48 protein-coding genes (1 of these 48 running past the window's edge) are annotated in these 50,883 nt (G+C 62.7%); 28 read left to right on the forward strand and 20 right to left on the reverse strand.

The window, feature by feature from the left end:
* The 3 genes in view from ACERJA_RS18005 to ACERJA_RS18015 are tightly spaced (at most 51 nt apart) and all read right to left on the reverse strand, a layout consistent with a single transcriptional unit that may run on beyond the window.
* Positions 1 to 52 carry the 5' end (the start) of a translation initiation factor gene (locus ACERJA_RS18005; protein ID WP_373609608.1) on the reverse strand. The gene continues 248 nt to the left of window position 1, outside the view, so 52 of the gene's 300 nt are visible here — the first part of the coding sequence; it begins with the start codon at positions 50 to 52; its stop codon lies beyond the left edge, outside the window.
* Between the two features lie 51 nt (positions 53 to 103).
* Positions 104 to 1,888: an excinuclease ABC subunit C gene (locus tag ACERJA_RS18010; protein ID WP_373609609.1), complete on the reverse strand. Its 1,785-nt coding sequence runs from the start codon at positions 1,886 to 1,888 to the stop codon at positions 104 to 106.
* Between the two features lie 26 nt (positions 1,889 to 1,914).
* The gene (locus ACERJA_RS18015) at positions 1,915 to 2,607 is read right to left on the reverse strand and encodes a hypothetical protein (RefSeq protein ID WP_373609610.1); all 693 of its coding nucleotides are present in this window, start codon (positions 2,605 to 2,607) and stop codon (positions 1,915 to 1,917) included.
* A 29-nt stretch (positions 2,608 to 2,636) separates the two neighbouring features.
* Between ACERJA_RS18015 and ACERJA_RS18020 the strand changes: the two genes are divergently transcribed.
* From ACERJA_RS18020 to ACERJA_RS18040, 5 genes are all read left to right on the forward strand, one after another.
* Complete coding sequence (locus ACERJA_RS18020) at positions 2,637 to 2,906, forward strand: hypothetical protein (protein WP_373609611.1); 270 nt, start codon at positions 2,637 to 2,639, stop codon at positions 2,904 to 2,906.
* An 80-nt stretch (positions 2,907 to 2,986) separates the two neighbouring features.
* Positions 2,987 to 3,919 (forward strand): ABC transporter ATP-binding protein, encoded by a 933-nt coding sequence (locus ACERJA_RS18025; RefSeq protein WP_373609612.1) that lies wholly within the window; start codon positions 2,987 to 2,989, stop codon positions 3,917 to 3,919.
* Positions 3,916 to 4,890 (forward strand): ABC transporter permease, encoded by a 975-nt coding sequence (locus ACERJA_RS18030; protein ID WP_373609613.1) that lies wholly within the window; start codon positions 3,916 to 3,918, stop codon positions 4,888 to 4,890. The genes ACERJA_RS18025 and ACERJA_RS18030 overlap by 4 nt, the downstream gene beginning before the upstream one ends.
* Before the next feature lie 158 nt (positions 4,891 to 5,048).
* The gene (locus ACERJA_RS18035) at positions 5,049 to 6,011 is read left to right on the forward strand and encodes an ArsA family ATPase (protein WP_373609614.1); all 963 of its coding nucleotides are present in this window, start codon (positions 5,049 to 5,051) and stop codon (positions 6,009 to 6,011) included.
* Positions 6,012 to 6,129: 118 nt separating this feature from the next.
* The gene (locus ACERJA_RS18040) at positions 6,130 to 7,302 is read left to right on the forward strand and encodes an MFS transporter (RefSeq protein WP_373609615.1); all 1,173 of its coding nucleotides are present in this window, start codon (positions 6,130 to 6,132) and stop codon (positions 7,300 to 7,302) included.
* A gap of 33 nt (positions 7,303 to 7,335) precedes the next feature.
* On the opposite strand, the gene ligA is transcribed toward ACERJA_RS18040, so the two are convergent.
* The 4 genes from ligA to ACERJA_RS18060 form a co-directional block, all read right to left on the reverse strand.
* Positions 7,336 to 9,420, reverse strand: coding sequence for an NAD-dependent DNA ligase LigA (gene ligA, locus ACERJA_RS18045; RefSeq protein WP_373609616.1), 2,085 nt, complete (start codon positions 9,418 to 9,420; stop codon positions 7,336 to 7,338).
* A gap of 72 nt (positions 9,421 to 9,492) precedes the next feature.
* Positions 9,493 to 9,864, reverse strand: coding sequence for a 2Fe-2S iron-sulfur cluster-binding protein (locus ACERJA_RS18050; protein WP_373609617.1), 372 nt, complete (start codon positions 9,862 to 9,864; stop codon positions 9,493 to 9,495).
* An 85-nt stretch (positions 9,865 to 9,949) separates the two neighbouring features.
* A complete protein-coding gene (locus ACERJA_RS18055) occupies positions 9,950 to 10,327 on the reverse strand; it encodes a 2Fe-2S iron-sulfur cluster-binding protein (protein ID WP_373609618.1) in 378 nt (125 codons plus the stop codon).
* 6 nt (positions 10,328 to 10,333) lie between these two features.
* Positions 10,334 to 11,740 carry a selenium-binding protein SBP56-related protein gene (locus ACERJA_RS18060; RefSeq protein ID WP_373609619.1) on the reverse strand — a complete coding sequence of 469 codons (1,407 nt, stop codon included), beginning with the start codon at positions 11,738 to 11,740 and terminating at the stop codon, positions 10,334 to 10,336.
* Between the two features lie 309 nt (positions 11,741 to 12,049).
* Between ACERJA_RS18060 and rio1 the strand changes: the two genes are divergently transcribed.
* The 7 genes from rio1 (at position 12,050) to ACERJA_RS18095 (ending at position 19,237) form a co-directional block, all read left to right on the forward strand.
* Complete coding sequence (gene rio1 / locus ACERJA_RS18065) at positions 12,050 to 12,925, forward strand: serine/threonine-protein kinase Rio1 (protein WP_006065240.1); 876 nt, start codon at positions 12,050 to 12,052, stop codon at positions 12,923 to 12,925.
* A 63-nt stretch (positions 12,926 to 12,988) separates the two neighbouring features.
* Positions 12,989 to 13,492: a metallophosphoesterase gene (locus ACERJA_RS18070; protein WP_373609620.1), complete on the forward strand. Its 504-nt coding sequence runs from the start codon at positions 12,989 to 12,991 to the stop codon at positions 13,490 to 13,492.
* Between the two features lie 170 nt (positions 13,493 to 13,662).
* Entirely contained in the window at positions 13,663 to 14,220 is a 558-nt protein-coding gene (locus ACERJA_RS18075) for a pre-rRNA-processing protein PNO1 (protein WP_006065242.1), read from the forward strand.
* A 155-nt stretch (positions 14,221 to 14,375) separates the two neighbouring features.
* Positions 14,376 to 14,573: a hypothetical protein gene (locus ACERJA_RS18080; RefSeq protein ID WP_373609621.1), complete on the forward strand. Its 198-nt coding sequence runs from the start codon at positions 14,376 to 14,378 to the stop codon at positions 14,571 to 14,573.
* Between the two features lie 202 nt (positions 14,574 to 14,775).
* Positions 14,776 to 16,026 carry an MFS transporter gene (locus tag ACERJA_RS18085; RefSeq protein WP_373609622.1) on the forward strand — a complete coding sequence of 417 codons (1,251 nt, stop codon included), beginning with the start codon at positions 14,776 to 14,778 and terminating at the stop codon, positions 16,024 to 16,026.
* 216 nt (positions 16,027 to 16,242) lie between these two features.
* The gene (gene thsA, locus ACERJA_RS18090) at positions 16,243 to 17,901 is read left to right on the forward strand and encodes a thermosome subunit alpha (RefSeq protein ID WP_373609653.1); all 1,659 of its coding nucleotides are present in this window, start codon (positions 16,243 to 16,245) and stop codon (positions 17,899 to 17,901) included.
* Positions 17,902 to 18,244: 343 nt separating this feature from the next.
* Positions 18,245 to 19,237, forward strand: a complete 993-nt coding sequence (locus ACERJA_RS18095) for an ornithine cyclodeaminase family protein (RefSeq protein WP_373609623.1) — start codon at positions 18,245 to 18,247, stop codon at positions 19,235 to 19,237.
* A gap of 130 nt (positions 19,238 to 19,367) precedes the next feature.
* Here the strand turns inward: ACERJA_RS18095 and ACERJA_RS18100 are convergent, their stop codons facing one another.
* Together ACERJA_RS18100 and leuS are read right to left on the reverse strand one after the other, a co-directional pair.
* Positions 19,368 to 20,183 (reverse strand): YqjF family protein, encoded by an 816-nt coding sequence (locus ACERJA_RS18100; protein ID WP_373609624.1) that lies wholly within the window; start codon positions 20,181 to 20,183, stop codon positions 19,368 to 19,370.
* Positions 20,184 to 20,353: 170 nt separating this feature from the next.
* Positions 20,354 to 23,011, reverse strand: a complete 2,658-nt coding sequence (gene leuS, locus ACERJA_RS18105) for a leucine--tRNA ligase (protein WP_373609625.1) — start codon at positions 23,009 to 23,011, stop codon at positions 20,354 to 20,356.
* A gap of 213 nt (positions 23,012 to 23,224) precedes the next feature.
* On the opposite strand from leuS, the gene ACERJA_RS18110 reads away from it, so the two are divergent.
* A complete protein-coding gene (locus ACERJA_RS18110; protein ID WP_373609626.1) occupies positions 23,225 to 23,650 on the forward strand; it encodes a hypothetical protein in 426 nt (141 codons plus the stop codon).
* A 62-nt stretch (positions 23,651 to 23,712) separates the two neighbouring features.
* Here ACERJA_RS18110 and ACERJA_RS18115 read toward each other — a convergent pair whose 3' ends face one another.
* The 4 genes from ACERJA_RS18115 to ACERJA_RS18130 form a co-directional block, all read right to left on the reverse strand.
* The gene (locus ACERJA_RS18115; protein ID WP_373609627.1) at positions 23,713 to 24,132 is read right to left on the reverse strand and encodes an Hsp20/alpha crystallin family protein; all 420 of its coding nucleotides are present in this window, start codon (positions 24,130 to 24,132) and stop codon (positions 23,713 to 23,715) included.
* Between the two features lie 99 nt (positions 24,133 to 24,231).
* Entirely contained in the window at positions 24,232 to 24,690 is a 459-nt protein-coding gene (locus tag ACERJA_RS18120; protein ID WP_373609628.1) for a peroxiredoxin, read from the reverse strand.
* 83 nt (positions 24,691 to 24,773) lie between these two features.
* Positions 24,774 to 25,586, reverse strand: a complete 813-nt coding sequence (gene pheA / locus ACERJA_RS18125) for a prephenate dehydratase (RefSeq protein ID WP_373609629.1) — start codon at positions 25,584 to 25,586, stop codon at positions 24,774 to 24,776.
* A gap of 100 nt (positions 25,587 to 25,686) precedes the next feature.
* The gene (locus ACERJA_RS18130; protein WP_373609630.1) at positions 25,687 to 26,052 is read right to left on the reverse strand and encodes a group 1 truncated hemoglobin; all 366 of its coding nucleotides are present in this window, start codon (positions 26,050 to 26,052) and stop codon (positions 25,687 to 25,689) included.
* 135 nt (positions 26,053 to 26,187) lie between these two features.
* On the opposite strand from ACERJA_RS18130, the gene hemC reads away from it, so the two are divergent.
* The 5 genes from hemC to ACERJA_RS18155 all read left to right on the forward strand — a co-directional run bounded on the left by hemC (position 26,188) and on the right by ACERJA_RS18155 (position 30,923).
* The gene (gene hemC / locus ACERJA_RS18135) at positions 26,188 to 27,312 is read left to right on the forward strand and encodes a hydroxymethylbilane synthase (protein ID WP_373609631.1); all 1,125 of its coding nucleotides are present in this window, start codon (positions 26,188 to 26,190) and stop codon (positions 27,310 to 27,312) included.
* Positions 27,313 to 28,149 carry a uroporphyrinogen-III C-methyltransferase gene (gene cobA / locus ACERJA_RS18140; protein WP_373609632.1) on the forward strand — a complete coding sequence of 279 codons (837 nt, stop codon included), beginning with the start codon at positions 27,313 to 27,315 and terminating at the stop codon, positions 28,147 to 28,149.
* Positions 28,146 to 28,889, forward strand: a complete 744-nt coding sequence (locus ACERJA_RS18145) for a uroporphyrinogen-III synthase (RefSeq protein WP_373609633.1) — start codon at positions 28,146 to 28,148, stop codon at positions 28,887 to 28,889. The genes cobA and ACERJA_RS18145 overlap by 4 nt, the downstream gene beginning before the upstream one ends.
* 108 nt (positions 28,890 to 28,997) lie before the next feature.
* A complete protein-coding gene (locus tag ACERJA_RS18150; protein WP_006065256.1) occupies positions 28,998 to 29,357 on the forward strand; it encodes a hypothetical protein in 360 nt (119 codons plus the stop codon).
* Between the two features lie 69 nt (positions 29,358 to 29,426).
* A complete protein-coding gene (locus ACERJA_RS18155; RefSeq protein WP_373609634.1) occupies positions 29,427 to 30,923 on the forward strand; it encodes a DHHA1 domain-containing protein in 1,497 nt (498 codons plus the stop codon).
* A gap of 5 nt (positions 30,924 to 30,928) precedes the next feature.
* Here the strand turns inward: ACERJA_RS18155 and ACERJA_RS18160 are convergent, their stop codons facing one another.
* Positions 30,929 to 31,684: a PHP-associated domain-containing protein gene (locus ACERJA_RS18160; protein WP_373609635.1), complete on the reverse strand. Its 756-nt coding sequence runs from the start codon at positions 31,682 to 31,684 to the stop codon at positions 30,929 to 30,931.
* Between the two features lie 207 nt (positions 31,685 to 31,891).
* Complete coding sequence (locus tag ACERJA_RS18165) at positions 31,892 to 32,281, reverse strand: hypothetical protein (protein WP_373609636.1); 390 nt, start codon at positions 32,279 to 32,281, stop codon at positions 31,892 to 31,894.
* A gap of 163 nt (positions 32,282 to 32,444) precedes the next feature.
* On the opposite strand from ACERJA_RS18165, the gene ACERJA_RS18170 reads away from it, so the two are divergent.
* On the forward strand, positions 32,445 to 32,762 hold the full coding sequence (locus tag ACERJA_RS18170; protein WP_373609637.1) for a DUF5783 family protein: 318 nt from the start codon (positions 32,445 to 32,447) through the stop codon (positions 32,760 to 32,762).
* An 86-nt stretch (positions 32,763 to 32,848) separates the two neighbouring features.
* Entirely contained in the window at positions 32,849 to 33,208 is a 360-nt protein-coding gene (locus ACERJA_RS18175; protein ID WP_373609638.1) for a NifU family protein, read from the forward strand.
* An 81-nt stretch (positions 33,209 to 33,289) separates the two neighbouring features.
* On the opposite strand, the gene ACERJA_RS18180 is transcribed toward ACERJA_RS18175, so the two are convergent.
* The gene (locus ACERJA_RS18180) at positions 33,290 to 34,195 is read right to left on the reverse strand and encodes a ketopantoate reductase family protein (protein WP_373609639.1); all 906 of its coding nucleotides are present in this window, start codon (positions 34,193 to 34,195) and stop codon (positions 33,290 to 33,292) included.
* Between the two features lie 509 nt (positions 34,196 to 34,704).
* On the opposite strand from ACERJA_RS18180, the gene ACERJA_RS18185 reads away from it, so the two are divergent.
* The gene (locus ACERJA_RS18185; protein WP_373609641.1) at positions 34,705 to 35,613 is read left to right on the forward strand and encodes an alpha/beta fold hydrolase; all 909 of its coding nucleotides are present in this window, start codon (positions 34,705 to 34,707) and stop codon (positions 35,611 to 35,613) included.
* A gap of 220 nt (positions 35,614 to 35,833) precedes the next feature.
* Here ACERJA_RS18185 and ACERJA_RS18190 read toward each other — a convergent pair whose 3' ends face one another.
* Together ACERJA_RS18190 and ACERJA_RS18195 are read right to left on the reverse strand one after the other, a co-directional pair.
* Positions 35,834 to 40,993 carry a DNA polymerase II large subunit gene (locus ACERJA_RS18190; protein ID WP_373609642.1) on the reverse strand — a complete coding sequence of 1,720 codons (5,160 nt, stop codon included), beginning with the start codon at positions 40,991 to 40,993 and terminating at the stop codon, positions 35,834 to 35,836.
* Position 40,994: 1 nt separating this feature from the next.
* Positions 40,995 to 41,414 carry a PPC domain-containing DNA-binding protein gene (locus ACERJA_RS18195; RefSeq protein ID WP_006065265.1) on the reverse strand — a complete coding sequence of 140 codons (420 nt, stop codon included), beginning with the start codon at positions 41,412 to 41,414 and terminating at the stop codon, positions 40,995 to 40,997.
* A gap of 196 nt (positions 41,415 to 41,610) precedes the next feature.
* On the opposite strand from ACERJA_RS18195, the gene ACERJA_RS18200 reads away from it, so the two are divergent.
* From ACERJA_RS18200 to ACERJA_RS18225, 6 genes are all read left to right on the forward strand, one after another.
* The gene (locus ACERJA_RS18200; protein ID WP_373609643.1) at positions 41,611 to 43,200 is read left to right on the forward strand and encodes an ABC transporter substrate-binding protein; all 1,590 of its coding nucleotides are present in this window, start codon (positions 41,611 to 41,613) and stop codon (positions 43,198 to 43,200) included.
* A 115-nt stretch (positions 43,201 to 43,315) separates the two neighbouring features.
* Positions 43,316 to 44,308 carry an ABC transporter permease gene (locus ACERJA_RS18205; protein ID WP_373609644.1) on the forward strand — a complete coding sequence of 331 codons (993 nt, stop codon included), beginning with the start codon at positions 43,316 to 43,318 and terminating at the stop codon, positions 44,306 to 44,308.
* A gap of 23 nt (positions 44,309 to 44,331) precedes the next feature.
* Positions 44,332 to 45,357 (forward strand): ABC transporter permease, encoded by a 1,026-nt coding sequence (locus ACERJA_RS18210; RefSeq protein ID WP_373609645.1) that lies wholly within the window; start codon positions 44,332 to 44,334, stop codon positions 45,355 to 45,357.
* Between the two features lie 3 nt (positions 45,358 to 45,360).
* Positions 45,361 to 46,527, forward strand: coding sequence for an ABC transporter ATP-binding protein (locus ACERJA_RS18215; RefSeq protein WP_373609646.1), 1,167 nt, complete (start codon positions 45,361 to 45,363; stop codon positions 46,525 to 46,527).
* On the forward strand, positions 46,524 to 47,873 hold the full coding sequence (locus ACERJA_RS18220) for an ABC transporter ATP-binding protein (protein WP_373609647.1): 1,350 nt from the start codon (positions 46,524 to 46,526) through the stop codon (positions 47,871 to 47,873). The genes ACERJA_RS18215 and ACERJA_RS18220 overlap by 4 nt, the downstream gene beginning before the upstream one ends.
* Before the next feature lie 213 nt (positions 47,874 to 48,086).
* On the forward strand, positions 48,087 to 48,245 hold the full coding sequence (locus ACERJA_RS18225; protein WP_373609648.1) for a hypothetical protein: 159 nt from the start codon (positions 48,087 to 48,089) through the stop codon (positions 48,243 to 48,245).
* Between the two features lie 182 nt (positions 48,246 to 48,427).
* On the opposite strand, the gene ACERJA_RS18230 is transcribed toward ACERJA_RS18225, so the two are convergent.
* Both ACERJA_RS18230 and ACERJA_RS18235 read right to left on the reverse strand, forming a co-directional pair.
* Positions 48,428 to 48,934 carry a hypothetical protein gene (locus tag ACERJA_RS18230; RefSeq protein ID WP_373609649.1) on the reverse strand — a complete coding sequence of 169 codons (507 nt, stop codon included), beginning with the start codon at positions 48,932 to 48,934 and terminating at the stop codon, positions 48,428 to 48,430.
* Positions 48,935 to 49,216: 282 nt separating this feature from the next.
* Positions 49,217 to 49,987 (reverse strand): uracil-DNA glycosylase family protein, encoded by a 771-nt coding sequence (locus ACERJA_RS18235; protein ID WP_373609650.1) that lies wholly within the window; start codon positions 49,985 to 49,987, stop codon positions 49,217 to 49,219.
* A 104-nt stretch (positions 49,988 to 50,091) separates the two neighbouring features.
* Here ACERJA_RS18235 and ACERJA_RS18240 point away from each other — a divergent pair.
* The coding region (locus ACERJA_RS18240) for a thiolase family protein (protein WP_373609651.1) at positions 50,092 to 50,883 on the forward strand (792 nt) is incomplete at its 3' end.

A 50,883-nucleotide genomic window follows, 5' to 3' on the forward strand; every position in this document is an offset into this window, starting at 1 on the left:
GACTGTCGAGTTCGTCGAGCAGATCCTCGAGTTCGTCGTCTTCATTTGACATGAAACAACGTACGACGCCAACGAGAATAGTACTGTCCCTGCGGTGTGACGGCTACAGTCGCGACTTGATCGTCTCGGCTGTCCGCTCACCGACACCCGTGACGCTCTGTAAATCCTCGAGACTCGCCTCCCGGACGTTTTCGACGCTCCCGAATCGGCCCAACAGCCGCTTTCTCGTTTCGGGGCCAACGCCAGGGACGTCGTCTAAAACCGTCGTCACCTCGTCGCGGATCGTCTGGTGATACTGGACTGCAAAGCGATGGGCCTCGTCACGCACCCGCTGGAGCAGATGCAGGTGCGGTGCATCACTCGGCCATGAAAACTGGCGGTTAGGCGTGATAACTCGCTCTTCGGCTTTCGCCAGCGCGATCGCGGGCACGTCCCAGCCCACCTCGGCCAGCGCCTCGCGGGCGGCCTTGAGTTGGCCCTCGCCGCCGTCGATCACCAGCAGGTCGGGGTCAGGGCGATCGTCTCGCCCCTCGACGGCACGGCGGGCACGCCACTCGAGCAATGCGCGCATATTGTCGTAGTCGTCGTTCTGATCGGTCAACTTCTTCCGCCGGTAGTCGCTTTTCTCGGCGCTGCCCTCGACGAAGGTGACGTCGCTACCGACCGCCGCGGTGCCCTGGGCGTGGCTCACGTCGAATCCCTCGATCCGACGGGCCGACTCGAGTTCGAGGGCGTCGGCGAGCAGCCCACACTCGTCGCGGCCGCCGACGTTCCGCCGGGCGTTTTTGAGCGCTAACTCGACGAGTTTGGCCTCCCGTCCCGCGCCGGGCACCCGAACCGAGACGCCTTCGGCCTCGAGCCATGCTTCGACCTCATCGTCCCCGTGGCGTTCGGGCAACAGGAGTGCGTCGGGGAGGTCGCGTTCGGCGTAGTACTGGACAATGAAGGCGGCGAGAACGGCTGAAACGCCGCCATCAGCATCATCTCTCGCTCGAGCCGTGTCGGCGCTCGGTGCCTCGAGTGTGTGTCGGTCCCGGTCGACCAGTTTCCCGCGTTCGGCACGCAGTCGCGCGACGGTCGCGTCCTCGCCCTCGATGGCAACGCCGAGGACGTCGACGCTGCGCTCGTCGCCGACCGACTGGACCGCTTCGCCACCCGCGCCGTGGAACGCCTCGACGGTCTCGAGTCGGTCCCGACAGTTCGCCGCGCGCTCGAACTGCTGGTTCTGGGCGGCAGCCTCCATCTCCCGACGCAGTGGGTCCGCGAGGATTCCGGTCTCGCCCTCGAGGAAGCGCTTGACGGCAGTTACGTCTTCGGCGTAGCTCTCGAGGTCGATCTCTCGGGTACACGGGGCGGTACAGAGGCCCATCTCGTAGTCCAGACAGGGCCGATCACGGCCCGCGTACTTGTGGTCCGAACAGCCGCGGATGCCGTAGGTTTCCCGCAGTGCCTTCACCACAGTCTCGACCTGGCCTTTGTTCGTATACGGGCCGAAGACAGTCGCGGCTCCGTCGGCGTCGCGTTGTGCCTCACTATCCGGATCGCGAGTGATCTCGATCCGCGGGGCCTCGTGGGCCGTCAGCTGGACCATCGGATACGACTTGTCGTCTTTGAGCCGGACGTTGTACCGGGGCTGGTGGCGCTTGATCAGGTTCGCCTCGAGCAACAGCGCTTGGGTCTCGGTGTCGGTGACGGCAATCTCGATCCCATCGGCACGCTCGACCATGCGACGGATCCGCGCGCTGCGTGGGTCAGCATAGGACCGAACCCGACTCCGAAGGTCGACGGCTTTTCCGACATAGAGGGTCGTCTCCTCGGCCCGGAACTGGTAGACTCCCGGCTCACGTGGCAACGACCCGGCTCGCTCGCGAACCCTGTCGGCGTTCATCGGCGGCCCTAGGGCCGCGAGGACTTTCAGCCTGACTCCTCGACAGCGGCCGCGGTGTCGGCGGCGTCGGACGCCGGTTCGGGCCCGATCACGTCCTCGAGTGTTTCCGGCCGTCCGGCCTCGAGATCGGCGTCGGTAACCGGGACATGGATGTCGTCGTCACCGCTGATCCGGAGCACGAGCTGGCGTGAGCGAGACCTGACATAGCGGATGAAGATCACAGCGGCGACGAGCACCAGGGCGATACCGCCCGCGAGGAGGGAGAGATCGAACACGGTCAGCAGCGTTTCGACGACCGCGAGAGCGCTCGCAGCGATTCCCGAGAGACCGCCACCATCGAGAGCAACGCCACCGACGGCGGCGGCTAGGTTGGTCGTCGTCGCCACCAGCAGGAGACCGGTTCCGAACAACAGAACGATCGTCATCCAGAGCAACTGTCCCGGCGCGCTCTCGACGTCGACGGAGACGCGTGTGACGTTTGGCCGGTCGGCGTGGCGGTACTTCGATCCGTCGCCACCGTGTCGAAACACGAGAACTCGGTGGTTCGTGACGACGACTGTCGCGGCCTCGAGGGCGACGCGTTGCTGTTCCCGTTCGCCATCAAACAACAGTTCGTCGACGTTCTCGGTCCAAGAACCCCCCATCGTACTCGGTCGTTGTGACCAACCGGCAAGTAACTCGCGGCGGCCATCACTACCTGCGAACGCGAGACGGTACATTCTCGGTCGTCAATCCACAAGGGCCAGCCATGAGTGACTCGACGGTGCAGTGCTGGCTCGTCGAACGCGAGTTCGGCGACCGGGACTTCGTGACGATCGTCTATGCGACGCCCGACGGCTCGCGCTACCAGCAACGACAGCGCTCGTCGACGGCGCTGCGCACCGGTCCAAAGGTCACGGCAGCCACGGAAATTCCCGAGGACGACCTCGAGCCAGTAACCGACGAAGACATCCGAGAGCGCTACGCGACCGAGGTCGAACGGACCGCCGAACGATACGATCCGGACGACCCAATATAGGATTTGTTCATCCAATCCTGTTGGTATATTATCATGGCGAAGTAACAACTCTTATCGGTGAACGCCATGACCACACAGCTATGCCAGCTATCAGCGTCGATACGCTGACCAAATCCTATGGTCAGACGCTCGCGCTCTCAGACCTCTCTTTCGAGGTCGAGGAGGGCGAAGTGTTCGGCTTCCTTGGTCCCAACGGCGCCGGCAAGTCAACGACGATCAACGTGATCCTCGATTTCATCCGGCCCACTGCTGGACAAGTCACGGTGCTTGGGCTTGATACCCAGGCCCACAGCCGCGAGATCCGCTCGCGAACCGGTGTCCTCCCCGAAGGCGTCGAAACGTACGACCGGCTGACGGCCCGCCAACATCTCGAGTTCGCCATCGACTCGAAAGGGGCCGACGACGACCCCGAGGAACTGCTCGAGCGAGTCGGGCTTCTCGATGCAATCGACAAAAAAGCCGGCGGCTACTCGAAAGGGATGTCCCAGCGGCTCATGCTCGCGATGGCGCTCGTCGGCGAGCCCGAACTGCTGATTCTGGACGAGCCCTCCACCGGCCTCGACCCCAACGGCGCTCGCGAGATGCGCGAGATCGTCCGCGAGGAAAGCGCCCGCGGCGCAACGGTGTTTTTCTCGAGTCACATCATGGAACAGGTCGAAGCGGTCTGTGATCGGGTCGGCATTCTGCGCGACGGCGAGATGGTCGCCATCGACACCGTCGCCGGACTGCGCGACTCCGTCGACGGCGGGACGAGCCTCCGAGTCACGGTCGACCGGATCGACGACGACGCGCTCCAGGCAGTGCGCTCGCTTCCCGACGTCGGCGGCGCCACTGTCGAGGGACAGACCCCGCCAACGCTCGTCGTGCAGGTCGACGGCTCGAAAACGACCGTCCTCTCGACGCTCGAGGACCGAGGCATCGAGGTCCAGGATTTCTCGACGCGTGAGGCCACCCTCGAGGACGTCTTCCAGTCATACACGACGGATACCGGGACGGGGGTGGAAGCCCGATGAGCACTGACACGGCGACCGGGAGCTCGGGAACGACCTCGCCCTCGAGTTCGATCAATCTCGAGAGTGTCCGTGCGGTCGCAAGAAAGGACTTCCAGGATGCGGTCCGTTCGTGGATGTTCTGGGGACTGAGTCTCTTCTTTTTCGTGTTGCTGGTCGCGGTCACGGGGACGATCTCGTACTTCGGTGAGGATATCGCAGCGGAGGGTGCGACGACGGAAGCACTCGTCCTCTTTGTCAGCCAGATCACACGGCTCGTAATTCCGCTGATTGCGCTAATTTTGGGCTGGAAAGCGATCGCCGGCGAGCGTGAGACGGGCAGCATCAAGATCCTGCTCTCGCTGCCTCACTCCCGCAAGGACGTCCTGCTCGGAAAGCTGCTCGGCCGGTCGGCCGTGCTCTCGGTTTCGCTAGTCGTCGGCTTCGCGCTTGCCGCTATTATCGTCGCGGCGCTGCTCGGGAGTTTCGATATCGTCGACTACGTGAGCCTGCTCGTAATGGCGATCATCTACGGCCTTGCCTACACGAGCATCGCCGTCGCACTGTCGTCGATCACGCGGTCGACGACGATCGCCGGCGCAGCAATGTTCGGCGTCTTCATCCTGTTTTATATCGTCTGGAACGCGCTTCAGACCGTCTTCCAGATCCTGATGAACCGCGGCACGATCGACGGTGTGAGCTACACACAGGAGGTCGCCGGACCAGATGGAACGGCACAGCAGATGACGATGGAGCGACTCCCCGACTGGGCGTTGTTCATCGATATGATCGATCCAGGCAACGCCTTCCAGAACGCGATCACGGTCCTCAGTTCGACCGGTGGAAACGAACTCGGAACGTCCTACCCGGACGTCTGGTTCGCTAACGGCGTGCCGTTCTACCTCGAGAACTGGTTCTCCTTCGTCATCTTGCTGCTCTGGATCGTCGTCCCGATGGCCATCGCGCTCTACCGCTTCGACCGCGTCGACCTCTGATCGAGATCCGTCGCGCTGTCACTGCGATTCCAGTGTCCGTTTCGTTTCATCGCCAGTCCGTGTTTCTCGTCATCACCCACGACAGTGTCCATCAATACCGACGACACTCCGTGAGAACGGGCCGGTCGTTTAGGTTGAAGCCGGTTGTACTCGAGGCAATGACCGACTGCATCTTTTACGGCGGCAAAGGCGGCGTCGGGAAAACGACCTGTGCGGCGGCCACCGGCGTTCGACTCGCCGACACTGGCCAGAAGACGCTCGTCGTTTCGACTGACCCGGCTCACTCGCTCTCGGATTCGCTCGAGGTCGACCTCGGAAGCGAGCCACAACGACTCGAGGGCGGCGGCGAGAGCGAGTCGGGCGGGCTGTGGGCCGTCGAAGTCGATCCCGAGACACAGCAAGAACGGTACGAAAAGCTGGCCCAAGCGTTAGCCAAAGATCTCCGCAGCGCCGGCATCAGACTCGGAGACGAGGAAGTCGAGCGAATCTTCGCCTCGGGTGCGCCGGCCGGCAGCGACGAACTCGCGGCGTTGGATCTACTCGTCGAGTACGTCGATAGTGAGGTGTGGGACATCGTCGTCTTCGACACCGCCCCGACGGGGCACACGCTCCGGCTGTTCGACATGCCGGAGGCGATCGGGCCGGCACTCGAGACGCTCCAGTCACTTCGCGGGCAGGCCCAGCGGATCGGCACCGCGGCCAAGTCGGCAGTGTTTGGGCCGATGTCGATGATGACCGGCCGCAGCGACGACGAAGAGGAAAGCCTCGAGGCGTTTCAGGCTCGCCTCGAGCGCGCTCGGGAGCTGCTCGTCGATCCCGAGCGCACCGAGTTTCGCGTCGTGCTCATCCCCGAGAAGATGGCCATCGCCGAATCCGAACGCCTCGTCGAGACGCTTCGTCAAAACGGCGTTCGCGTCGACCAACTCGTCGTCAACCAGGTGCTCGAGGACCCCGACGACGACTGTTCGCGCTGCCAGTCCCGATACGAGCGCCACGAGAAACGGCTCACGGAGATCCACAACACGTTTCCCGACCTCGAGGTCGTCACACTCCCCGAACGTGAGGGCGAAGTGCAGGGACTCGAGGCAGTGGGGGCGATCGCCGCCGAACTCCCGGCGTAGGGGGTCGGCGATCGCTCGCAGCGTCGGTCACGTGTGTTCGTCTCACGCTTTCTTTCCGCAAATCGCGTAGGCTAAGTATCCACCCCCACTTCCACCGGAAGTGGTGAGACTGCCGTCAATGCGCTGGCGATACCGAGACACCGTCCTCGCGCTGTGTACGCTTGCGTTCTTCGTCACGATGGTGGGACGGCTGGCGATCAGCCCCGTGCTTCCCGAGATCGTCGAGACGTTTTCCGTCTCGAACGCAGTCGTCGGGCTCTCACTGTCTGGAATGTGGCTTGCATACGGTCTTGCCCAGTATCCCAGTGGCGTTCTCGCGGATCGGTACGGCGAGCGGCTGGTCATCCTTGTCGCCGTCGGCGGATCGGCACTGGCCGCATTGGCCGTGTCGGTCGCGCCCGTGTTCGGGTTGTTTTTCGTCTCGACGATCCTGCTCGGTGCGGTCGCAGGCCTTCATTACAGCGTCGCGACGACGTTGCTCGCCCGAACCTACGACAACGTCGGCACCGCGGTCGGTGTCCACAACTCCGGGGCGACAGTCGCCGGTCTCCTCACGCCCGTCGTCGTCGCGTGGATCGCGGTTCGATTCGGGTGGCGACTCGCAGTCGCCGTCATCGCGTTAGTCGGGATTCCGTCGGCAGTGCTGTTCGCCTGGAAGGTCCGGCCGACCGAGCCCCGCCGTCCGGAGACGCCGCTTCGAGATCGCTTCCAGCTCGGGCCGATCAGCGAGCTGCTCAGCCGGCCACCGATCGCGTTCACGCTTGTCATCGCCATCGTCGGCGAGTTCGCCTGGCAGGGAACCGCCTCGTTCCTGCCGACGTTTCTCATCGAACACCGCGACCTCTCGACAACGCTTGCGGGCGTGTTCTTCTCGGTGTACTTCGTCGTCCAGGGCGTTGCCCAGATCGGCGTCGGGGCCGTCTCCGATCGAATCGGCCGGGACCGCGCGCTCGCCGGCTGTATGCTCGCCGGCGTCGTCGGATTCGGACTCCTCGTCACGGCAGCCGGGCTCCCGTCGATTATCATTGGCGTCACACTCGTTGGAATCGCCATGAGCTTCGGCTCGGCACTCATGCCCAGGTTCTTACGCGAGCTCTCGGCTGAGGAGCAAAACGCCGGCTTCGGCCTCGTTCGCACCGTCTACATGATCGTCGCCTCGCTTGGCTCCGTGGTCGTCGGACTGCTCGCGGATTTGTTCGGCTGGACTGTTGCCTTCGGCTTTCTCGCGGCGTCGCTGGCCGCCATCGTGCTCGCCCTTGCCATCAACTCGGCGTTCAAACTTGGGTACTGACCTCGAGGACCGGGCCGGCTGACTCAGCCGAACTTACTCAAGGTCGATGCCCTGCTCTTCGAGCAACTCGCGAAACTCGTCTTCGTCGATAATCGGCACGTCGTTCGCCTCGGCGTCGTCGCGTTTCGTCTGGCCAGGGTTCTCGCCGACGACGAGATAATCGGTGTTTCCCGAGACGCTACCCGTTGCATTCGCTCCGTGGGCTTCGACGATGTCCTGGGCCTCGCCCCGAGTGATGCCCTCGAGCGAGCCCGTAAAAACGACGGTGAGTCCCTCGAGGGCGTCGCCGCCGTGCTCGAGGTCGGATTCCTGTGGGGAGACATGCTCGAGCAGGTCGTCGACGGCCGCGGCGTTGGCCTCGCTCGCGAAGAAGTCGTGGATCTGCTGGGCGACGGTCTCGCCGACGTCGTCGACGCCCTCGAGTCGTTCGGGGTCGGTTTTGGCGGCCTCGCGGACCGACTCGAATGTGGCGAACTCGCGGGCAAGTTCGCGAGCCGTCGTCGGGCCGACGTGAGGGATCCCCAGCGCGGAAAGGAAGTCGGCGAGTGGGGGCTCGCGGCTGGCCTCAATCTCCGAGAAGAGGTTCTCGGCGCTGGTCTCACCCCAGCCCTCGAGTTCCGTGAGCTCGTCGCGCTCGAGGGCGTAGAGATCCGCGACGGACTCGAGCAGGCCCGCATCCACGAGTTGGCGGACGCTTTTCTCGCCGAGCCCCTCGAGATCGAGGCCGTCGTCGCTCGCGTAGTACTCGATCGAGCGCCGAAGCTGGGCGTCACACGCCAGTCCGCCGGTACAGAACGCCATCGGCCCGTCGCGTTCGATGGCGCTGTCACAGACGGGACAGTGCTCGGGGAGTTCGTAGTGGCCCTCGCTGCCTTTCTCGATGACCTCCTCGACGTAGGGGATGACGTCGCCGGCCCGCTGGACACGGACGGTGTCGCCGACGTTGACGTTCTTTTCGGCGATCTCTTCGGGATTGTGGAGGCTGGCCCGCGAGACGGTGACGCCGCCGACATCGACCGGCTCGAGCAAGGCCACGGGCGTCACTCGACCCGTCCGGCCGATCTGGACCGCCACGTCGGCGATCGGTGTCACCTCCGCGCGGGCGGGGAACTTGTAGGCGTACGCGTAGCGGTCGTGGCGAGCGGTCCGACCCAGCTCTTCGCGAGCCTCGCGGTCGTCGACCTTGATCACGGTGCCGTCGATCTCGTAGTTCAGGTCGTCACGGATCTCGAGCATGCGGTCACGGTAGTCGATCGCACCCTCGATCGAGTCGACCACTTCGACGCGGTCGTTGACTCGCAGGCCGAACTCGGGAAAGCGCTCGAGTTCCTCGCGATGGCTGTCTGCTAACTCGCTTGCCTCGAGCACATCGAAAAAGAAGACCTCGAGCGGGCGGTCGGCGACGACAGCGGGATCGAGCTGGCGGATCGTCCCCGCCGTGGCGTTGCGCGGGTTCGCAAAGGGCTCCTCGCCACGTTCGATCCGTTCGCGATTGTGGGCCTGAAAGGCGTCTTTCGGCATGTAGACCTCACCGCGAACCGCGAGGAAATCGGGGTAGTCGCCGTGAAGTCGCTGGGGCACCGAACCGATCGTCCGAGCGTTGGCTGTTACGTCGTCGCCCTCGCGGCCGTCGCCGCGGGTGACGGCGCGCTCGAGCGAGCCGTCTTCGTAGATGAACGCCATCGAGACACCGTCGAATTTGGGCTCGCAGACGTAGTCGACGGGACCGACCTCGCGGTGAACGCGATCGGCAAACTCCCGGACGTCGTCGGCCTCGCCGCTCGCGTCGATCGAGAGCATCGGCGCGACGTGTTCGACCGTTTCAAACGACTCGAGTGGTTCGCCACCGATGCTTCTGGTAGGGCTGTCGGGGTGGGAGAGGTCGAAGGCGTCCTCGAGGTCCTGCAGCCGCGTAAAGAGCGCGTCGTAGGTTCGATCGGCGATGATGGGGTCGTTCTCGACGTAGTATCGGCGGTCGTGTTCGCGGATGGCCGCGCGGAGGTGTTCGACCTGTTCGCGAGCTTCTTCCTCGGAGAGCTCCTCGAGCGGCTCGAACTCGGTCGGCGGAGTCCGGAGATACGGGTTGTCTTCGTCCACAGTCGCGTCGCCAGCGGGCATTCGTGCTCGAGGATTACGTTGCCGGCCCGTTAACAGTATTGCAGTCGTCCGAGCCGTGTGACAGCTTTCCCCTCATCCCCACGGGCTGTCACCGAGTTCGGCCCGAACCATCGGCCCGACGGCAACGCGACAGTCGGCTCTCGCCATGGCGATACACAGCAGGACGTAGCCGTCCGCTCGCTCGCGCTCCGTCAAAGCCTCGGGCTGGCGTCGGTAGTCGAACGCCGCGGCGGCGTTGGTCGGGGATGACGCTTCGACGTCGGAATCGTCATCCTCGATCGAGCTGAGTCGGCCCACACAGGCCGTACAGGTCCCCTTTCGGCAGTCATAGGGCAACCGAACCCCCTCCCGCAGGGCCGCCTCGAGCACCGTCTCCCGAGGCTCGACCGTCACGGTATCGTGTCGGCCGTCTGGCCACTCGAGTGTCACGTCATGGGCCGTCATCATCCGGCCCTCGTTCGCAGTTGTTCGTACAGGAGCGTCACATCTGGTTCTAGGACGGACAGCGAGAAAAGGCTGTGCGCGCCGCTCACTTCCAGGGGTTGTCGGTCAGTTCGGACTGCACCTGCGAGCCGACGGCGATCCGACAGGCCGTCTCGGGCGTCGCGATACACAAAAGCACGTACCCGTTGTCGCGGTGTCGAGGTTTCAACGCCCGCGGCTCGCGTCGGTACGCGAACGCGTCCGTGACGTCGAACTCATCCTCGGCTGTGTCCGCGTCGACACTCGCCGTCCCGTCGACCGCGAGCAGTCGCCCAACACAGGTTCCACACGCGCCGGTTCGACAGCCGTACGGCAACGGCGCGTCCGCTTGTCGGGCCGCCTCAAGCACCGTCTCGCGCTCATCGATGTCGATCGTCCGCGTCGGGCCGGCGATCCACTCAAGGGTGACATCGTAGCTTACCATTCGGAGCTACTGCCAGACGTCGCTCGTACAGTCGCCGTCGGGCCACCTGATCTCGTGGGCGCGGGCCGGCCCTGCCGGGCACTCGCCCCAGTCGACGAGGAAGTCTTCGTCCAACTCGAGCGTGCCGTTTCGCGGGTCGACGTCGGCTTTCAGCATCACCGAACCGCGCTCGCCTTCCTCGGGATAGAACTGCTCATCCCACGTGGAAAACAGCGAGGTGGTCCAGTAGAGGCGCTCGCCGTCGAGCGAGAGTTGGAGCATCTGCGGGCCGGCACTCAGTTCGCGGCCCTGGACTTCCTGGATCTCGCCGAAGTGGCCGCCGACTGAAAGCGAGTCGGCCCGGCGTGGGTTCGCGGGATCCGAGATGTCGTACATCCAGAGCTCGCCGTGGAGCCAGTTGGAACCGAACAGATACCGGTCGTCCATCGAGATCAGGATGTCAGTCGTCAGGCCCGGGACCGGCATATCCCAGTCGGGGTGCTCGCGGGCCTCGAAGTCGATCACCTTCTCTGCGCGGTACTCGCCTGCATCCGAATCATACCAGAAGTGGAACATATTCGAGGAGAGTGCAGTTCCCACGAACCCATGGGTCGATTCGGGGGTGTGGAGAAACCGCACCTCGAGCGGAATCTGCCCTTCCTCGCCGAGGTCGATCGTCTGCTCGACGGTGCCGTGCTCCCAGTCCCAGAAGTGGATTTGCTGCCCGTAGTTGCCCGCCTCGACGTCCTCGAGGTCGAACCCAGGGTAGTACGTCTTCGGGGCGGCCCACTCGGTCGAGACCATCACGTTCTGGCGCGGCTGGTACCAGTAGTCGTAGTTCATTTCGATCTCGCCCGGTGGCTCCCATCGGCCCTCGATCTCGAACTCGTCGTTGAGTTCGAGAAAGCCACCCGGCAACTCGCCGTCGACGTCCCCGAGCATGCTGATCAGGATTTGACCGTCCGGCACGCAGTGGACCGTATGCGGTGCCGAGAGGTCGTACTCGAAGACGTCCTCGGGTTCGATCACCTCGACCAGTTCGGGATTTCGCCGGTCTTTCGTGTCGATCACGTGGATTCGCGACGAGCGCTGTCCGGGAACGATCAGATGTCTTCGCTCGAGACCCTCGACGTGACACGATGAGGAACAGGCATTCCACCCGAAATGATGGAGTTCGTCGCCGCGGTTTGGCATCTCGACGCGGTCGATGATCTCGCAGTACGTCTCCGAGTCGGGATCGAGGTCGACGACGGCGACGAAATCGGGTTCGTCGATGTCGGTGCCGGTGTAGAGACTCATCACATAGGCGAGTTCCTCTCGGCCGCCCTCTTCGATCGCGGCCTGGGGCGACACATAGCCGGGGCCACCGTGGTGTTCGTGGTCGTGATCGTGGTCCGTTCCCGTTCCCGAACCACTTGTGTTAGCATCACTCATGAGTTGTCCTACCACGAACTTGCAGATAAGTCTAACAGGAGGCGTACTCGTTCGGGCCAGTCAGTTCGAGCGACAGTCCGGCCTCATCTCACACCTGATACGGACTGCTGTAGTCACTGACCGCCGATAACCGCTCCCGTCTCTGGTGATCGGTACAGCAGACCGTATGAAACGAAATGCAAGCCAAAGCCGTCGTGCGATGGGTCTGCGCTGTCGCACAGCGGCCACGACAGTGCTGACAGTTCGACAGTCGATCACGGCTAAACAATACCCAGTACTTTACTCGCCCGAGTCCGTACGACGGGGTAGATGGGACAGGGAACAGAGTTCGGGTTGGTCGACCTCGAGGACGTCGAGACGCCGGGCGACGAATGGGAGGAGATCGACGTTTCAGAGACCGAGGCCGACCGGATCGCCCGCAAGCGCGATCGGAAGTTCGAGCAGTTCGAGGAGCGGATCAAAGACGCAGACCAGTTCAAAGTCGAACAATCGGTGTTCGACGATGCGACACTGGCGGCGCTGTACAAGCTCGTCCAGGACGGCTACGTCGAGGCCTTCGGCGGCCCGCTCTCGACGGGCAAAGAGGCCAACGTCTATCTCGCGCAGGGAGATGACCGCGAGGTCGCCGTCAAGATCTACCGGATCAACGCCTCGAACTTCCGGCAGATGCGCGATTATCTCGAGGGCGACCCCCGTTTCGAAGGATTAGGCGGGAAGAAAAAAGACGTCGTGCTCGCCTGGACGAAAAAAGAGTTGGCGAACTTAGAGCGGGCGAAAGCGGCTGGTGTCCGTGTGCCGGAACCGATCGCCACCGAACGCAACGTGCTGGTCATGGAGTACATCGGCACCGAGGACGGCCGGGCGAAACGCCTCGGCGAAGTCCACATCGAGAACCCCCAGACGGCCTACGAGGTCATGCGTGAGTATATGCGCCGGCTCTACTCGGCCGGGCTGATCCACGGCGACCTCAGTGAGTACAACGTCGTCTTCGATGCACGCGAGGGCCAACTCGTGATCATCGACCTCGGCCAGGCCGTGACGGTCCACCACCCCAACAGCCGCGAGTTCTTAGAGCGCGACTGCCGAAACGTGGCGAGTTTCTTCTCACGACAAGGACTCGAGGTCAGCGAAGATGACCTCCTCGAGTTCGTTACGGACCCGGAGCCGGATCCGTCTCGTAGCTGAGGGCTGCCCGTCCGAAGCCACCACGCCCGAACGGCTTAGTGGCTTGCCACCGCGAGCCATGGTATGCAGATCGGGATCATTTCAGATACCCACGACAACGTCGCGGCAATCGAACGCGCAGTCGAGATTTTTGACGAAGAGGGCGTCGAGGTCGTCGTTCACTGTGGCGACTTCATCGCGCCGTTGATGATCCAGTACTTCGACGCGTTCGAACTCCACGGGGTGCTCGGAAACAACGACGGTGACGCTGCAACGCTCCAGTCGGCGTTCAACGCGCTGGGGGGCGAAAGCGAACTGCACGGCCGATTCGCAAGCCTCGAGTTCGACGGGCTCTCGTTTGCCGTCCTCCACGGCGAGTCCAAAGCGGAGGTCGAGGCGATCACAGCTGGCGAGACGTTCGATTTCGTCTGTTACGGCCACCACCACGAGCGAGAGCTGTCGGAAGACGGCCGGACGACGGTTCTCAACCCCGGTGCGCACGTCCTTCCGGGTTCTGCGGCCGACCAAACGGTCGCGATCGTGGAGACGCGTTCGGAGGCGGTGCGATTCCGCTCGGTCGAATCGTAGCCGGTCCCGCAAGCGAGACGGACTGCTGGCGTCACGTCCTGCCGATCACCGACCGGCGCTGGTGATCGGGACAGCAGACCGTACGTCGCCGTGGCGGTGTGTGTCCGTCACTCGCAGGGGTTTCGGTTCGGACCAAGGTCTTAACCTCGCCCAGCCAGTATCGTGGATATATGCAACACGTGAAGATTCCGCAGGACCGTATTGGCGTTCTTATCGGCGAAGGAGGCGAGACGATGCGCGAAATCGAGGCGGAAGCTGAGGTTCGACTCGACATCGATTCCGAGAACGGCTCCGTCGCCATCGACAGCGTTGGCGACCCCGTGCGCGGCCTCAAGGCCCCTGATATCGTTCGTGCGATCGGTCGTGGCTTCGCGCCCGAAGCGGCACTGCGACTGCTCGAGGACGAGATGATGATGTTCGACCTCGTCGACATCGATGCCGCTGCACGAAACAAAAACGACATGAAACGCAAGAAAGGCCGACTCATCGGCGAGGGCGGTCGCACGCGCGAACTCATGGAAGAACTGACGGGTGCTGACGTCGTCATCTACGGCTCGACACTCGGTACGATCGGCACGCCACAGCAGGTCGATATCGTCCGCACCGCAGCCGAGATGATCCTCGATGGCGCCCCACACGGCACTGTCTACTCGTTCCTCGAGGACAAACACAACGAGATGAAACACAAAGGGATGGAGTACCACCGGTTCCCCGGCGGCCAGTCCTGATCGAACACCGACCGAACTCGCACACCTCACTCGACGCAGTACGCTCTTTTCTCGGGCAGTTGACGGCGTGTCTGAACGTAGACTCGTTCTCGATTGGTCGTCGGAAATGCATCGAGTGGTGACAGGAGTCGGCCGGACACTGGACAACTCCTTTCATGCTCACCGTCCTCTCGATCGCGTTCGCTTCGATCGTGCTCTACCTGCTGCGCCCCGCTCCCGAACGATCGCGGGGGATCACGGAGTACATCCCCGAGTCCGAACTGCTCGAGACCAGCACCGACGGCGGTGACCTGAAAGCCGATGCCGAGGAGTCGACGCGCTCAACCTCAACGTCGTCAACTTCGCGTTCCTGATGGCCGGTATCGAGATCAAAGCCCGCGAGATGTTCGGCTACGCCATCGCTATGCTGGTGTTGCTCATCCCGTTCCTCGCGGTCATGCTCTACGTCGTGCCGTACTAACTCGACACACCTGACCACCGGCACTGATTCGGACGAGTTCGCCGGTTCCACGATATTCACATCGCTCGACCAACGATATCGATCGATCTCTCGCAATGAATCGTCCCTACTACGGCTGGATCGTCGTCATCGCCTGTTTTCTCGGGTCGTTCGTCGTTTTCGGCCTCTCCTACTCCTTCGGCGTCTTTCTCGAGCAGATGGCGACTGATTTCGAGCGCTCTCGTGGCGTGACGACGATCGCCTTCGGCGTGCAGACACTGCTGCTCTACGTTGGCGCGGTTCTCGTCGGCGTCTTCGTCGATCGACTCGGCACGCGGCGAATGCTCGCCATCGGGACGGTCGTGCTCTGTCTCGGCTTGCTCTGGACCAGTGTGGCGACGACGTGGCTCACGGTCGTCCTCGCCTATGGTGTCGTCACGGGGATCGGGATGAGCATCGTCTACGTCGTGGCGTACGCGACAGTGCCGCGCTGGTTCGACCGACGTGCAGGGTTTGCCGGCGGCGTCGCCTCTGCCGGTCTCGGTGCGGGGATGCTCGTCGTCGCGCCGGCGGCGACCGCGCTCATCGAGCGTGTCGGCTGGCGTTCGTCGTTTCTCGTGTTAGCCGGCGTCGTCGCCGCCCTGTTGCTCGTCGCGACGCTGCTGATCAGAGACGAACCCACGACGGAGCCGATTCCAGCCGGGGAGTTCGCCGAGCCTCGAGCGCTCGAGGCGAGGACGAACGGCGGTCGAGAGGACGGCAGTGAGCAGCCATCTCTGAGAGAGCAGTTCGTCGACATCTACGCCGTGGCGCGGTCGCCATCGTTCGGGCTGGTCTTCGTCGGCTGGATACTGGTCTACACGACGATGTACATCGTCTTCGTCCACCTCGTCGTCTACGCCTCCGATATCGGACTCTCTCGAGCCGCCGGCGCAACCGCACTCGCAGTTATCGGTGGTGCAAACGCAGTCGGCCGAGTGGGGATCGGCTACGTGTCGGATTACGTCGGTCGCGTTCGCGTCTTCGCCGGCTGTTCGATACTGATGGGCGTATCGACGCTCACCTTGCCGGCGATCGAGACGACGACCGCGCTCATCGCGTTCGCGCTCGTGTTCGGTCTCGCCTACGGCGGGAACGGCGCGCTGCTCGCACCGCTGACCAGTGATCTGTTCGGTCGGGAGAACTTGAACGCGGTGTTCGGACTTGTTTCGGGGGCCTTTGCCCTCTCCGGGCTCACTGCGCCGTTTCTCGCTGGTGTCGGATACGACGTGCTCGGAACGTACACCCCCGCGTTCGCCAGCGCCGGGCTGGCCGCCATCGTCGGTGCCGCGGCGATCATCGCCGCCAAGCGACTCGAGGGGGCGTAAGGCGGCCATCTCCGGTAGTGGCGGAACGTCGCCTCGAGCGAGTTGCTCGCCGCCGATTTGCGTCGCGGGAGGAACGGAGAATAATATAAATACCAGGCGAAGCGCTCGGGTGGAACGACCGGAGTGGGGCCTCGTACAGTGATTTGACCCGACAATTCTCGAAAGGCTTATATAGAATCACAAACAATCCTTCGCTTGACTATGGCACAACAGCAGATGGGCAACCAGCCCCTTATCGTTCTCTCGGAGGACAGCCAGCGGACATCCGGCAAAGACGCACAATCGATGAACGTACAGGCCGGCAAGGCCGTCGCCGAGTCCGTACGGACCACGCTCGGTCCAAAGGGGATGGACAAGATGCTCGTCGATTCGACGGGCAACGTCATCGTCACGAACGACGGTGTCACCCTGCTCTCGGAGATGGAGATCGATCACCCCGCAGCCGACATGATCGTCGAAGTCGCCGAGACCCAGGAGGACGAAGTCGGCGACGGTACCACCAGCGCCGTCGTTATTTCGGGCGAACTGCTCAGCCAGGCCGAGGACCTCTTAGAGCAGGACATCCACGCGACCACGCTCGCACAGGGGTATCGACAGGCCGCCGAAGAGGCCACCGAGGCCCTCGAGGATATCGCCATCGACGTCGAAGCCGACGATGACGAGGTCCTCCAGCAGATCGCCGCCACCGCGATGACTGGCAAAGGCGCAGAGAGCGCCCGCGACCTGCTCGCCCAGCTGGTCGTCGATGCCGTCCAGTCGGTCGCTGACGACGAAGGTGTCGACACGGACAACATCAAAGTCGAGAAGGTCGTCGGCGGCTCGATCGAGAACTCTGAGCTCGTCGAAGGCGTCATCGTCGACAAAGAGCGCGTCTCCGACAGCATGCCGTACTTCGCCGAGGACGCGAACGTCGCGATCGTCGACGGCGCCCTCGAGATCAAAGAGACCGAGATCGACGCCGAGGTCAACGTCACCGACCCAGACCAGCTCGAGCAGTTCCTCGAACAGGAAGAGGCCCAGCTGCGCGAGATGGCCGAACAGGTCGCCGACGTCGGCGCTGACGTCGTCTTCGTCGACGGCGGCATCGACGACATGGCCCAGCACTACCTCGCACAGGAAGGCATCATCGCCGTCCGCCGCGTCAAATCCAGCGACCAGGGACAGCTCGCCCGCGCAACCGGCGCGACGCCCGTCTCGAGCGTCGACGATCTGACCGAGGACGACCTCGGCTTCGCCGGCAGTGTCGCCCAGAAGGAGATCGCTGGCGACCAGCGCATCTTCGTCGAGGACGTCGAGGACGCAAAGGCTGTCACCCTCATCCTCCGCGGTGGCACCGAGCACGTCATCGACGAGGTCGACCGTGCGATCGAAGACTCCCTTGGCGTCGTCCGCACGACGCTCGAGGACGGCAAGGTCGTCGCCGGCGGCGGCGCACCCGAAGTCGAGCTCTCGCTTGCACTGCGTGACTACGCCGACTCCGTCGGTGGCCGCGAGCAGCTCGCCGTCGAGGCCTTTGCAGACGCCCTCGAGGTCATCCCACGCACCCTCGCAGAGAACGCTGGACTCGACCCCATCGACTCGCTGGTCGAACTGCGCGCCGACCACGACGGTGGCGAGACCACGTCCGGTCTCGACGCCTACACCGGCGACACGATCGACATGGCCGAGGAAGGCGTCTACGAGCCGCTTCGCGTGAAGACCCAGGCTATCGAATCCGCCACGGAAGCCGCAGTCATGCTGCTCCGTATCGACGACGTCATCGCCGCCGGCGACCTCGCAGTTGCTGACGACGACGATGACGAAGAGATGCCACCAGGCGGTGGCATGGGCGGCGGCATGGGCGGTATGGGCGGCGGCATGGGCGGCATGATGTAAGCGAGGTCCGAAGGATCTCAACGAGTCGAGCGGGCACTTCGTTCCGTTCCCCGCTCGCCGAACCCAAGGCGCCTCTCTGCTCCCCTGTGGGTCGGCCACCCGGCCCTCACGGTGGGAGCCCCGTACTATCGCTCGAGCGTCAATCGAGTCGACCCACGTTACGGTTCGATGTCGCTGCCGACGTGAGTCCGCTCCTGCACTCGAGTCACCGACCGCGGCGACCGATCATTTTGTTCGTGATTCGACACGCTTCGAGTGCCATCGTTCTACACACGTGGAGGCATCGCTGTCGAAAGTGATGATATTCGATCCATCTAAGTAGTCGCTCGCAATATTCGCCACCATGCAGACGCTTCTCTTGGACAGCAGTGATGTTGACGAACACGCCGCGCTTGCAGACGTCATCGACGCGGTCGAACAGGCCTTCGGGGCGTTCGAACGCGGTGACACACAGATGCCCGCGAAATCCTATATCGATCTGCCCCAATACAACGGCGATTTCCGGTCGATGCCAGCGTATTTAGCGACCGACGAGTGGGACGCGGCCGGGCTGAAGTGGGTCAACGTCCACCCGGACAACCCCGCCGAGTACGACCTGCCGACCGTGCTGGGAACGATGATTTACTCCGACCCGGAGACCGCGTTCCCGCTGGCCATCATGGACGGAACGATGCTCACGATGAAACGCACCGGCGCAGCGGCAGCCGTCGCCACCGACTATCTGGCCGTTGCGGACGCCACGACGCTCGGCATCGTCGGCGCAGGCGTCCAGTCGTACACCCAACTCGAGGCGATCAGTGAGATCCGACCGATCGAAGAGGTCGTCGTCGCTGACCTCGACGAGGACCGCATCGAGCGATTCATCGAGGCGTTCGGCGACGAATTCGACGTCCGCGCCGGCTCGATTTCGGAGGCTGGCCACTGCGACGTGCTTTCGACGGTGACGCCGGTCGAAGACCCGATCGTCGGCCTCGAGGACGTTGGCGACCACACCCACGTCAACGCCATCGGTGCCGACGCAGAGGGGAAACACGAACTCGCCGACGAGTTGCTGCAAGCAGCACGGATCGTCATCGACGACCACGAGCAGTGTACTCACTCCGGCGAGATCAACGTCCCCTACCACGAGGGCGTGTTGACCGACGACGACATCCACGGCGAGATCGGCGAACTCGTCGTTGGCACGAAAGACAGCCGGACAGCCGACACCGGTGTCACGGTCTTCGATTCGACTGGACTCGCGATTCAAGACGTCGCCGCGGCCCACGTCGTCTACGAGAACGCCCGCGCCGATGGCGACGGCTATGACTTCGGCCTGATCGATACCGACCGGTAGACGCGTCGTTGCGGACCCACCGGTCGAAAAACGAACACGAGGGTGGGTCAGTCGTCCGCGTCGGACACGCACGGCTGGTCGGTCTCGCGTCCAATCGCCGTCTCAGTTCGAACAGGAGCGACGACGACGCTCACAGCCGTCGGGGAATCGACCCCGTCATCGAGAGTTCACTGCAGTAGTATGCGACCGGGTCAGCCGTTGGCTCCGGGAGTTCGTGTGCCTCGAGCATAGAATTGTCGTGGATCGTGACCTCGGCGGGCTGCAACGGCCAGCGCTCGTGGGCGATTTCGCCGGACAGAACACCCCGGCGTTCGGCGGCATAAAAGCGCCGTCGTTCGGTGAGCCAGTGAGCGAGCGTCCCCGGTTCTGGCCTGAATACGTCACCGTTGGGACGGTACGTCGCCGAAAACCGCGCAGGCGGTCGATCGACATGAAAGCGTGGTCGAGCGCCAGCCCCGGTCTGTCCTCGCGTACTCGAGAACGAGACAGTCTCGCCGTCGGTGCTGACCCGCATGTGGGCGTGATAGACCGGCAACCGGGTTGTACGACCGACTGCGGCGGCGATCAGCGGGCTTCCGACGTCGATACTGAAAAAGAACAGGCCGGGATCGCCGCGATAGCGGACGTACGTCCGGACGTTGAGTTCGGCGACCGCCGTTCGGAGGGCCGGTGGCGTTCCACGGATGCCGACGTTCGTGAGCACGAACGGGAGTACGCTCACCCAGGCGTCGCCGTTTCGCGTCTCGAGTGTCAACTGCTCAGGAACGTGCGATCGAAGCGCGTCGGGGTCGACCGGCCAGTTGATGAACAGGCCGTCGCGCCACGTCATCGACGCGACGTGGGGTGCCATCGGCGACGAGCCGTCGCCAAACGTCCAGCGAAACGGGTCCGTGCGCGTGCGCGTTCGTGTCCGTCTCCGTGTCTGTCGGGTGTGCTGATCAGTCATCCGTGAGCGCCAGCCACGTGGCCGTATCAGACGACACGATGGACAGCAGTATAAATCAGACAGTCGCCTGTCAGAACCGATGGTAGTTTCGTCAGCACGCACCCGAACAGTCGAAAACTCAGCAGTCGACCAGCGGACCGGACCGCTGGTACTCGTGACCGCAGAATATCTTAGTCGTCGATCTCGATCGCCGGACGGCCGGGTTCGGCGTTTTTGAGGACACTGTCATCGACGGCGTCGGCACGAACGACCGACACTGGTGCGTCGAACTCGCGTTCGATCAGCCACGCGGCTGACTCGAGGGCGTCGTGTTCGTCGTCAGGGTCGAGCGTCATCGACAGCGCTTCGCGTTCGGCCTGCAGATCCTGCCCGTAGCTGGCGGCGGCGTCGCCCTGTTCACGGATATGTGACTCGCCCATGAGCTCGCCGATCAGGTTGGGAGCGTCGCTCTCGATGGCGATCTCGAGCGCGTCGTACTTCCAGTCGGGAGCGATGACGACGTCGATCGCCTTCGGGTCGTCGATGCCGGCGACGTCGATGATCTGACGAACGTCCTCGCGCGTGTTCTCGACCAGCTGACGGCGTTTCGCGACGTAATCGTAATCGACGTCGGCGGTCGGCCACTCGGCGTCGACGACGAAGCCATCGTTGCCGAGTGCGTCGTGAAGCTCCTCGGCCAGATGTGGGGCGACGGGGGCGAGCAGTCGAACGACGGCCGACAGCCCACGTTCGTAGGTGTCGGCGTGGGGCTCGGTGGAGTCCGCATACTGGCGCAGCGTCCGCACCAGATCCTGCGTTTCCCGCAGTGCCCGGTTGAACGTCAGCTCGTCGTACTCCTCGGTGGCGATCGCGACCGTGGCGTCGATCTCGCTGGCGACGTAGCTGGCGACCGCGTCATCGTCGCCGTCAGGTTCGTTCGCGGTGTACTCCTCGACCATTTCCCGCAGTCGGGTGAGGAAAGCGTACGTCGAGCGAACGCCTTCTTCACTCCAGTCGAAGTCCCGCTCGGGCTGGGCGGCCTGCATCATAAACAGCCGCGCGGTGTCCGCGCCGTACTCCTCGACGATCCGCTGAGGTGAGACGACGTTGCCCTTCGACTTGGACATCTTCTCGCCCTCGAGTTGGACCATTCCCTGTGCGAGCAGGTTCGTGAACGGCTCGCGGTGCTCGAGTCCTTCGTTGTCGGCGAGGACCTTGGTGAAGAAACGCGAGTACAGCAGGTGCATCACGGCGTGTTCGATGCCGCCGACGTACTGGTCGACGGGCATCCAGTCGTTGGCCTGCTCGAGGTCGAACGGGACGTTCTCGCGGTCGGGAGAGATATAGCGCAGGAAGTACCACGAGGAGTCGACGAACGTGTCCATCGTGTCGGTCTCGCGGGTCGCCTCGCCACCACACTCGGGACAGGTTGTCTGTTTCCACTCCTCGGCAGCCTCGAGCGGGTTCTTCGTCGTGTTGATAAACTCGGGCAACTCGACCGGCAGCTCCTCATCGGGGACCGTGACGGCGCCACAGTCGTCACAGTGGACGACCGGGATCGGGGTTCCCCAGTAGCGCTGGCGGGAGATCCCCCAGTCGCGAAGCTGGTACTGGGTGGCCTCCTCGGCGCTCTCGATGTCTTCGGTCAGGCGCTCGCGGGCGGTCTCGCTGTCGAGGCCGCTGTACTCGCCGGAGTTGACGAGCACGCCGTCGTCGGTGAACGCTGCTTCGCTGACGTCAGGTGCGTCGGGAACCGTCTCGCCGTCCCAGTCGTCGGGTGTCGGGGCGATAACGGGCTCGATATCGACACCCATCTTCTCGGCGAAGGCGTGGTCGCGGTCGTCGTGGCCAGGGACGGCCATCAACGCGCCCGTCCCGACATCCGAGAGGACGAAGTCGGCGACGTAGACGGGAATCTCCTCGCCGGTGACGGGATTCGTCGCGGTCAGTCCTGTCTCGACGCCGTTCGGTTCGTCGCCGTCGGGGTCTGCCTCGTGCTCGATGAACTGCCACACATCGTCGTCTTCCTCGGCGAGTTCCTCGCTGATCGGGTGATCTGGCGCGAGTGCGAAGAACGTCGCCCCGAAGATCGTGTCGACCCGGGTCGTGAAGGCCTCGACCGAGCCGTAGCCGTCGAGCGTGAACTCCAGTTCGGTCCCATACTGGCGACCGATCCAGTTGCGCTGCATCTGACGCACCGAGTTCGGCCATCCTTCCAGATCGTCAATGTCCTCGAGCAACTCGTCTGCGTACTCGGTGATCTTCAGGAACCACTGCTCGAGTTCGCGCGTCTCGACGGGGGTGTCACAGCGCCAGCAGAGTTCGTCGTCGCCTTCGACCTGTTCGTCGGCCAGGACGGTCTCACACTCGGGACACCAGTTGACTTCGGCGTCGCGGCGCTCGACGAGATCCTCCTCGTGGAACCGGGAGAAGAGCCACTGGTTCCACTTGTAGTACTCAGGCGTACAGGTCGCGATTTCGCGATCCCAGTCGTAGCCAAAGCCCATCGACTCCATCTGGTCACGCATCGTATCGATGCAGTCAAACGTCCAGTCACGCGGGTTCGTATCGCGTTCTTTGGCGGCGTTTTCGGCTGGGAGGCCGAACGCGTCCCACCCCATCGGGTGAAGCACCTCATCGCCAGTCATCCGACGGTAGCGAGCGTAGGCGTCCGTAATCGTATAGTTTCGGACGTGGCCCATGTGGAGTTTGCCCGACGGGTACGGGTACATTCCGAGCACGTACGTCGGATCGTCGACGTCGTCGGGCGTCCGATAGGCGTCTTCGTCGTCCCACGCCGCCTGCCAGCGTCGTTCGACCGCTGCATGGTCGTATCCCGTCTCACTCATTGCTGTGTAGACATCCGAACTCGCTCCTTATAATGACTGCGAGGCGACTATCGCCGCCGCAGACGGATCGACACGGTGTGCACAACAGCACAGAGAAGGCCACGGAAGCGAACTACGACAGGATGGGTCCGAACGTCTACAACCCGGACAAAATACACAGAGAGGCGCTGTACCGCCGAAACCTTTGATAGTCGTGGCGGCATATCCGTCCTGATGAGCCAAGAGCGATTCACCACTGACATCGACACTGCACTGGCCGACGAACTCGTGAGTATCGCCCGGACAGGGCTTGGCGATGAGCTTCGGTGTGTCATCTACTTTACACCGTCCGAATTCGATATCCTCTATGTTAGACAAGGTATCTACCACTCCCACGAAGATGCACGACGCGCCAAATCACCGCTCGTGGATCTCGAGTCCGTCGGCTTTGTAGAAGCACCCGTCCGAAGCGCGCTTTTGGCGACTGACGGCAATGCGGAACTCGGGCCGTACTCGTTTACGATTCGAGTTCACGGCGACGGGTTCGTCGTCAGAAAACTCGTCGGCGACGTCGGCGTCCTCCTGACAACCGACAGTATGGATATCGCGGCGTTCAGCGATGGGGCAACTGCGATCGAACGGCACCTGAGCGAGCGGTAGATGGCGGCTGCCGGGAAGCGACCAACACCAGTGCGGTTGGTCTCGTTCGGTGTTAGGGCTGGCTACTCGATATCGATCTCTCTGGAGGTCTCGCCGGTTGTGACTTTCGGGAGTCGAACCGTCAACACTCCGTTCTCGTGGCCTGCCGTGATCGACTCCTCCTCGACGGGTTCAGGCAGCCGGATCCGGCGACTCACCGACGTTCGGGTCCGCTCGCGTCGAAGGTAGCGGTCACCCTCGTGTGCGTGGTCGTCCTCGCGTTCGGCGTCGAGGCGGAGGGTTCCCTCCGAGAGCGTCAGTTCGATGTCGTCGGTCTCGTAGCCCGGCAGATCAGCCGTGACGACGTACTCCTCGTCGGTGTCGACGACGTTGACCGGGACGGAGCCGGGAACCTGCAGCCCGCCGCTGGTCATCCCCTCTTCGACCTGCTTGCTCACGCGGTCGAGCATCTCTTCGATTTCCTCGAACGGATTTCCTCGCATACACAGATCTACGACCCCGAGTGGGATAAATTCTGCCCGCCCCTCGAGGTCAAAACGAACCTTGAGAACGTGCGCGATTCGACCTCAACCTCGAGAACGTTACTCCGGCAGCGTCACCAGTCCGTCATCGATCGCATCGAGAAGTACGTCGCGCGCGTGGCCGTCTGGGTCGACGTTCTCGTAGACGGTCTGGACCTCGCCGTCGGCGAGGAGGAACGTCGTCCGCTTGGTCACACCGCTGTCCCGAAACTCGACGTCGAACGCGTCGGCGATCTCGGCGTCGGGGTCGGCCAGCAGATCGAACTCGAGGCCCTCCTGTTCGCAGAACGACCGGTGAGAGTCGACGTCGTCGATCGAGACGCCGTAGACGTCGACGCCGGCATCCTGATAGGTCTCGCGCTCGCGCTGGAACTGGTTGGCTTCGATCGTACAGCCGGGGGTGTCGTCTTTCGGGTAGAAGTAGACGACTGTGGGCTCGTCGAACTCGAGAGTGATGGATTCGCCGTCTTGAGTCGGTGCAGTCACGGTCGGCGCGTCGTCGCCTGCAGTGAGTGGCATGGTCGTACTCCCGCAAGATGACAAAAAACAGTTTCCGATCTCCGTGGGAGATCCGGGTCAGGCGCTGGCTCGGTCGCTCAACGCTACCCGACGACGTGTTCGGTATCGTACGAACCCAGCCGACGGACCCAGCCCTTCTCTGCCAACTCCGCTAAGTCCTCGATCGCTTCTTTCGTCCGCGCCTCGTAGAGGCCGGCCTCGATGTCGATGTGGAAGACGTAGTCGCCCAGTCGCTGGCCGCTGGGACGGGATTCGACCCGCGTCAGGTTGATATCGCGGTCGGCAAAGGGCTCGAGCAGCTCGAGCAACAGGCCGGGGTAGTTCGCGTTCGGGTAGACGACGAGCGTGGATTTGCCGCCGCCTTTCGAGCGCTCTTCAGCGGGTGCAAGCGCGAAGAATCGCGTCGCGTTCGAGTCCTGATCCTGGATGTCCTCAGCAAGCACGTCGATGCCGTTGCCGCCGTTGTCGGGGTGGCCGATACCCGCAACGGACGGATCTTCGCGGGCGAACTCGACACCCTGTGCCGTGCTCGCGACAGCCTCGAGCGTGGCGTCGGGATACTCGCGGTCGAGATAGGAACGACACTGCGCCAGCGCCTGGGAGTGACTGGCGATCGTCTCGAACTCTGGCCCCTGAGCGAGCAAGGCGTGTCGAATCGGCGTGACGATCTCGCGGACGACGGCGACGTCGTACTCCGCGAGCGCATCGAGGCTCTCCGTGACGCTGCCTTCGATGCTGTTTTCGATCGGAATGACACCGCGGTCGTGCTCGCCACGGGCAACGGCGTCGACGATTGCCGTGACCGACTGGCGGAAGTCGATCTCGTCGCCGTTGGCGATCGCCGTGGCTGCCCGGTGTGAGTACGTTCCTTCGGGACCAAGCGTAACTGCAGTCATTGGGTTGTGATACCGGGGATGGCATCAAAAGACCTCGGGTCCGGCGTGCCGGAGCGGACGGCTCGAGCCATCGGTTTGTCCCACCCCCACCGGCGGTCGATCAGGCTGTCGCTGTCACGATGGCGTCCTCATACTCACCGACAGCAGCGAGAACCCCGTTCCGATCGTCGGGGTCGATCTCGAACTCCTTGAGGGTCGACTCGAGATGGGTGACGATCGCATCGAAGTCGGGTTTCGTGATCTCGAGGCCGTCGTGTGCGGCAGCCATGTCAGCACCCGTGTAGTCGACGGGACCGCCCGCAACCGCACTGAGAAACTGGGTCTGGTGGGCCTGCTGTCGTTGCATGTCGACGTCGTCGAAGTAGTGTGCAACTCGTTCGTCCGCAACGACGCGGTCGTAGAATCGGTCGACAACCGCCGCAATGGCCTCTTGGCCGCCGAGTCGATCGTAGAGTGTGTTCGACATCTGAACCAATTAACCAGGGTAACTTACATAAACTTCCCGTCGAACATGTGTTCGAAACTGAAACTCGTCGCCGTGGTGGATGACTGGCGTCCGATAAGCGTGCGCTTTTCATACCCCAAGCGCAGACTCATGGCTATGAGAACGCGCGGGACGTTGCGATTGGCGACACGGGGGTCCACGCTTGCCCGGCGGCAAGCCTCACTGGTACAGGAGGCGCTGGAGGATCGACGCTACGAGGTCGAACTCGTAACCGTCGACACCACGGGCGACCAGATCAAAGACGAACTGATCCACCGACTGGGAAAAACCGGCGCGTTCGTCCGTGAACTCGACGAACGCGTCCTCGAGGGCGACCTCGACGGAGCGATCCACTCGATGAAGGATATGCCGACCGAACAGCCCACAGAGCTGGTGACAGCCGGGGTGCCCGAACGCGGGCCACCGGGAGATCTGCTCATCACGCCCGACGGGGCGACGCTCGAGGAGTTGCCCGAGGGCGCAACCGTCGGCACCTCGAGTCTGCGACGGCGGGCCCAACTGCTCTCTGAGCGTTCCGACCTCGAGGTCGAGCCGCTGCGCGGGAACGTCGATACGCGCCTCGAGAAGTTGCTCGCGCCCGCACTGCAGGCCGAACACCAGGAACGGACGGAAGCGGACAAAGAGCGCAAGGGGAACACCGGCAACGAAGAGTTCGAGCCTGAGTTCGACCAGACCACTGACGAATGGTTCGACGGGCTTTCCGAGCTCGAAAAGCAGGCGCTGGGCCGCGAGATCGAGACCGAGTACGACGCGATCGTGCTCGCTCAGGCCGGCCTCGAGCGGAGTGGCCTCGACCACTACGTCGACGCCTACGAGCTGCCGACATCGACATTCGTCCCAGCACCGGGGCAGGGGGCGCTCGCAGTGACTGCGACCGACGGCGAAACGGCTCGTGATATCCAGTCCGCGATCGATCACCCACGCAGTCGCGTCGAGACGACGGTCGAGCGAACGATCCTCGCGGAGCTGGGTGGGGGCTGTATCGCGCCAGTCGGTATCTACGCGGTCGTCCAGGGCGAACACGTCCATGCGACGGTCACCGTTTTCGACCAAGACGGTGAGCAGTCGGTGACTGGGAGCCGGGATCTGCCGATCGAACGCCACGCGGAGGCCGCTCGCGAGTTCGCCCGCGATCTAGCAGACCGTGGCGCAGCGGACCTGATCGAGCAAGCCCGCATGGAGAGCGACGCTGACGACGAAGAGACACAAGAGGGGGCGTAGATGCCCGCGTCGGACGAACCCGGTGTGGAAGATGAGACAGTCCACACCGAACTCGGCACCGTCTATCTCGTCGGGAGCGGCCCTGGCGACCCCGAGTTACTGACCGTCAAAGCCCAGCGCCTGCTCGAGGACGCCGACATCGTGCTTCACGACAAGCTCCCGGGTCCGGAGATCATCGACATGGTTCCCGAATCGAACCGTCAAGACGTCGGCAAGCGCGCGCACGGCAATCGGACGCCACAGTCTGAGATCAACGAACGATTGGTCGCACTCGCTCGCGACGGACAGAACGTCGTCCGACTCAAGGGCGGCGACTCGTTCGTCTTCGGCCGCGGCGGCGAGGAAGCCGAATATCTCGCTGCCCACGGGATTCCCTTCGAGGTCGTTCCCGGGATTACGTCGGCGATCGCCGCCCCCGCAGTCGCTGGCATTCCGGTTACCCACCGCGATCACGCCTCCTCGGTCTCCTTTGTCACCGGCCACGAAGACCCCACCAAACCGGAGTCGGCCGTCGACTGGGAAGCGCTGGCCACCGCCGGCGGCACGATCATCGTGTTGATGGGTGTCACTCGGCTGCCCGAGTACACGGCGGCGCTGATCGAGGGCGGGATGGCCTCCGAGACGCCGGCCGCACTCGTCGAACGCGGCACGTGGCCGACCCAACAGGTCGCGACGGGCACCCTCGAGACCATCGTCGACGTCCGCGATGCAAACGACATCTCGCCACCCGCAGTAACGATAATCGGCGGCGTCGCCAGCACTCGCGAATCAGTCGTCGAGTTCCTTCGGAACGACTACGACGACGCAACCGAGGATATGAACCACGAGCCACGATGAGTGACACACCCACCGTCGCTGTCTTCCGCCCGGACGACGACCGACTTGCCGATGCCGTCGACCTGCTCGAGGAACTCGGCGCGACTCCCGTCGCCGATCCGATGCTGGAAGTCGACCCAACCGACGCGACACCCAGAACCGACGCCGACTATGTGATTCTCACGAGCAAGACCGGCGCGGAGCTCGTCTCCGCGGCCGGCTGGGAGCCCGGCGATGCCACCGTCTGTGCCATTGGCCCCGCAACCGCCGACGCGCTTTCCGATGCAGGATACACTGTCGACATCGTCCCCGAGGAGTACACCTCGAGCGGCCTCGTCGCCACCCTCGAGGGTGATGTCGACGGCGCACGCATCGAGGTCGCTCGCAGCGACCACGGCAGCCCGGTGTTGCTCGAGGGACTCGAGGATGCAGGTGCGTACGTCCACGAAACGACCCTCTACCGACTGGTCCGCCCCGCGGAAAGCGGTGGGTCAGCCGAGTTGGCCGCCGAAGGTGGCCTCGACGCCGCCTGCTTTACCTCGTCGCTGACCGCCGAACACTTCCTCGAAGCCGCCGCCGCACGGGGCGTTCGCGAGGAAACACTCGCAGGACTCACCGATGTCACGGTCGGTGTCATCGGCGAGCCGACGGCCGAGACCGCTGACACACTGGGGATCGACGTCGACGTCGTCCCCGAGGAGGCTACGTTCGACGCACTCGCGCGCGAAACGCTCGAGACCGCCCGGGCGACTCGCGAATAGATAGGGCTCGTTCGGGTTGCGCAGCCGAACGAATGTGTGTTATTTTCTTCCAACCAGCGCTCGCAAGCTGTGCCCTCACGCTCGCTCGAGCCTACGAATCACCTACCAATGGCTGTCGCAACGCCGCTCACGCGGAGACTCGATCCACCAGCGTCCATCGAGCTCCGCGTCGCGTTTTTCATCCTCTGGAGTATCGACACGGTTGCTGCGACGCTGTTCTTTCTCGTTCCGTACGCAACCGAACTCAACCCTGTCACCGTCTTTTTCTACGGGCTGTTTGGCCTGCCCGGCGTCGTGCTCGCGGCGGTCTGTTATGCCGGGGTCGTGGTCGTAATCGGCCACGTCCTTTCGGAGCCACTCGACGTTCGGTTCGTCGTCAGCGTCGTCCTCCTGTACGTCGTGTTTGCAGCGAACAACATCGTCCTGTTGCTCGCTCGTGAACCACCGCATGAACTCCTCGGGCTGTAGCGACTGGACTCGAGTGACGCCGGAGCCAGACCGCAGCTTTATGAGCGAAGCCGGCCCAACGATAGCTCGATGGCTGGGCCGATCCCCGAACTCGAAGACTGTGCGACACGCTGTGCAACGCGGCTCTGTGCAGCCGACCGCGTCCTGTTGGCCTCACATATCGACGCCGACGGGCTGACCAGCGCTGCGATCGCCGCCCAGGCACTCGAGCGGGCACGGATCCCCTTCGAAACGGTCTTCGAAAAACAACTCGACGAAGACGCGATCGCCGACATTGCGGCCACGGAGTACGAGACGGTTCTCTTTACCGACTTCGGGAGCGGCCAACTCGATATTATCAGCGAGTACGAAGCCGACAGCGCGTTTACCCCCGTCATCGCAGACCACCACCAGCCGGCCACGGTCGACGACGACGGCGAGTCGGTCCGTATCGAGACCGACTATCACCTCAACCCGTTGTTGTTCGGCATCAACGGCGCTTCAGAGCTTTCGGGTGCCGGCGCAAGCTACGTCCTCGCACGCGCACTCGCCGCGGTCGCAGACCAACAGCCGGACCAGCCGGTCGCGACCGATGGCGGAACAACCACTGCTGCCCGCTCGGACAACAGTGATCTCGCCGCGCTCGCCGTCGTCGGCGCTGTCGGCGATATGCAGGCCTCTGGCGGTGAACTCCACGGTGCGAACGTAAAAATCGTCGCCGAAGGCGTCGATGCCGGCGTTCTCGAGACCGGCAAGGATCTCGCGCTCTACGGCAAGCAGACCCGCCCCCTGCCGAAACTACTCGAGTACGCAACCGACGTCCACATTCCCGGCATCTCGAACGATAAAAACGGCGCGCTGCGCTTTCTGGACGAACTCGATCTCGAATTGAAACGCGACGGCGAGTGGCGCCGGTGGGCTGGCCTCACAAACGACGAAAAACAGACCGTCGCCAGCGCACTCGTCAAGCGGGCCGTCTCGAGTGGCGTCCCCGCGACAAAGATCGACGGACTCGTCAGCACGGCGTATGTCCTCCCCAACGAACCCGTCGGCACCGAGTTACGGGATGCAAGCGAGTTCTCGACGCTGCTCAACGCGACCGCCCGCTACGAGCGCGCTGACGTTGGTCTTGGGGTTTGCCTCGGGGACCGGGGCGACGCGCTCGATCGGGCTCGAAAGCTCCTTCGCGATCACCGGCGCAACCTCTCGGAAGGGATCGACCTGGTCACACAAGAGGGTGTCACGCACGAGGATACCCTCCAGTGGTTTCACGCGGACGATCGCATCCGCGAGACGATCGTTGGCATCGTCGCCGGGATGGCGATGGGAAACCAGGGAATCAGTCGATCGAAGCCGATCATCGCGTTCGCTGACAAGGATGATGAGCACGTCAAAGTCTCGGCCCGTGGCACCCACAGTCTCGTCCGAAAAGGGCTCGATCTCTCCATCGTCGTTGGCGAGGCCGCACGCGCCGTCGGCGGTGACGGCGGCGGTCACGACGTCGCTGCCGGTGCGACGGTTCCGAAGGGGGCCGAAACGGAGTTCATCGAACGCGCCGACGAAATCATCGGCGAGCAGCTCTCCTGAGCCGGTTATCTCGAGCGGTCCATCGACGCCGGAACTGTCGGGATGAGGGGCGCCCGCGAGGTCAGCAGGTACGTCGATTTGCGAACGGCTCCCTTGGCGTACTGGACCGTGCTCTTGTGGATCGGGGTTCGCTTTCCTCGGATCTGGGTGCGACCCTCGAGAATGGCATCGACGAGGTCGTCGCCATCGATATCTGCTTTCGTCGGGTTCGAAGCGTTGGGACTGACGAGAATCTCGGTGTAGGCTTTACCGACGTTTGGGAGGTAGTGGGCATCGCTCGCGCCGATCTCGGGATAGTCACGTCGCCGGGCGAACGTCCGGGCACGACGATTTCGGTAGCCAGTAAAGACCATCGAGTTGTAGGTCTCGATCGCGTCGGCATCTTTGATATGACGTTTGCGGACGCCATGGCGGCTCCGTTGGAACGGATGTGGCACGATCGCGATCCCGCCCAGTTCACGGACAGTGTCGACGGTTTGCATGAATGGCTGACCCGGATCCGGTCGTTGTTCGACACCGATTGCCAGCAGATGGCCGTGTCGAGTCGAGACCTCGACACCAGGAATACCCACCAGTCCGTACTCCGGTGCGAGTTCTGCGGCGCGAAGTGACTCGCCGATTTCGTCGTGGTCAGTGATAACGACTCCATCGAGGCCGATATCGGCTGCGTGCTCGAGGATGAGTTCGATCGGTTCGTGACCGTCGTATGAATCATCCGAGTGGACGTGGAAGTCGATAGCAAATGGGATCTGAGATGTCATAGGACCATGTCGGGTGGCGTCTGTGAGTACCCATTCCGCTGATGGAAGTATAAGCGCTCCGCTGGTGGTCGTCCGGGAACAGCCCTAATTCAATATCGCATTATACACTTTATTAGCTTCGTGTTTCGATACTGGCACGCAGCTTCTGACGGCGGTAATCAGTTGTTTGCTATACTAATAGCATGTTGACGACCACGTGTGCCCGACTCACTTCATCGGTGAGAGGGTATCAGGAACGACATCTGAAAGCCGAACCTGCTCGAGCACATCCCGTATCTCTCCGGGACCGGCCGGCTCGTCGACACGTTCGTGTACGTGGTGCATACACTCGAGCATGCCCGTGATTGCGGCCCGGCGAGTTGAGACACGGCCGATCGCTTCGGCGACCGACTGATCGGCAAGGAAGTACCGATAGCGAAGCTCCCAACAGCGGCTGAGGCCGAGTCCGGGGTGAGATCGGTCAGCAGCAGTCCGATCCGCAACGAGCTCGAGCGGTGGCTGGCTGTGACGATACGAAAACTGTCCGTCACAGCAGTCAGCAGGCCCCCATCCGGGAGGGAGTTTGTTACGTGGGATTGGGGGATGATCAGGGGACATGTAGCGTCCTGAGGAGCGTCGACGGAGTGTTGGTTCCGCTTGCGTACGCATCGTCCGTATGTAGGTGGCCCATACTGAGTCAACGGGCTGATAGTACCAGCGGGATGGAGAATACGGGCGACCGATCGTCCGACTTTTGTCGTCGCTTGCCGTCCGCTCGAGTATGGTAGAGTTCGATCCCGAGAAATTCGAAGACAAGTACGCCAACTACTTTCCCGAACTCCAGCAGGCGTACAAGAACGCGTTCAACCGCATGAACGACAACTACGACTCCGAGCTCGTCCACGCGATCGACCAGCAGGTGCTCAACGAGAGCGAACCCTTCTACGAGGGGGATGGTGAGTTCCGAATCGAACTTCCCGACGAACCGTATGGGCGGCTTTCGGGCGTGGTCGTCGAAGAAGAGCGATTCGAGCAGGTCCTCGAGCGCCACGTCGCGGAGATTGAAACCGAACTCAAGCGGATCTTCGGATTTAACTAACGACAGCCGGCGCAAGCCGACATCGCTGTCGGCGAGCGACTGCGGATGACGGAAGGTTTAGGGGTGCGCACACCCAAGGGTGGCCTATGAGTACCGAGACCCAGAACGACGGGGACGACCTCGAGGAGCGCGTCGCGAACTTCCTGCGGCGAAACTTCCCGCAGATTCAGATGCACGGTGGCAGCGCGGCGATTCAGGATCTCGACCGCGAGTCCGGTGAGGTCAGTATCGCACTCGGTGGCGCCTGCAGTGGCTGTGGTATCTCGCCGATGACGATTCAGGCGATCAAGAGCCGAATGGTCAAAGAGATCCCCGAGATCGAAAAAGTCAACGCACACACCGGCGGCGAGGGCGGCGGCGACGACATGGGTGGGATGAGCCCATCCTTCCCCGGCGAAACCGTCGACGACGGCGAAGCGGACGAAGGCCCCGAAGCTCCGTTCTAACGTTTTCGAGCCCCGATACTGTTGTTTATTACACCGACCAGCGGTGCCACTCACGACTGCGTCGACGACTCTGAAAGCGAGTCAACGCACGCCAACGCCACGTTCCCACGTCCGCACCAGCGTCGTGAGGATCCGGTTCGTCGGGACCTCGAGATCCTGCTGGGCGGCTCGGTCGACCACGTAGCCGTTGATCGCGTCGATCTCGGTGCGGCGCTCTGTGAGGATGTCCTGGCGCATCGAGGACGTGTTCGCGGCCGTATCGGTCGCGACGGACTCCATGCTGGCGATAGCCGCTCGGTTCGAGAGCGAGACGGTACACGAGCGAGCGACCCGTGCGGTCTCGCGGGCCGCCGCCCGTGCGAGGGCGTCTGCCGGCGGCTCGAGGACGGCTCCGTTTTCGGTATCCGTCAGCGCTGTGATGGCGTTGATCCCCGCGTTGACAGCGAGTTTTTCCCAGAGCCGCCGGGGCATATCCTCGGCGATGGTCGTCTCGAGGCCGGCCGCAGCGAACAGGTCGCCGATCCGATCCCCAGGCTCCGAGCGACCACCCATCCGGGCACCGAGCACGACATCACCGATGCCAGTACACTCGACGACGCCTGGTTCTTGCAAGATCGCACCGTAAGAAGCGGTTCCGGCGAGGACTGGACACGCGAGCGCGTCAGCGAGCGTCTCCTCGTTGCCCATCCCGTTCTGTAAGGAAAGGACGACGTCATACGACCCTGTCGCGAGCGTCTCGGCGGCCACAGCGGTGTCGAACGCTTTGACCGTCACGATCGCCAGCTCGGCCTTGAGCCCTCGCCCGTCAGTCGTCACGTTCGGGGTAGTCGTGGCCTCGAGTTCGCCACGCAGTTCGAGTCCCGACTCACGGACGGCGCTGGCGTGGGGGTCACGCGCGACGAGCGTGACGTCGTTAGACCGAACGGACGCGAGCGCACCGCCGATGAGACTCCCGAGACTCCCAGCACCAAAGACGACGATCTCCATGGCGTATATCGACGCAAGCGCGATAGAAACGGGTTTTGTCTTCGGTGAGATTCACTCTTGGGTTCGGCGATGAGCCGTGGCGAGCACCGAGTCAACCGCCAGCTTTCCACGCACGCTTTTCGAGACTGTTCTGAATCGTGTTTCGATAAATTGATACTCGCTATATAGAATATGAACACAACCATGACTCGAGTGGGGAATTTCGTCGAATACGTGACATTCTTGCCCATGGTAATAGAAAACAATATACATCCTGCCTATAGAGAGGTGGTCGTGATAGTTGGTCGCACCACTGGAGCGGCCGTCGGGGCGCTTCCAGTCGAACCGCGTTGTCTCGAATCAGTCCGGGGGGGAGCCCGATCGGCCACCGACGATGGCATGGCCGACGGCAGTGTCGGACGATCGGCACGTCTGCGTTCTTCAGCCCGCTCTACGGATAGTCACAGCAGTCAAAAGCAGCTCGACGAGCCGGTATCCCTTGGCCATCACGGAGATGGCGTGTCCCACGGATGACCGGAACCGGTGTCGCTACCGTCGGCAACTGCCGGATCGCCTACCGACGGGCGGGAACGAGCGGCCCGCCGGTCGTCCTCTGTCACGGTGCCGGAATCGACGACGCAACGGTCTCGTGGCGACACACCATCGATGCCCTCGCCGAGGACTACCAGGTGTACGGAATCGACTGGCCAGAGTACGGCAACAGCACGGGCAGTGTCTCTCACACCCTCGAGACGTACGTCGACGTTCTCGAGGGCTTTCTCGAGACGCTCCCCTACGAGCGCGTCTCGTTGGCTGGCATCTCGATGGGTGGCGGGGCAACGCTCGGCTACGCGCTCAGACATCCCGACCGCGTCGAGCAGTTGGCGCTCGTGGATAGCTACGGCCTCGGCGGCCGGCTTCCGAGTGCGCTCCCCTGGAAGATGCTCGGACAGATCCCCGGCATCACGGAGTTCGGAAAGATCGCCTGTAGCGTCTCGAGTGAGAGCGTTCGCATGGTCCTCGATAGTCTCGTCGCCGACGCCAGCGAACTGCCCGAGCCGTTCGTCGAAGACGTCAGGACAAAGCTCATGGAACCGGGTTCGATCCAGGCGTTCAAGCAGTTCCAGCGGAACGAACTCTCGTTCAACGGCCGCGTCGCGACGAACTTCGTCGACGACCTCGAGTCACTGACTGTCCCAACGCTGCTCGTCCACGGCAGAGACGACCCGCTCGTCCCCGTCGACTGGTCGATCCGCGCCGCGAAGCGACTGCCCGACGCCGAACTGGATCTGGTAGGCAACTGTGGTCACTGGACCCCACGGGAACGGCCAAAACGGTTCAACCAGAGTCTCCGCGAGTGGCTCCCGGATCATCGACACACTCCACAGATACAGTATCCGAAAGGACAGATTCCGGGGTTGACTCGAGCCAGCGACTGAGGCGGGCTGTTGTCCCGAGTTTCCGGCACTGACCGAACAGAGTCCAGACGACTGATTCGGTCACGAAACCGGCTGTCTGTCCGGGAGTGAGCGTCGACTAACGTGAGTTCTTACGGCCCTCCGGAGGTACACGCTGTCAAACTGCACGAGGGCCGCAGCGTCGAAAGGGCCGCCCGATCACGAGCGCCGCAGTCTCTCGAAGGCGTGCCCTCGAGACAAGCTACATGAAATCCTCAATGCCCGACTGCTTGTTCTTGTCATTCTCGAAGATGCTCTCGAGCGACTGTTCGAGGACCTCGAGGCGCTGTTTCGTGTAATCGCGGCAGTCGTACTCCTCGGCGACCTGAATCGCCGTCTGCATGTACTTGTTCACCGACCCCTCGTGGACGGTGAGGTTGACCCGACCACCGCATTCGCGGCAGTCACCGGTCAACGGCATCCGCCGGAACTTCTCGCCACAGTCGAGACAGCGGGTTTCCTGTCGTGAGAACGCACGGAGGTTGCCGATCAGATCCGGCAGGAAGTGACCTTCGATGACCCGCTCGGCGACGTCGGTTTCGTCGACCGACTCGAGTTTGCGCGAGAGCTCGAGTTGCGCATCCATCTTGTCCATCATCGAACCCAGCGTCTTGTACGCCGAGAGGTCGGGCCCCATCGCGATGTCGGTGGTGTCGTGAGTGTGCTCGAAGCCGGTGTACTCGCCGTCGGTGCCGAGCGTGTCCTCGCCGATCTGGATCTCGACAGATTCGGGATCGGCCTGCTCTCGGGTCGCCAGATAGAACTCGCGAGGGTACTGCGAGACGATGTCCATATTGTGGGCCTCGTCGTCGATCTCGGAGGGGTCGATTCGCGAGGACATGACGAGGGGGGCGTCCATCTTGCCGCCGCGCTGGTCAGGGAGGAACGATTTGCTAAAGTTAAGCAATCCGTCGAGCAGCAACATGACGCAGTCTTCGTCGCCGTCACATTGCTTTTGAGACATGTTGTTCGCGACGAGGGAGTGTGTCTCGGAAACAGTGAGACAGTACACTGAGTCGACAGTCGATTCGACATAGTCGACCGACGAAATCGATTCGACGAGATACGCGTCGTCACCGCCGTCGAAGACGCGACGGCCCGTTGGCACGGTATTCTCGACGTGTGACTGCAATCGGCTGTCCTTTCGAGACAGATGGAAGCCCACAGTCTCAGCGAACTGCATCGCGTCCTCGGACGATATCTCGAGGACGTACGACGTCGCGGTCATCGACGGATCGTCGATTTCGTAGAATTCCGGGAACTTCTCGCAGAGGGGAACCGGGTCGGTGATCGTAACCCGGCCACAGATTCCGAGCCGACTCAGTAATGCGAGGAGGTCTTCTTTGAGTTCGCTACTGACTGTGGTTGCTGAGACCAACAGCGCGTTTGCATCGACGCCGCCGTCGCCGCTGAAATAGCCTCGAAGATAGGCAGCGATAATCCCGTCGGCTGCATCGAACAGTGGCTGTGGAACGCGTTTTGTCTCGGCAAAGATTCCCGCCTCGAGCACCGAATCGAAGAACGCACGGAGCAGTCGCCCCGAAGCGGTTACTTTTGCGTCGTTTTCGTGGTACGGTTCGACACCGAACTCGTCCCGAAGCACGTCGACGTAGAACTCGCGAGCCTCGGCTTCAGTGCCGCAGATCGTCGTTTGATGGATCGTGCCTTTCGGCGTCGCTTGTGCTCGGGCGAATCCTTCGGCAGCGTAGTATCCCAGCAACGTTCCAACGCGTTCGTTGAGTGTAACGTGTCGATCGATTTCGGTCCGGTCGTGTCGCATCCCGAGACTGACGTCGTCCGGAACGAACTCGAGGAACTCCTCGCGAGAGTCGAACAGGTCGAGCAGCAGATCAGCAGGGAAACTGTCCCGGTACAGATAGTTACTGAACGTTTTCTTGTTCAGTCCGAAGTAGTCGGCCGTGCTCGTAAGCGGATAGAACGCACCGTCCCACTGGGGGCTGATCGTCTCCTCGAAGCGTTCATACAATCGGTCCTTCTCGAGTCCTTTGATCATCAGCCGAGAACTGTCGACAGTATCGATATCGAGGAATTCCTCGAGCAGGTCAAAGGTGTGCGGTTCGTTGTCTGTATCGACAATGTCGAGATGTTCGGGGACGACCGCGTGATCCGCCGTCGTGAGTTCAGACGCCCGTTTCGACCGTAGTTCTCCATCTTCGTAGACGTGGACGTCGTGATCAGGAGTGAGCGTGATTTCACGGCCACTTCGCGTCTCGTAGCGAACGAGATGGTCCGGTGCCGGGTGTTTTGAGACCGCTTCGACCGGCTTTTGTGAAAGGCTTCCGGTATCATCGATCGACGGAACGGTGACAGTCCCATCGAGTTCCTGAACGAGCGTTCCGAAGTCGTCCTGTTCGGGATCAGTTAATCGGTCTTCAACGAGCGTCTCGATCGGTTCGTGATGCCACTCGTTGGCTTCGTCCTGATACCAGACTTTTGTCTCGGGATGGAAGCAGTTGCGTCGCTTGGCGGCGTGAAAGTACGGATGAGCGTAGCCAACGGCAGCGCTCGTAAACCCAATCACTCTGCCGACAGTTGCCGCGCTCGTGTGCGGTGCCATCCCGAAGACAAGTTCGCCGACGAGGTCCTGTCGGTCTTCGAACTCGTAGAACCGCTCGAGGCCGTAGTACTGCTCGAGCAGGTCGTCGATGAAGTCGGCGATCTGGAGCATGTGCTCGGCTGCACCATCCGAGAGGACGATATCCTGGACTTTGAGTTCGACCAGCTGGTCCTCGTGGGTGAGCGGGTCGCCGTGGATGTCTTCTTCGTAGCCAAGCGCCTGGAGTTGCCCGACGTCGATATCGAGTTCGCTGGCTCGGACCGACGTGACGGGCAGGTCGGTCATGTCGTAGCGGACAGTGCCGTCTTTGAACGAGCTCACGTCGTGTTTCGCGCGCAGGACCCCTTTCTCGATGGGCTCGGGGATTTTATTTGCGGAAGAGAGTCCTTTGACGCCTTTGAGGATCTCGAAGGCGTTCTCGCGTTCGCCGACTGACTCGAGGGCGGCGCGATACTCCTCGTGGATATCGACCTCGCGGGATTCGACACAGGTGGCCTCGCGGTCGCAGTGGCCACACTCGACGCGGCCGGCTTCGTCGGGTTCGATTCGCTGGTCGCAGTCGGGACAGCGGTAGTCGGGGACCGTCCGGGTGTTACAGTCAGGACAGCGGTTCTTGAACGTCTCCGTCTCGCAGTTCGGACAGCGTTGGCGCCCGATCTGCACCTCGACGACGCCGGGCGTGTCCGACATCGTCTCGGTGTGTTTGGCCGCGTTAGCGACGTTGCGCTGTGCGCCGCCGGCTTCGCCGATGGGAAACAGCGTGTGGACCGGCGGGCTCAGATCGCGCCGTTCGGATTTTTCTGGCCGCCCCATCCGATTGCCGATCCGTGTCGGCGCGCGTTCACGGACCTGGAAGGGGGCGACCTCGTTGACCGCCTCGATGGCGTTGTCGCCCTCGGCCTCGTGGCCCCACGTGCGAGCGCGCTCGGAGAGGTCGTCGCTGCTCCAGGTGCGCTCGAGTTCGATTGTCGACGCCTGTTCGTGCCCCTCGGGGTCGAGTGTCGCCCCATCAGTGGCCGCTTGTCGGGGCTCACACCCCAGCGTGCGGGCGAACGGTCGCCAGTCATCGATCTCGATCTGCCCCGCGTCTTTGCGCTGGCGGTGTTCGATGATGAGCGTCTCGAGTGCCACCGCGGTCGACTCGCCGTACTCGAGGACGAGCGTGCCGTCGCCGTCGGCATCATCTTCGACCCGGCCGTCGGCAACGGCCGCTGCGAGGTCACAGTAGTGTTCGACCGAGAGATCGTGCCAGAGATAGGTGTACTGGGGATGGAGCGGAGCGTCGTACGCCATGGCCCACTCGAGGGCCTGCTCGGCGTCAGGGAACTCGAGGTCGATTCGGGGGTCGTCCTCGAGTGCCTGTATGTCTGCACCCGCGGCGTCCATGTCCTGAATCCACCACTCGGAGACGTAGGAGGCGGGGGCAAGCGGGTGGTTGTTCTCGACGAACTCGCCGTAGTTGACCAGATACTCGCCGGTGTCTAGGATCTTCTCGACGCCGTTTCTGATCTCGAGGGCCTCCTCGGGGTCGTCGATCCGGCGGACGTCGCCGTTTGCCAGCTTGACTGTGGGGCCGTCGATGCTGTCGACTGGGATGATCCCGTGGGCTTTGCCGGGGCGTTCGGTCTTGATTTGGGTTCCCGTCGCGAGGAAGTCATCGACCAGATGCATCGTCGCGGGGTGGATGCCGCCCGTCGCAAAGCCGTGGTTGCGCGCCCGGCCGTACCGGAGCCGAAAGCCACCGTTGGCGCTCGGATGGGAGAACACCGGCCGACCGGCGATCAGATCCCGGAGGAACTTCGTCGACGGCTCGGCTCGAGGCGGGCCGTCGGATTCGTCGGCAGCGTCGTCGGCCGACTCGGGCTCGTCAGCGTCGCTTTCGTCCGACTCGTCGTCGCCGTCGTCTTCGTCGGCGTCCTCGCCGTCTGCAGCGCCGTCATCGGCAGCGTAGTTGCCGTCGATCAGGTCCTGGAGCCACGGCCAGTCGACCTCGTCGAGGTTCCGGGTGTAGCGCTGGATCTTCGGGGCCTTGAGCGCGATCCCTTCCCCGAGGACGAGACACATCCCACCACGGGCGCTGTTGGTGTCGACGCGCTCTAAATCACGGAAGCCCGAGACTTCTTCGTCGCCGGTGGCCTCCCCGTCGAGCATGATCGGGAGGTTCTTCGCGATGAATTTGGCCTCCTTCGCTTTCGGCGTGTACTGGAGACCGGTTTCCTTGTCGTAGAGGGCGATTTCTTCGGCGTAGCGTTCGATCTCGTCCTGTCGAGCGTTGTACTGTTCGACACCGACGAGCGCGCGTGTGTAGTCGGCCACGAGCACGGAGAGTGCCTGTGCCGTCCCGCCCGCAGAACGGATCGGGCCGGCGTAGTAGACGTTGACGAACTCGGTGCCGTCGTCGTTCTGGAGGAGTTCGACCCGATCGATCCCCTCAATGGGAGCAGCGACGACACCCTCAGTCAGGAGCGCGACTGCCGTTCGGACCGCGCCTTCGATCTTCCCTGCTTTCGTCTCGTAATCACCGACTCTCCCTTCCGCGAAGTCTTTCGCGAGTTCGAGGGCGGCCTCCTCACGAGACATCTGGCCCTCGAGTTCACGCACTCGCTCGGCGACGCCATCGATGCCGAGGATGTTCTCGACGCGGTCGGCCATGTCCTTGGCGACCGGGATCTCGACTTCGGGTTCTGGGTCGCCACCGCGTTGTTTGGCCCGCTCGGCGACGTCGAACGCCTCGTCTAACTGGGACTCGAGGCGCTGGAAGTACCGTGTATCTTCCTCGCGCATATCAGAGCCAGAGGTCGAGGTCGGTGGTCTCGTCGTACTCGCGCACTAACTCATCCTCGAAGACGCGCATGTAGACCTCGCCGGCCCAGACCGTCGCTTCGTTGAGGTGGCCCGCGACGGCGTTGCCCTCGGAGTCCGAGAGTACCGCATGGGTATGTGCAAAGCGCTCTCCGTCCAGCCACGAGACGTTGCCCACACAACTGGCGACCTCGAGTGGCTCGTCGAACTCGAGTGGATAGTACTCGCAGTCATCCTGGTCGTAAAACCAGCATTCGGCGTCCTGGACCGCACCGAGGGCGCTAAACCAGGCCGCATCAGCGTCGACGTCGTTCGCGAGCGACTCGATCTCGGCCCGCCAGTCGGCACCGGTCTCGAGGCGGGCGATGTATTCGGCGTCCGTCTCGACCGCCCTGTAGTTCATACGAACTCTCACTGGTGCCACAACAAAAATGCCACCGGTCTGTTGCTCGTCTCAGTCACTACCGCGTTTCACAGTCGATGTCGGACCCACCAACGGACAAAAATGAGGGGGACTGTACAGATACGGTTACGGTAACAGCTTCTTGACTTCTTTAGCCCCCTGCTACCAATATACATGGAACATATTGGACAAAAGGATGGTATACGATCAGTTCACCGCTACGCGACGGCGGGTTCTTGCATCAGGTGCAGCGGTTGGTACAGCCCTGGTTGCTGGCTGTATCGGTGGGGATGAAGGACCTGAAGATGGGCTCCTCTACACTCAAGAGGTGAATCCCGAAGGCGACTTCGATCCGGTCATCTCGAACGACGCCTACAGTGCGCAGGTCATTCACCAGGTCCATGACGGCCTCTACGAGTACGACTACGACCTCGAACTCCAGCCAAAGATCGCTGCCGGCGAACCCGAAGAAGAACGGGACGGAGAACGATACATCATCGAGCTCGTCGAGGACGCAGAGTTCCACAACGGCGATCCTGTCACCGCCGACGACGTTGTCCACTCGTTTACCGCGCCTATCGAGGAAGACACCGACAACCGCCCGGAGTTCGACTTCATCGACGTCGACGGCACCGAACCCGTCGACGAGCACACCGTTCAGTTCGACCTCGAGCACCCCTACGGTGCGTTCACGACGCTCACGGTAGCGACATATATCGTCAACGAGTCGGTCCGGACGGACGACCGCGACGCATACAACACGAATCCCGTCGGCTGCGGCCCGTTTACCTTCGAAGACTGGACCTCAGACGAGTACGTCGAACTCGAGGCTTGGGACGAGTACTGGGGCGATCCCCAGCCCGAACTCGAGTCAGTCCGATTCGAGGCCGCAGAAGACGACGCGGGTCGGGTCTCCCAGATCCTCGCAGGCGATACGGACGCGATCGCGACGGTGCCGCCGGAAGACTGGGACCAGATCGAGGGCGAGGAGGGGATCGAGGTCCACCGGACCGAAAGCCCCTCCTACCAGTACGTCGCGTTCAACTGCAACGACGGCGAGACGACCGATCCCGACGTCCGTCGAGGGATCGCCCACGCGTTCTCGATGTCCGAATTCGTCGATGCGAACCTCGGCGAGAGCGCAACACCAATGGAGACGCCGATCCCACCGATCGTCGACGATCTCGGCTGGGACTTCTCGATCGAGGAGGAGCCACCGGGCCACGACCCCGACGAGGCTGCGGCGCTTCTCGAGGAGGGACTCGACGATCCCGACGACTGGAATCCGACGATTATCGTCCCGCCGGACGACGTTCGGATCGCGTTAGGTGAGGTGATCGTCTCCCGGCTGGACGAACTCGGATACGATGCCGAGGTTCAGAGTCTGGATTTCGCGACGTTAACTGATACCTATATTTCGGGCGACGCGGACGACTACGAGATGTACATCCTCGGCTGGACCGGTGGTCCCGACCCCGACGTGTACTTTTACAACCTCTTTCACGAGGAGAACGCCGGCGTCACGCAGGGCCACTTCTACGAGGGCAGCGACGACTTCCACGACAACATCCTCGAGGCACGAGAGACGGCCGATCAGGACGACCGCCGCGAACTCTACACCGACGTGATCAACGAGATCATCGAGGAGGTGCCCGTCATGCCGGCGTACTCCGAACACAACACGATTGCGACCCAGGAGTACGTCCAGGGCAAACAGCCCCACCCGAACGTCTCGTACAACCCGGAGCTCGTCTCCGACGAGAACAACGTCAATCTCGAGGAGTAAGCCACTCGAGCCTGCCGTTTCCGTACGACAGGTGAGAGAGCGACAGACGGCCGATCCGAACCGGGCGGACAGCGCACGAAACGACGACACGACCATCTAAACGAAATCGAACGATATGGGACTGCTCAAGTATACGGTCTACCGGCTACTGCAGGCGATTCCGGTTCTCATCGGGATCTCCATCATCACGTTCGTACTGGCGAATCTGGCACCGGGTGATCCGGTCCGGCTCATGCTGCAGGGCCAACAGGTCGACGAAGAACTCGTCAGGACGATCGAGGCACGCTACGGACTCGATCAGCCGGTTCACGTTCGATACTGGAACTACATGACCGGGCTCGTCCAGGGAGATCTGGGCTACAGTATCCATCGCCGGCGACCGGTCTCCGAGCTCATGCTCGAGCGTGCCGGACCGACGCTGTTGCTGGTGTTGTCGGCGTACGTCTTCGCGCTCGTGACGGCGATTCCACTCGGTATCATCGCCGCGAAGCGACGAAACAAGCCGACCGACCACATCTCACGAATCGTCGCGCTCATCGGTGTCAGTACGCCGTCGTTCTGGATCGGGATCATGCTGATCATCGTCTTCGCGGTTCGGCTCGGCGTCCTGCCGTCTGCAGGGCTGGTCTATCCGTGGCAGCCGCCAGCGGCGGCGGGCCACGACAGCTACATCGAACACTGGATCGAATCGATCAGACATCTGCTTCTGCCGATGGTCGCCCTGGGAACGCTACAGATGGCGACGCTGATGCGCGTCGAGCGGACCCAGATGATCGAATCGCTCCAGGAGGATTATGTCAAACTCGCCCGCGCCTACGGTGTTCCCGAGCGGACGATCCTCCGAAAGCACGCGTTCCGGTCGGCACAGTTGCCGATCATTACGATCGTCGGGCTCAACCTCTCGACGGCGCTGGGTGGCGCGGTGTTGATCGAGACCGTTTTCGCGATCAACGGGATGGGCCGGCTGTTCATCGAGGCGATACAGCAACTCGACTACCAGCTGATCATGGGGATCACGATGGTGCTCGGCGCCATCTTCGTCATCGGCGTCGTCATCACCGACATCTCGTACGCGTACATCGATCCCCGCGTAACCTACGGAGAGTAACGATGAGTGGAGGTGATACCTGAATGGCAACGACCGAATCACAGCTCGAAGACCAAGAGCCGGGCAGACAGACGGAAAGCGAGACCGCAGACGAAGAGATCGAAGCCCGCGTTGGTTGGCGGTACACGCTGGCGAAAGTAAGACGCGACACGACCGCTCGATTCGGCTTCTACATCGTCGCAGCCGTCCTGTTTATTGCGACGTTCGTGGCGATCGACAGCAACCTCTCGCGGCTCACGTTCGGGACGATGTCGGATTACACCGCCGCGCAGACGCTGCCGATCTTCGACCATCCGACGGCGCTCCCTGAATCGGGCGAAGCCCAACGAAACGTCCCGCCGGCGTTCGTCGACGGGGGGACGCTTTCACACCCGCTGGGAACCGACCCGCAGGGTCGTGATTACTTCACCCGCATCGTCTACGGCTCGCAAGTGTCAGTCAGCGTCGGTATCTTCTCGACCGCGATCGGGCTGATCGGCGGGACGATTATTGGCTCCATCGCCGGCTACTACGGAGGGCGGACCGACGACGTGTTGATGCGAGCCGTCGAAACGCTGTACGCGATTCCGCCGCTCGTGCTGATCATCGTCTTCATCGTCTTCATCAGCGATGGCAGTCCGGACATCCGCTTTGCCGTCGTCGGAGTCGGGCTGACCTTCATCCCCGTCTTCGCTCGAATCATCCGCAGCCGCGTGCTGTCGGTCCGGGAGATGGACTACATCGAGGCGGCCCGCGCCGCCGGCGTCAAAGACCGCAACATCATCCGCAGACACGTTATCCCGAACAGCTTCGCACCCGTGATGGTGTATGCAACGTTGCAGATCGGCGTGACGATCCTGATCGTCGCCGGCCTCTCCTTCCTGGGCTACGGTGCCCAGCCGCCGACACCCGACTGGGGCGAGATGCTACGAATCGCCCACGGCCGCTATATGCACTCAAACATCTGGCTGTCGATCTGGCCCGGGCTGGCGATCCTCGTGACGATTATGGGCTTCAACCTGTTCGGCGACGGGCTACAGGACGCGCTGGACCCACGAATCAAAGAGTAACCCATGAGTACCGATCCACTCCTTCGCGTCGAAAATCTCAAGACACAGTTCTTCACAGAAACCGGCACCGTCCGTGCCGTCGACGGCATCTCCTTCGAGGTCTACGAAGGCGAAATCGTCGGCCTCGTCGGTGAGTCGGGCGCCGGCAAATCGGTCGCCTCGATGAGCTTGTTGCGCCTCGTCGACAACCCCGGCAAGATCGTCGACGGCACGATCGAGTACAAGGGGAAGACGATCTTCGACCTCGAGGACGGTCCCGACGGCGACCGTCACGAACACCCCGACATGCTCTCAGAGGCTGCAATGCGCGAACAGGTTCGGGGCCGAGAGATCGCCGTGATCTTTCAGGACCCGATGGAGTCGCTGAATCCCGTGTTCACGGTCGGTGGGCAGCTCCGGGAGTTCATCGAACTCAACCGGGACCTCTCGAGTGCGGAGGCAAAAGCCGAGGCGATCCGGATGCTCCGTGAGGTCGGCATTCCCGATCCCAAAGAGCGCTACGAGGAGTACCCACACCAGTTCTCGGGCGGGATGCGCCAGCGCGTGCTGATCGCGATGGCACTGGCCTGTGAGCCGAACCTGATCATCGCCGACGAGCCGACGACCGCACTCGACGTCACCGTCGAAGGGCAGATTCTGGATCTCGTCGACGACCTGCAGGATCGCTACGACACGAGTTTCATCTGGGTCACCCACGATATGGGCGTCGTCGCCGAAATCTGTGATCGCGTGAACGTGATGTACCTCGGTGAGATCGTCGAACAGGCTCCCGTCGACGAGTTGTTCTACGAGACGAACCATCCGTACACCAAGGCCCTACTCAACTCGATGCCCCGGCCTGACCGAACCGTCGAGGAACTCGAGCCCATCGAAGGCGTGATGCCCGAAGCAATCAACCCACCCTCCGGCTGTCGATTCCATCCTCGCTGCCCCGACGCACGTGAGGTCTGTACCCGCGTTCATCCGGAGCCACTCAAGGTCGATCGTGCCGACGGCCACCCACATCGAGCAGCCTGCGTGAAACACGACGTCTTCGATGTGGGCTACGACGAGAGCACGCCCCTCGAGGACGGGGCAGACGCCGAGACGGGAGACGAAGAGACGGGAATGGGGCATGGAGCAGCCGCCGAGGGAGAACATGCCTCGACGGACGGAGGTGAATCACAGTGAGCAAACCCGACGATCCGATCGGCTTCGGCAAGACCGAGATCCCCCACGGGGAGACGTTGCTCGAGGTCGACGGGCTGTCGAAATATTTCGCGTCCGAGTCAGGACTGCTCGCGGGTATCAGCCTCGAGACTGATCAGTTTCCGCCAGTGAGTTTTGGCGTCGACCAGGTGAAAGCCGTCGACGACGTCTCCTTCGAGATCACAATGGGCGAGACGCTGGGGCTCGTTGGCGAGTCCGGCTGTGGGAAGAGCACGCTTGGGCGGACGCTGCTCCGACTGCTCGATCCGACCGACGGGACGATCACGTTCAAAAATGACGACTTAGCTGAGCTAAGCGGCGAGGAACTCCGGCAGAAGCGCTCGGAGATCCAGATGATCTTTCAGGACCCACAATCGTCGCTCAATCCCCGCATGAAGGTCGGACAGATCATCGAAGAGCCGATGCGCGCCCACAACATGTTCGACGACGAGGGCCGGGAGGCACGGGCAAAGGAGTTACTCGAGAAAGTCGGGCTCGATCCGCGCCACTACAACCGTTACCCACACGCCTTCTCCGGCGGGCAACGCCAGCGGATCAACCTCGCTCGAGCGCTGTCGGTCGACCCCGACTTCGTCGTCTGTGACGAACCCGTCTCCGCACTCGACGTCTCGATTCAGGCACAGGTGATGAACACAATGGAGGAACTGCAGGCGGAGTTCGGCCTCACCTATCTCTTTATCGCCCACGACCTCTCCGTGATCCGCCATATCTCCGACCGCGTTGCGGTGATGTATCTCGGCCACATCGTCGAAATCGCGGAAAAAGAGGAACTGTTCGAGAACCCACAGCATCCGTACACGAACGCGTTGCTCGAGTCGATCCCCGTCCCCGACCCGCGGGAGTCGGACGCTCGAGGCGTGCTCGAAGGCGAAGTACCAAGCCCGCAGGATCCACCGTCCGGCTGTCGGTTCCGAACGCGGTGTCCACAGCTGATCGCGCCCGAGGCGTACGAGTTCACAGACGAGGAGTGGGCGCACACACGGGCGTTCATGCGGGCGGTCAAACGGCGCACGTTCGAGCCAATGGCAGCCGCCGAGATTCGCCGGGAGTTCTTCGACGGCGACCTCCCGCGCGGGGACGCGGGCGAGATCATCAAAGACGCGATCAGCGCGATCGACGCGGTCGCGACGGATACCGATCGCGAGGACGAGTCGGACGACGAACGCGACGGCTGGGAGATGGCGACCGACCTGCTGCTCGAGTCGTTTGCCGAACAGAGCATCTGTGCGCGCGAACGGCCTGCCTACGACGTCGAACCCGAACACGGGACTGAACAACATTTCGCGGCGTGTCATATGCACCGGTGACGGCCCCGGCATCGAGGTACCGCTCTGATTTAGTACATGTGTGAATAGGACGCTAGTCCCACGAAACTAAATCTATTTGTGGCCATGTATGGAGATCACAGGGTTTGGAGACCCCGTTTACGCTATCGAACGATCTGTGATCGTCATCGGCTGACCAACACGATCTTTCATCTCGAAAATACTTATGTACCTGCCGTTTCTATTTACTCATGTATGAGTAAGATCATCGCAGCAGTCACGGCAGGAACGCAGCGAATCGCAAAGGCACGACGAACGATCGCCCACTCCCCACAGTTCGGCGACGACCAGTCGACGGACGAGGATGGCCGCCCAACGACGCGTATTCCACCGGGTGGCTTCCTCACCGGGTGAGAAACGGAATCGATGAGCAACAACCGCGGTTGCAGTCTCCCTTTTTACTCCTGACACTCCGACTGAACAGCCAGTAAAGCGTGTGCTGTCCGCACCGATGAACGGATACGGTGACGAAGACAGCGGCTGCACTGACGGACCGAGCGATGGACAACTCGAGGGCGGAACAGCTCAGACACACCTCACTCGAGCACCGACGACGGGTGTTTGAGATAGACGTCCTGCTCGGTCACCCGCTGGTAGAGGTCGTACAGCGTCTCCACCGCCGCCTCGTCGGGAGCAAACCGGATGTGTGGGGCGCTGTGATAGCCGCGACAGCTAATCAGGAAGAAGTACAGCGTCCGGTGGTGGGCCGGTGTGGCGTCGACCACACCCATCGAGTCCCCGCCGAGGTCGTCGGAAAAATCGTTAAGCAGCGCCGCGATATCGTCCTGAAGCTGTTCGTCCGGCCGGTACTGTGGGATCCCGAACGTCTGTTGCATGTACGTCGTCGCCGCCTCGAGAAACGGGTTCGAGTCCAGCCCGGTCGGATCGACGCGCTGGAACGTCTCGTACAGTTCGAGCACCGTCGCGAGTTCGTCGTGCGTAACGGCGATCGGCAACACCGGCTCCCCGCGCGGAAGCGAGTAGTCGGGAAACGCATGCGAGCCGGGGTCGGGAAGTTGAGCGAACAGTTGCTCGAGACTCATGTATGCTACCACGACACACAACCCTAAACGATTACTGGTGGCAACGCGGCGACAGCTCTCAACGTGACTCCTACTCGTTGGCCGTCAGTCGCGGGACAGCGGTTCGATTTACCATAGCTGTCGGTCGAGTCGTCCGTCTCGTGTACTCGAAGACGGCGAGTGAACCCGGTCTGGCAACCAATATCTCGGCCCGCCACGCGATGTGTCCAGCGGGTGGAGGGTCATCGTCGCTCTCTCGAGCACTCTGTCATCCCTCGAGACACGTGCTGTCTGCGGTGACGGTCAGTGGCGCTCGCCCGTCGTGCCGCGACAGGCCTCGATCGTCTCCCCGATCGCCTCGAGATACGCCTCCGGCTCGTACCCCAGGCGCCCGATCCAGACGTCTTGATACGATGGGTGCAGGATCGGAACGAGCCAGACATCGAGCCGGGCACACCACACCGGCTCGAGAACACACTCGAGAAAGCCCTCGAGCGTGCGGTCCTCGGCGGCGAGCACCGTTGTCGTCGCGTGTTTCCCGGTCGCGAGCACGATGTCGGGGTCGATGGCCTCGAGTTCGGTCAGCAGATGATCGCGACAGTTCGTGCGTTCCTCGGCCGTCGGCTCACGGTTGGTCGTCGGCTCCTCGGAATCGCTGCTCGCGGTTTCACCGTCGTCTCGCGGCTCCGCCGCTTGACTGTCCGCGGAACTCCGTTCCGCGCTACTCGCACTCGAGGCGCGTGGCGCCTCGCTTGCCGGAAAGCATTTGACCGCGTTCGTGTAGTAGGTCGTCTCGTCGTAGCCGAGTTGGGCGAGCATGCGCCGGATTCGTCGACCGGAGTGACGGGAGGTGTAGGCTTTCCCGGTCCAGTTGCCACCCCGCCAGCGGTCTGCCTCGGGGGTGCCGTACCCGGGCGCTTCGCCGACGACGACGACGGTCGCATCGAGCGGGCCAGTCCCCCACGAGATGCGCTCGCGACACTCGGTGAGTGCCGGACAGCGCTCACAGTCGGCCTCGAGGACGTTTCGCGTGGTCGGAAACACCGGATCCGGATCGTGATCAGCGGCGGGCACACTCGACTCGAGGCGCTGGAGCTGTGTTATCGCGCACGGTTCGATCCTTCACACGATACGACTGATTGGTAGGTTTAACACGGTGTTCGTGGGCACTGTTCCTGATGCCGATACCACAGCAAGCATCCGAACGGGTTGCGGTCGTCGGAGCCTCGATGACCCAGTTCGGCCAACGCGAGGGCTGGATCATGGATCTCCTCGCGGAGGCCGGGATCGAGTGTCTCGAGGACGCCGGTGTCGATGCGTCGGACGTCGAGCACCTGTACGTCTCGAATATGGCGAGCGGGGAGTTCGAAGGGATGACAGGTGTCCCGAACGCGCTGGCACACGACCTCGATGCGATGCCAGCGTACACCCAGCGCGTCGACCAGACGAGTTCCAGCGGCGGGGCCGGAATCTACGCCGCCTGGCAGTCGATCGCCAGCGGTGCCAGTGACATGACGCTGCTCGTCGGCGGCGAGAAGATGAGCCACCGATCGACCCCCGAGACGACCGACATCATCGCGTCGGTTACGCATCCGGTCGAGTATAAGACGGGCGTGACGCTGCCGTCGTTTGCGGGACTAACCGCTCGACACTATCTGGAGCGGTTCGACGCCCCCCGCGAGAGTCTCGGGAAAGTCGCCGTCAAGAACCACAAAAACGGCGTCGACAACCCGAACGCCCAGTTCCAGAAGGAAGTCGACTTAGAGACAGTACTGGAGTCACCGATCGTCGCTGATCCGCTGCGACTGTACGACTTCTGTCCGATCACGGACGGCTCAGCCGCACTCATGTTCTGTCCCGAGTCGGTCGCGAAAGAGCACACGGACGAGTACGTCGTCATCGCCGGCGTTGACGGCGCAACGGACACCCACGTCGTCCACGAACGCGAGGACCCGACCGTGATGGGCGGT

Origin of the sequence: Natronorubrum sp. A-ect3 (assembly GCF_041821125.1) — an archaeon.
GTDB classification, from domain to species: domain Archaea; phylum Halobacteriota; class Halobacteria; order Halobacteriales; family Natrialbaceae; genus Natronorubrum; species Natronorubrum bangense.

Coding starts and splice junctions, on each gene's coding strand:
- ACERJA_RS18025 (WP_373609612.1), top strand. CDS start 2,987: ATGCCAGCTATCAGCGTCGATACGCTGACCAAATCCTATGGTCAGACG.
- ACERJA_RS18050 (WP_373609617.1), bottom strand. CDS start 9,864: ATGACGGCCCATGACGTGACACTCGAGTGGCCAGACGGCCGACACGAT.
- ACERJA_RS18085 (WP_373609622.1), top strand. CDS start 14,776: ATGAATCGTCCCTACTACGGCTGGATCGTCGTCATCGCCTGTTTTCTC.
- thsA (WP_373609653.1), top strand. CDS start 16,243: ATGGGCAACCAGCCCCTTATCGTTCTCTCGGAGGACAGCCAGCGGACA.
- ACERJA_RS18055 (WP_373609618.1), bottom strand. CDS start 10,327: ATGGTAAGCTACGATGTCACCCTTGAGTGGATCGCCGGCCCGACGCGG.
- ligA (WP_373609616.1), bottom strand. CDS start 9,420: ATGCCCGCTGGCGACGCGACTGTGGACGAAGACAACCCGTATCTCCGG.
- ACERJA_RS18030 (WP_373609613.1), top strand. CDS start 3,916: ATGAGCACTGACACGGCGACCGGGAGCTCGGGAACGACCTCGCCCTCG.
- ACERJA_RS18015 (WP_373609610.1), bottom strand. CDS start 2,607: ATGTACCGTCTCGCGTTCGCAGGTAGTGATGGCCGCCGCGAGTTACTT.
- ACERJA_RS18145 (WP_373609633.1), top strand. CDS start 28,146: ATGAGTGACACACCCACCGTCGCTGTCTTCCGCCCGGACGACGACCGA.
- ACERJA_RS18210 (WP_373609645.1), top strand. CDS start 44,332: ATGGCAACGACCGAATCACAGCTCGAAGACCAAGAGCCGGGCAGACAG.
- ACERJA_RS18095 (WP_373609623.1), top strand. CDS start 18,245: ATGCAGACGCTTCTCTTGGACAGCAGTGATGTTGACGAACACGCCGCG.
- rio1 (WP_006065240.1), top strand. CDS start 12,050: ATGGGACAGGGAACAGAGTTCGGGTTGGTCGACCTCGAGGACGTCGAG.
- ACERJA_RS18035 (WP_373609614.1), top strand. CDS start 5,049: ATGACCGACTGCATCTTTTACGGCGGCAAAGGCGGCGTCGGGAAAACG.
- pheA (WP_373609629.1), bottom strand. CDS start 25,586: ATGACTGCAGTTACGCTTGGTCCCGAAGGAACGTACTCACACCGGGCA.
- ACERJA_RS18205 (WP_373609644.1), top strand. CDS start 43,316: ATGGGACTGCTCAAGTATACGGTCTACCGGCTACTGCAGGCGATTCCG.
- leuS (WP_373609625.1), bottom strand. CDS start 23,011: ATGAGTGAGACGGGATACGACCATGCAGCGGTCGAACGACGCTGGCAG.
- ACERJA_RS18060 (WP_373609619.1), bottom strand. CDS start 11,740: ATGAGTGATGCTAACACAAGTGGTTCGGGAACGGGAACGGACCACGAT.
- hemC (WP_373609631.1), top strand. CDS start 26,188: ATGAGAACGCGCGGGACGTTGCGATTGGCGACACGGGGGTCCACGCTT.
- ACERJA_RS18190 (WP_373609642.1), bottom strand. CDS start 40,993: ATGCGCGAGGAAGATACACGGTACTTCCAGCGCCTCGAGTCCCAGTTA.
- ACERJA_RS18165 (WP_373609636.1), bottom strand. CDS start 32,281: ATGTCCCCTGATCATCCCCCAATCCCACGTAACAAACTCCCTCCCGGA.
- ACERJA_RS18195 (WP_006065265.1), bottom strand. CDS start 41,414: ATGAACTACAGGGCGGTCGAGACGGACGCCGAATACATCGCCCGCCTC.
- ACERJA_RS18130 (WP_373609630.1), bottom strand. CDS start 26,052: ATGTCGAACACACTCTACGATCGACTCGGCGGCCAAGAGGCCATTGCG.
- ACERJA_RS18075 (WP_006065242.1), top strand. CDS start 13,663: ATGCAACACGTGAAGATTCCGCAGGACCGTATTGGCGTTCTTATCGGC.
- ACERJA_RS18215 (WP_373609646.1), top strand. CDS start 45,361: ATGAGTACCGATCCACTCCTTCGCGTCGAAAATCTCAAGACACAGTTC.
- ACERJA_RS18225 (WP_373609648.1), top strand. CDS start 48,087: ATGAGTAAGATCATCGCAGCAGTCACGGCAGGAACGCAGCGAATCGCA.
- ACERJA_RS18110 (WP_373609626.1), top strand. CDS start 23,225: ATGAGCCAAGAGCGATTCACCACTGACATCGACACTGCACTGGCCGAC.
- ACERJA_RS18185 (WP_373609641.1), top strand. CDS start 34,705: ATGACCGGAACCGGTGTCGCTACCGTCGGCAACTGCCGGATCGCCTAC.
- ACERJA_RS18175 (WP_373609638.1), top strand. CDS start 32,849: ATGAGTACCGAGACCCAGAACGACGGGGACGACCTCGAGGAGCGCGTC.
- ACERJA_RS18010 (WP_373609609.1), bottom strand. CDS start 1,888: ATGAACGCCGACAGGGTTCGCGAGCGAGCCGGGTCGTTGCCACGTGAG.
- ACERJA_RS18120 (WP_373609628.1), bottom strand. CDS start 24,690: ATGCCACTCACTGCAGGCGACGACGCGCCGACCGTGACTGCACCGACT.
- ACERJA_RS18150 (WP_006065256.1), top strand. CDS start 28,998: ATGGCTGTCGCAACGCCGCTCACGCGGAGACTCGATCCACCAGCGTCC.
- ACERJA_RS18070 (WP_373609620.1), top strand. CDS start 12,989: ATGCAGATCGGGATCATTTCAGATACCCACGACAACGTCGCGGCAATC.
- ACERJA_RS18040 (WP_373609615.1), top strand. CDS start 6,130: ATGCGCTGGCGATACCGAGACACCGTCCTCGCGCTGTGTACGCTTGCG.
- ACERJA_RS18200 (WP_373609643.1), top strand. CDS start 41,611: ATGGTATACGATCAGTTCACCGCTACGCGACGGCGGGTTCTTGCATCA.
- ACERJA_RS18020 (WP_373609611.1), top strand. CDS start 2,637: ATGAGTGACTCGACGGTGCAGTGCTGGCTCGTCGAACGCGAGTTCGGC.
- ACERJA_RS18115 (WP_373609627.1), bottom strand. CDS start 24,132: ATGCGAGGAAATCCGTTCGAGGAAATCGAAGAGATGCTCGACCGCGTG.
- cobA (WP_373609632.1), top strand. CDS start 27,313: ATGCCCGCGTCGGACGAACCCGGTGTGGAAGATGAGACAGTCCACACC.
- ACERJA_RS18170 (WP_373609637.1), top strand. CDS start 32,445: ATGGTAGAGTTCGATCCCGAGAAATTCGAAGACAAGTACGCCAACTAC.
- ACERJA_RS18100 (WP_373609624.1), bottom strand. CDS start 20,183: ATGACTGATCAGCACACCCGACAGACACGGAGACGGACACGAACGCGC.
- ACERJA_RS18155 (WP_373609634.1), top strand. CDS start 29,427: ATGGCTGGGCCGATCCCCGAACTCGAAGACTGTGCGACACGCTGTGCA.
- ACERJA_RS18180 (WP_373609639.1), bottom strand. CDS start 34,195: ATGGAGATCGTCGTCTTTGGTGCTGGGAGTCTCGGGAGTCTCATCGGC.
- ACERJA_RS18230 (WP_373609649.1), bottom strand. CDS start 48,934: ATGAGTCTCGAGCAACTGTTCGCTCAACTTCCCGACCCCGGCTCGCAT.
- ACERJA_RS18080 (WP_373609621.1), top strand. CDS start 14,376: ATGCTCACCGTCCTCTCGATCGCGTTCGCTTCGATCGTGCTCTACCTG.
- ACERJA_RS18160 (WP_373609635.1), bottom strand. CDS start 31,684: ATGACATCTCAGATCCCATTTGCTATCGACTTCCACGTCCACTCGGAT.